At 35.3% G+C, this 57,671-nt stretch carries 58 protein-coding genes (1 of these 58 running past the window's edge); 49 read left to right on the top strand and 9 right to left on the bottom strand.

What is annotated here, in order from left to right; translation table 11 throughout:
• The 5 genes from LKL37_RS07175 to LKL37_RS07155 form a co-directional block, all read right to left on the bottom strand.
• Window positions 1-1,136: the 5' portion of a chloride channel protein gene (locus tag LKL37_RS07175; RefSeq protein WP_431609878.1), read on the bottom strand. It extends 217 nt beyond the left edge of the window; the window shows 1,136 of its 1,353 coding nt (coding positions 1-1,136); it begins with the start codon at window positions 1,134-1,136; the stop codon falls past the left edge of the window.
• A 291-nt stretch (window positions 1,137-1,427) separates the two neighbouring features.
• Entirely contained in the window at window positions 1,428-2,045 is a 618-nt protein-coding gene (locus tag LKL37_RS07170; RefSeq protein ID WP_431609877.1) for a tetratricopeptide repeat protein, read from the bottom strand.
• Between the two features lie 42 nt (window positions 2,046-2,087).
• The gene (locus tag LKL37_RS07165) at window positions 2,088-2,861 is read right to left on the bottom strand and encodes a serine hydrolase domain-containing protein (protein ID WP_431609876.1); all 774 of its coding nucleotides are present in this window, start codon (window positions 2,859-2,861) and stop codon (window positions 2,088-2,090) included.
• A gap of 177 nt (window positions 2,862-3,038) precedes the next feature.
• Complete coding sequence (locus LKL37_RS07160; RefSeq protein WP_431609875.1) at window positions 3,039-4,346, bottom strand: dihydrolipoamide acetyltransferase family protein; 1,308 nt, start codon at window positions 4,344-4,346, stop codon at window positions 3,039-3,041.
• Between the two features lie 63 nt (window positions 4,347-4,409).
• Window positions 4,410-5,237, bottom strand: a complete 828-nt coding sequence (locus LKL37_RS07155; protein ID WP_431609874.1) for an SAM hydrolase/SAM-dependent halogenase family protein — start codon at window positions 5,235-5,237, stop codon at window positions 4,410-4,412.
• A 134-nt stretch (window positions 5,238-5,371) separates the two neighbouring features.
• On the opposite strand from LKL37_RS07155, the gene LKL37_RS07150 reads away from it, so the two are divergent.
• The 6 genes from LKL37_RS07150 (at window position 5,372) to LKL37_RS07125 (ending at window position 10,359) form a co-directional block, all read left to right on the top strand.
• Window positions 5,372-6,331 carry a PhoH family protein gene (locus LKL37_RS07150; RefSeq protein ID WP_431609873.1) on the top strand — a complete coding sequence of 320 codons (960 nt, stop codon included), beginning with the start codon at window positions 5,372-5,374 and terminating at the stop codon, window positions 6,329-6,331.
• 119 nt (window positions 6,332-6,450) lie between these two features.
• Window positions 6,451-7,116 (top strand): porin family protein, encoded by a 666-nt coding sequence (locus LKL37_RS07145; RefSeq protein ID WP_431609872.1) that lies wholly within the window; start codon window positions 6,451-6,453, stop codon window positions 7,114-7,116.
• Window positions 7,117-7,260: 144 nt separating this feature from the next.
• Entirely contained in the window at window positions 7,261-7,761 is a 501-nt protein-coding gene (locus tag LKL37_RS07140) for a hypothetical protein (RefSeq protein ID WP_105701393.1), read from the top strand.
• Window positions 7,762-8,220: 459 nt separating this feature from the next.
• On the top strand, window positions 8,221-8,877 hold the full coding sequence (locus tag LKL37_RS07135; protein ID WP_105701394.1) for an outer membrane beta-barrel protein: 657 nt from the start codon (window positions 8,221-8,223) through the stop codon (window positions 8,875-8,877).
• Between the two features lie 77 nt (window positions 8,878-8,954).
• Complete coding sequence (locus LKL37_RS07130; RefSeq protein ID WP_431609871.1) at window positions 8,955-9,620, top strand: outer membrane beta-barrel protein; 666 nt, start codon at window positions 8,955-8,957, stop codon at window positions 9,618-9,620.
• A 76-nt stretch (window positions 9,621-9,696) separates the two neighbouring features.
• Window positions 9,697-10,359 (top strand): porin family protein, encoded by a 663-nt coding sequence (locus LKL37_RS07125; RefSeq protein ID WP_431609870.1) that lies wholly within the window; start codon window positions 9,697-9,699, stop codon window positions 10,357-10,359.
• Between the two features lie 70 nt (window positions 10,360-10,429).
• Here LKL37_RS07125 and ffh read toward each other — a convergent pair whose 3' ends face one another.
• Window positions 10,430-11,791: a signal recognition particle protein gene (gene ffh, locus LKL37_RS07120; protein ID WP_431609869.1), complete on the bottom strand. Its 1,362-nt coding sequence runs from the start codon at window positions 11,789-11,791 to the stop codon at window positions 10,430-10,432.
• A gap of 156 nt (window positions 11,792-11,947) precedes the next feature.
• Between ffh and LKL37_RS07115 the strand changes: the two genes are divergently transcribed.
• From LKL37_RS07115 to LKL37_RS06950, 34 genes are all read left to right on the top strand, one after another.
• Entirely contained in the window at window positions 11,948-12,319 is a 372-nt protein-coding gene (locus LKL37_RS07115; protein WP_431609868.1) for a hypothetical protein, read from the top strand.
• A gap of 59 nt (window positions 12,320-12,378) precedes the next feature.
• The gene (gene atpB / locus LKL37_RS07110; protein WP_431609867.1) at window positions 12,379-13,476 is read left to right on the top strand and encodes a F0F1 ATP synthase subunit A; all 1,098 of its coding nucleotides are present in this window, start codon (window positions 12,379-12,381) and stop codon (window positions 13,474-13,476) included.
• 59 nt (window positions 13,477-13,535) lie between these two features.
• The gene (atpE, locus tag LKL37_RS07105; RefSeq protein ID WP_027384648.1) at window positions 13,536-13,727 is read left to right on the top strand and encodes an ATP synthase F0 subunit C; all 192 of its coding nucleotides are present in this window, start codon (window positions 13,536-13,538) and stop codon (window positions 13,725-13,727) included.
• Window positions 13,728-13,818: 91 nt separating this feature from the next.
• Window positions 13,819-14,316 carry a F0F1 ATP synthase subunit B gene (locus LKL37_RS07100; RefSeq protein ID WP_431609866.1) on the top strand — a complete coding sequence of 166 codons (498 nt, stop codon included), beginning with the start codon at window positions 13,819-13,821 and terminating at the stop codon, window positions 14,314-14,316.
• Between the two features lie 2 nt (window positions 14,317-14,318).
• A complete protein-coding gene (gene atpH, locus LKL37_RS07095) occupies window positions 14,319-14,858 on the top strand; it encodes an ATP synthase F1 subunit delta (RefSeq protein WP_431609865.1) in 540 nt (179 codons plus the stop codon).
• A 16-nt stretch (window positions 14,859-14,874) separates the two neighbouring features.
• Window positions 14,875-16,452 carry a F0F1 ATP synthase subunit alpha gene (gene atpA, locus LKL37_RS07090; protein ID WP_426478777.1) on the top strand — a complete coding sequence of 526 codons (1,578 nt, stop codon included), beginning with the start codon at window positions 14,875-14,877 and terminating at the stop codon, window positions 16,450-16,452.
• Between the two features lie 76 nt (window positions 16,453-16,528).
• Window positions 16,529-17,392, top strand: a complete 864-nt coding sequence (gene atpG / locus LKL37_RS07085; RefSeq protein WP_431609864.1) for an ATP synthase F1 subunit gamma — start codon at window positions 16,529-16,531, stop codon at window positions 17,390-17,392.
• Between the two features lie 269 nt (window positions 17,393-17,661).
• Window positions 17,662-19,020 carry a hemolysin family protein gene (locus LKL37_RS07080; protein WP_431609863.1) on the top strand — a complete coding sequence of 453 codons (1,359 nt, stop codon included), beginning with the start codon at window positions 17,662-17,664 and terminating at the stop codon, window positions 19,018-19,020.
• Between the two features lie 10 nt (window positions 19,021-19,030).
• A complete protein-coding gene (locus tag LKL37_RS07075) occupies window positions 19,031-19,336 on the top strand; it encodes an ATP-dependent Clp protease adaptor ClpS (RefSeq protein WP_110366265.1) in 306 nt (101 codons plus the stop codon).
• 210 nt (window positions 19,337-19,546) lie between these two features.
• Complete coding sequence (gene udk, locus LKL37_RS07070; RefSeq protein ID WP_034697618.1) at window positions 19,547-20,161, top strand: uridine kinase; 615 nt, start codon at window positions 19,547-19,549, stop codon at window positions 20,159-20,161.
• A gap of 3 nt (window positions 20,162-20,164) precedes the next feature.
• The gene (locus LKL37_RS07065; RefSeq protein WP_105701405.1) at window positions 20,165-20,521 is read left to right on the top strand and encodes an FtsB family cell division protein; all 357 of its coding nucleotides are present in this window, start codon (window positions 20,165-20,167) and stop codon (window positions 20,519-20,521) included.
• 94 nt (window positions 20,522-20,615) lie between these two features.
• On the top strand, window positions 20,616-21,779 hold the full coding sequence (locus LKL37_RS07060) for a methylmalonyl-CoA mutase family protein (RefSeq protein ID WP_431609862.1): 1,164 nt from the start codon (window positions 20,616-20,618) through the stop codon (window positions 21,777-21,779).
• A gap of 15 nt (window positions 21,780-21,794) precedes the next feature.
• A complete protein-coding gene (locus LKL37_RS07055; protein ID WP_431609861.1) occupies window positions 21,795-22,244 on the top strand; it encodes a hypothetical protein in 450 nt (149 codons plus the stop codon).
• Between the two features lie 9 nt (window positions 22,245-22,253).
• Window positions 22,254-22,694 (top strand): DinB family protein, encoded by a 441-nt coding sequence (locus LKL37_RS07050; RefSeq protein ID WP_431609860.1) that lies wholly within the window; start codon window positions 22,254-22,256, stop codon window positions 22,692-22,694.
• Window positions 22,695-22,849: 155 nt separating this feature from the next.
• On the top strand, window positions 22,850-23,998 hold the full coding sequence (locus LKL37_RS07045) for a class I SAM-dependent methyltransferase (RefSeq protein ID WP_431609859.1): 1,149 nt from the start codon (window positions 22,850-22,852) through the stop codon (window positions 23,996-23,998).
• Window positions 23,999-24,127: 129 nt separating this feature from the next.
• On the top strand, window positions 24,128-24,409 hold the full coding sequence (locus tag LKL37_RS07040; RefSeq protein WP_431609858.1) for a hypothetical protein: 282 nt from the start codon (window positions 24,128-24,130) through the stop codon (window positions 24,407-24,409).
• Between the two features lie 157 nt (window positions 24,410-24,566).
• Window positions 24,567-25,946 (top strand): dipeptidase, encoded by a 1,380-nt coding sequence (locus LKL37_RS07035; protein ID WP_431609857.1) that lies wholly within the window; start codon window positions 24,567-24,569, stop codon window positions 25,944-25,946.
• 210 nt (window positions 25,947-26,156) lie between these two features.
• Entirely contained in the window at window positions 26,157-27,095 is a 939-nt protein-coding gene (locus LKL37_RS07030; protein WP_431609856.1) for a T9SS type A sorting domain-containing protein, read from the top strand.
• A gap of 79 nt (window positions 27,096-27,174) precedes the next feature.
• Window positions 27,175-27,882, top strand: a complete 708-nt coding sequence (locus tag LKL37_RS07025) for an SDR family oxidoreductase (protein WP_431609855.1) — start codon at window positions 27,175-27,177, stop codon at window positions 27,880-27,882.
• Between the two features lie 149 nt (window positions 27,883-28,031).
• Window positions 28,032-28,778: an electron transfer flavoprotein subunit beta/FixA family protein gene (locus LKL37_RS07020; RefSeq protein WP_034697635.1), complete on the top strand. Its 747-nt coding sequence runs from the start codon at window positions 28,032-28,034 to the stop codon at window positions 28,776-28,778.
• A 99-nt stretch (window positions 28,779-28,877) separates the two neighbouring features.
• Window positions 28,878-29,825 (top strand): electron transfer flavoprotein subunit alpha/FixB family protein, encoded by a 948-nt coding sequence (locus LKL37_RS07015; protein ID WP_431609854.1) that lies wholly within the window; start codon window positions 28,878-28,880, stop codon window positions 29,823-29,825.
• A 183-nt stretch (window positions 29,826-30,008) separates the two neighbouring features.
• Window positions 30,009-30,608, top strand: coding sequence for a bifunctional nuclease family protein (locus LKL37_RS07010; RefSeq protein ID WP_431609853.1), 600 nt, complete (start codon window positions 30,009-30,011; stop codon window positions 30,606-30,608).
• A gap of 22 nt (window positions 30,609-30,630) precedes the next feature.
• Window positions 30,631-32,013, top strand: a complete 1,383-nt coding sequence (locus LKL37_RS07005) for a nucleoside permease (RefSeq protein ID WP_431609852.1) — start codon at window positions 30,631-30,633, stop codon at window positions 32,011-32,013.
• 114 nt (window positions 32,014-32,127) lie between these two features.
• Window positions 32,128-32,682 (top strand): RNA polymerase sigma factor, encoded by a 555-nt coding sequence (locus LKL37_RS07000; RefSeq protein WP_431609851.1) that lies wholly within the window; start codon window positions 32,128-32,130, stop codon window positions 32,680-32,682.
• Window positions 32,648-33,358 (top strand): hypothetical protein, encoded by a 711-nt coding sequence (locus LKL37_RS06995; protein ID WP_431609850.1) that lies wholly within the window; start codon window positions 32,648-32,650, stop codon window positions 33,356-33,358. The genes LKL37_RS07000 and LKL37_RS06995 overlap by 35 nt, the downstream gene beginning before the upstream one ends.
• Before the next feature lie 76 nt (window positions 33,359-33,434).
• Window positions 33,435-34,529, top strand: a complete 1,095-nt coding sequence (locus LKL37_RS06990) for a hypothetical protein (protein ID WP_431609849.1) — start codon at window positions 33,435-33,437, stop codon at window positions 34,527-34,529.
• 149 nt (window positions 34,530-34,678) lie between these two features.
• Window positions 34,679-35,083: a hypothetical protein gene (locus LKL37_RS06985; protein WP_431609848.1), complete on the top strand. Its 405-nt coding sequence runs from the start codon at window positions 34,679-34,681 to the stop codon at window positions 35,081-35,083.
• Window positions 35,084-35,085: 2 nt separating this feature from the next.
• The gene (locus LKL37_RS06980; RefSeq protein ID WP_431609847.1) at window positions 35,086-35,496 is read left to right on the top strand and encodes a hypothetical protein; all 411 of its coding nucleotides are present in this window, start codon (window positions 35,086-35,088) and stop codon (window positions 35,494-35,496) included.
• 56 nt (window positions 35,497-35,552) lie between these two features.
• Complete coding sequence (locus LKL37_RS06975; RefSeq protein ID WP_431609846.1) at window positions 35,553-36,731, top strand: acetyl-CoA C-acyltransferase; 1,179 nt, start codon at window positions 35,553-35,555, stop codon at window positions 36,729-36,731.
• A 106-nt stretch (window positions 36,732-36,837) separates the two neighbouring features.
• Window positions 36,838-38,328: an MFS transporter gene (locus tag LKL37_RS06970; protein WP_431609845.1), complete on the top strand. Its 1,491-nt coding sequence runs from the start codon at window positions 36,838-36,840 to the stop codon at window positions 38,326-38,328.
• A 180-nt stretch (window positions 38,329-38,508) separates the two neighbouring features.
• Window positions 38,509-40,671: a M12 family metallo-peptidase gene (locus LKL37_RS06965; RefSeq protein WP_431609844.1), complete on the top strand. Its 2,163-nt coding sequence runs from the start codon at window positions 38,509-38,511 to the stop codon at window positions 40,669-40,671.
• A 133-nt stretch (window positions 40,672-40,804) separates the two neighbouring features.
• Window positions 40,805-41,731 carry a mevalonate kinase family protein gene (locus LKL37_RS06960; RefSeq protein ID WP_431609843.1) on the top strand — a complete coding sequence of 309 codons (927 nt, stop codon included), beginning with the start codon at window positions 40,805-40,807 and terminating at the stop codon, window positions 41,729-41,731.
• Window positions 41,732-41,741: 10 nt separating this feature from the next.
• Window positions 41,742-42,671 (top strand): UbiA family prenyltransferase, encoded by a 930-nt coding sequence (locus LKL37_RS06955; protein WP_431609842.1) that lies wholly within the window; start codon window positions 41,742-41,744, stop codon window positions 42,669-42,671.
• A gap of 64 nt (window positions 42,672-42,735) precedes the next feature.
• Entirely contained in the window at window positions 42,736-43,905 is a 1,170-nt protein-coding gene (locus tag LKL37_RS06950; RefSeq protein WP_431609841.1) for a proline dehydrogenase family protein, read from the top strand.
• A 455-nt stretch (window positions 43,906-44,360) separates the two neighbouring features.
• Here the strand turns inward: LKL37_RS06950 and LKL37_RS06945 are convergent, their stop codons facing one another.
• A complete protein-coding gene (locus LKL37_RS06945) occupies window positions 44,361-44,897 on the bottom strand; it encodes a helix-turn-helix domain-containing protein (protein WP_431609840.1) in 537 nt (178 codons plus the stop codon).
• A 958-nt stretch (window positions 44,898-45,855) separates the two neighbouring features.
• On the opposite strand from LKL37_RS06945, the gene LKL37_RS06940 reads away from it, so the two are divergent.
• The gene (locus LKL37_RS06940; RefSeq protein WP_431609839.1) at window positions 45,856-46,965 is read left to right on the top strand and encodes a M14 family zinc carboxypeptidase; all 1,110 of its coding nucleotides are present in this window, start codon (window positions 45,856-45,858) and stop codon (window positions 46,963-46,965) included.
• 276 nt (window positions 46,966-47,241) lie between these two features.
• Here the strand turns inward: LKL37_RS06940 and LKL37_RS06935 are convergent, their stop codons facing one another.
• Window positions 47,242-47,739 carry a DUF4920 domain-containing protein gene (locus LKL37_RS06935; RefSeq protein ID WP_431609838.1) on the bottom strand — a complete coding sequence of 166 codons (498 nt, stop codon included), beginning with the start codon at window positions 47,737-47,739 and terminating at the stop codon, window positions 47,242-47,244.
• Window positions 47,740-47,881: 142 nt separating this feature from the next.
• On the opposite strand from LKL37_RS06935, the gene LKL37_RS06930 reads away from it, so the two are divergent.
• The 6 genes from LKL37_RS06930 to LKL37_RS06905 all read left to right on the top strand — a co-directional run bounded on the left by LKL37_RS06930 (window position 47,882) and on the right by LKL37_RS06905 (window position 55,833).
• Window positions 47,882-49,285 carry an APC family permease gene (locus LKL37_RS06930; protein WP_431609837.1) on the top strand — a complete coding sequence of 468 codons (1,404 nt, stop codon included), beginning with the start codon at window positions 47,882-47,884 and terminating at the stop codon, window positions 49,283-49,285.
• A 168-nt stretch (window positions 49,286-49,453) separates the two neighbouring features.
• Window positions 49,454-49,894, top strand: coding sequence for a GPW/gp25 family protein (locus LKL37_RS06925; RefSeq protein ID WP_002979175.1), 441 nt, complete (start codon window positions 49,454-49,456; stop codon window positions 49,892-49,894).
• Window positions 49,895-49,918: 24 nt separating this feature from the next.
• The gene (locus LKL37_RS06920; RefSeq protein WP_431609836.1) at window positions 49,919-51,802 is read left to right on the top strand and encodes a type VI secretion system baseplate subunit TssF; all 1,884 of its coding nucleotides are present in this window, start codon (window positions 49,919-49,921) and stop codon (window positions 51,800-51,802) included.
• A 301-nt stretch (window positions 51,803-52,103) separates the two neighbouring features.
• The gene (uvrA, locus tag LKL37_RS06915) at window positions 52,104-54,935 is read left to right on the top strand and encodes an excinuclease ABC subunit UvrA (protein ID WP_431609835.1); all 2,832 of its coding nucleotides are present in this window, start codon (window positions 52,104-52,106) and stop codon (window positions 54,933-54,935) included.
• A 244-nt stretch (window positions 54,936-55,179) separates the two neighbouring features.
• On the top strand, window positions 55,180-55,584 hold the full coding sequence (locus tag LKL37_RS06910) for a hypothetical protein (protein ID WP_431609834.1): 405 nt from the start codon (window positions 55,180-55,182) through the stop codon (window positions 55,582-55,584).
• Window positions 55,585-55,698: 114 nt separating this feature from the next.
• Entirely contained in the window at window positions 55,699-55,833 is a 135-nt protein-coding gene (locus tag LKL37_RS06905; RefSeq protein ID WP_431609833.1) for a bacteriocin-like protein, read from the top strand.
• 36 nt (window positions 55,834-55,869) lie between these two features.
• Here LKL37_RS06905 and LKL37_RS06900 read toward each other — a convergent pair whose 3' ends face one another.
• Complete coding sequence (locus LKL37_RS06900; protein WP_431609832.1) at window positions 55,870-56,445, bottom strand: hypothetical protein; 576 nt, start codon at window positions 56,443-56,445, stop codon at window positions 55,870-55,872.
• A gap of 116 nt (window positions 56,446-56,561) precedes the next feature.
• Between LKL37_RS06900 and LKL37_RS06895 the strand changes: the two genes are divergently transcribed.
• Complete coding sequence (locus LKL37_RS06895) at window positions 56,562-57,074, top strand: DUF421 domain-containing protein (RefSeq protein ID WP_431609831.1); 513 nt, start codon at window positions 56,562-56,564, stop codon at window positions 57,072-57,074.
• Between the two features lie 5 nt (window positions 57,075-57,079).
• Window positions 57,080-57,571, top strand: a complete 492-nt coding sequence (locus LKL37_RS06890; protein WP_431609830.1) for an N-acetyltransferase family protein — start codon at window positions 57,080-57,082, stop codon at window positions 57,569-57,571.
• The last annotated feature ends 100 nt before the right edge of the window (window positions 57,572-57,671 follow it).

Raw genomic sequence — 57,671 nt, 5'->3', positions numbered from 1 at the left:
ACCACATTGGTTTCGTTGGGGGTTAAATGAATGATTCCAGAAATAACAGAGCCTATACTTGCTCCTGCACTAAGAGCCGGAGCAAAAATTCCGCCGGCACCTCCTGAAGTGAAAGAAAGGGCAGGACCCAGCATCCTCAAAATCGGAACATACCAGTCTTCGTGTTTATTTTTGGTAAAAAGTACACGTTCCATGATTTCTTTTCCTGAGCCCAGAATCTCTCTGTTGATGAAATAAGCAATGGAAGCAATAATTAAAGCAGAAATGATCAGGAAAACGACATTGGCTTTATCTGTTTTCAGTTTTTTCTTTTTCCAGCCATTGATTTTAAGCATAATAACTGAGAGCTGACTGGCCAAAATACCGGCAGTACCTGCAACGAGCATGATCGGAAACATCACCATTAAAGAAACATCATTGGTTTTCGGATATCCCAGATACAAATAGGACCCAGCCAATGTTTGTGCCGTAAGACCTGCAATAATTACCGCTGTAAACAAAGCTGTTTTAAAATAATTGATGTGGGTTTTTGAAAGTTCTTCCACAGCAAAAACAATTCCTCCAAGCGGAGTATTGAATGCTGCTGCCAGTCCGGCCGCTGCGCCTGTCATAATCATGTTTTTCTTAGAGATCTTCGGCCACCATTCAGGAAGATATTCATTTACCTTTCTGAAAACAGAGCCTGCAATCTGAATCGTAGGACCTTCACGTCCTACTGCACCTCCTCCGATGACCAGAATAACAGAGGATAGGATTTTAAAAAAGATGATTTTAATACTTAAAAGATTCCTGATTTTCCGATGCTCTTTCGGATTAGCAAGTTCTACAGCTGCCATCACCTGAGGAATACCACTTCCTTTTGCATTGGGAGCAAATTCTTTCACCAGCCACCAGGATAAAACAAATCCGATGGGAGCAATAATGAAAATCATCCAAGCATGCCAGTCAAAAATAAAATTCATCAAATGCTCGCCCCAGGCAAATACCTGTGCATACATAACGGCAAAAAAACCTGTAATCACAGAACCTATCCAAAAAGGAATAGCCTGAAGGAGATTGTTCTTCAGTTGTTCATTCCTGATATTATCGAAGGAATTTTTAAGAGATTTTTTGATGAGGGCGAAAATTTTCAGCATTTGGTAATTTAGAGGTGTAAAAATACGGGATCTTCTATAATAGGTATCTATTTTCAAATAATATTTGTTTTAAAATTAATACTAATAACTTAAACATCCAAGAAAGTGATTGTAATGTAAAATGAATCAGTTTTAATTATTGATATCGTATTAAATTTTTATTTTGTTTAAATTATTTTTAAATTTAAAAATCAAATAGTATGAGTTTTTAATAAAATGAATAATGTTTAAATCAAATAAAAAATCCCGACTTCCGTCAGGACTTTCTCTATTAAATTGATATAATTTTAATTAATTTTTCTGAGCTATAAGATCTTCTATTTTTTTAATCATATTAGAACCATTCGTGTTTTGCGGATCCAGTTCGAGAGATTTTTTATAATTCTTTAATGCCAAAGGATAGTTTTTAGCGTGGAAATATCCTTCTCCTAAACTGTCAAATGCATTTCCGGATTGTGGGTGCTCCTTTGCATTGATTTCAAATACCTTAACGGCTTCATCTGCTCTGGAATTTCCTATTAAAATATACCCAATATTATTCAATGTCCCGTCAAAATCCCATTTTGGATTCTTGGCCTTAATAGCATAGTAGTTTTTTTCTGCGTTTGGATTGTTGGCTTTGGCAAATCCGGTAATAATGGATTCTTCAGCAATAGAGTAGGCATCCGAAAGCTTTTTATCAATGATGGCTGCAACATGATTGACAATATGATATTGTGCCGGGAAAAAATTATATCCGTTCGACATCATAATAATAGCCATATTATTTTGTGGAAATATTCTGTAAGCACTAACATTTCCACCAGAAAATCCGTAAGATGAAATATCATTCGCTTTATTGATCTCCCAGCCATAGGCAAAAACATCTTTTTTGTTGCCGTAATCAAAGGGTTTCCACATCGTTTCCATTGTTTTTTGATTTAACAGATCATTTTTGCTAAGATGGCTGCTCTATTGTAAAAAGGCAGGAAGGGTAATGGCTAATCCGTTTCCGGAATGTGATCTTACACCGTTGTCAAATGGCGTTTGCTCATATTGTTTTGTTTGATTGTTGTAGTTGTATTTCTGAACTCTGTTGGGAATCTGCTCAAGAGAATTTGATGAGAAATAAACCTGATTTTTCGAATCAGAAAATTGATTGTTAATGATAAAATTATTGAAAGACTGTCCTGTAATCTTTTCAATAATCATGGTAAGGAGCATATAATTTGTTTGATTGTATCTGAATTCATTTCCTGTTTTGAATTCCATTTTTTCTTTGGAAAGACGTTCAATCACTTTTGCATTGGAATCATCAACAGGAATATCCTCAAAAGCAATAAAATTTGGAATTCCGGAAGAATGTGTCAACAGGTTTTTTACTTTTACCTCTTGCCATTCTTTAGGAATATTTTCAACATATTTGGAGATATTGTCTTCCAAAGATAACTTTCCTTGTTCAATCAGTTGAAAAATACCGACATTGGCTGTTAATTTTGAAGTAGAATATACCCTGAACATCGAAGTTGGGCTCACCTTTTTAAGATCTTCCAGGTTTTCTGTTCCGTAATATTGTTCAAAAATTACTTTACCATCTTTTATAATTCCGAGAGCTAATCCAGGGATTTTATTGTTTTTCATGGCCTCTTTTACGTAGCTGTCAATCAGTTTAGACTGATTGGTTTGCTGAGAAAAAGCCGTTGTGGAAATGTGTAATGCAAATGCTGCCAGAAGGATATGTTTCATTTTGAGATAATTCAGGTTGTTGTTTTTATATAAGACAATTGAGCAGTCTGCTCTGTTACATGGTGTGTTGAATATTTGTATAAAATGTTACAGTTTTTTCCAATAAAAAAACCTCCGAAAAATTCGAAGGTTTAGTATTTAAAATCAACAAATTACTTATTGCTGATTGCTCATTACTTATATTTCTGTGTTCAGATCCCAGTTCTCAAGGTAGTCGTGAACATGCTTCAGCATCATTCCTCCTAAAGATCCGTCTACCACTCTGTGGTCATAAGAGTGAGACATGAACATTAAGTTTCTGATAGCAATTACATCACCGTCAGCTGTTTCAAGAACTGCAGGCTTCTTAACGATAGCACCGATTGCTAAAATAGCTACCTGGGGCTGTGGAATGATCGGTGTTCCCATAAGGTTTCCGAAGCTTCCTACGTTAGATATTGTATAGGTTGCACCCTGAGTATCTTCAGGTCTTAATTTTTTATTTCTTGCTCTGTAAGCTAAGTCGTTGATTGCTTTTGCCAATCCTGAAAGAGATAACTGATCTGCATTTTTGATGACAGGAACAATAAGGTTTCCGTCCGGAAGGGCAGTAGCCATACCAATGTTGATGTTTTTCTTCTTGATGATGTTTTCACCATTTACAGAAACATTGATCATTGGGAAATCCTGGATTGCTTTCACAACAGCTTTTACGAAAATTGGCATAAACGTAAGTTTTTCACCTTCACGTTTTTCGAATACAGCTTTGTTTTTATTTCTCCATTTTACAACATTGGTAACGTCTGTTTCGATGAAAGAAGTAACGTGTGGAGCAATTTGTTTTGCTTTTACCATGTTTTCAGCGATGATTTTTCTCATTCTGTCCATTGGAATGATCTCATCACCTGCGCTTACCGGAATTGTAGCTGTTGGTGCAGATACGGCTGGTTTTGGAGTAGAAGCTGCCGCCTGTACAGGAGCTGCCTGAGCTGGCTGGCTTCCTCTGTTAGCAACGTAAGCTAATATATCTTCTTTTGTAATTCTTCCTTCTAAACCGCTTCCTTTGATAGATTTCAGTTCAGTTTCAGAAATTTTTTCCTGTTGTGCGATAGATTTTACGAGTGGAGATAAATAAAGGTCTCCTGAGAATTCTATGTTTGAAGCAGCAGCTGTTTGTAAAGGCTCTTCAATCGCTTTTAAAGTGTCAGCATCCGGAGTCGCTGCCGGAGTTTCAGTTTTCACTTCTTCTGAAGCTGTGCCTTCTCCTTCAATTTCTAAAATAGCAATGGCTTCACCTACTTTTGCAACTTCATCTTTTTGCTTTAAAATTTTTACGATTTTCCCCGAAACTGGTGTCGGAACGTCTGAATCTACTTTATCTGTTGCAATTTCTACTACGGAGTCATCCTCCTTTACGTTATCACCTTCATTGAATAACCAAGTGATAATTGTCGCTTCCATAACCCCTTCTCCCATGGAAGGAAGCAATAATTTGTATTCTGCCATTTTTGATTTTTAGATTTTGACAAATATATAAAAAAAATCGGTTTTTTTATGAAATATATAATCTTAGCTGAATTCAATATAAATATTTTCGCCTACATTCAATCCAAACAGGCTTTTAGCGCCGTTTTTCTTGCTTCCTTTGTAGATCGTAAGCTCCAATAATTGGCTATCATTGAAGATTGCAGCAGACTGCCCATGGAATTCTGTCTCCCTTTCCCAGTCTGAAACCACCTCCGTATGGCTGGAAAATATTCTTGAAAGGCTTAAATTCCTAAATTTTATGGTAAAACTACCATAACCTTTACTGATGTTTTCAAAAAAATCTTTGTTGATATTTGAGATTATATTTCCGAAATTATCAATATAAGTAACTTCACCAATGATCATGCCTTCAGACTCATTGTATACGGCTCTTGGGAACATCAGTTGTTTAGCAGAATGTATTTTTCGTCCTATTACTTCAGGAAGCCCGCCGTTGGCAAGGTGTACCGCTGCAGGAACAAAAATATCTGTAGAGGTAAAGTCGATGACATCATCAAAACGGTTGTTCAGCGTAAGCTCGTAGATCGCTTCAGGTTTAATATCGAAAAATATAAGGCTTAAAAGACCGTTGTCTGCCGCCAGGAAATAAGATCCGTCGGCTTTATAAATGATATTTTTTCTTGATTTGTGGTAAAAACTATCTACCGAAAGGATATGAATACTTCCTTTAGGAAAATATTTATAAGCATTTCTTACAATATACGAAGTCTGTATAAGGTTGAATGCCTGGATATCGTGGGTTATATCAATAATATTAACCTCAGGGTTTAGAGACAGAATTTTGCCTTTCACAGCGGCAACTCTGTAATCTAAATTTCCGAAATCCGAAGTAAGGGTAATAATTGACATGAGCAATTTCTAGAATAGTGTAGTATTGCAAAGTTATTTAAAATAAAAAGAAAAGGCGGAAAGATTGTAGAAAAGAATTTGATAAAAATTTGAAAAAAAGCTTTAATTTTAAAATCTAAAAATAAAAATACTGCATGTTTGAATTAACATATGATTTGGAAGATATCGATGCGAAAATCTTCTATGGAGTTAATAACCAATATTTCAACTTAATAAAATCAAGCTTTCCAACCATTAAAATTACAGGAAGAGATCATTTCATCTTTGCCATGGGAAATCAGGAAGCTTTAGATATACTGAAGCGAAAACTGGATGATATTGTCAGTTTTATCTCCAAAAACAATTCAATAGGACTAAAAGACGTTGAAAATATATTGAATATTAAAGACGAGAACGAGAAACAACTTGTTTTTGATCAGGATATTATCGTAAAAGGAGTTAACGGAAAAGTTATTAAAGCTAAGACAACCAATCTTAAAAAGCTGGTAAAGGAAACTGAGAAAAAGGATATGGTGTTTGCCATTGGACCTGCAGGTACCGGAAAAACATACACCAGCGTAGCATTGGCAGCAAGAGCTTTGAGAGATAAAGAAGTGAAAAGAATCATCCTGACAAGGCCGGCTGTAGAAGCAGGAGAGAGTTTAGGATTTTTGCCTGGTGACCTTAAAGAAAAGCTGGATCCGTATTTACAGCCTTTATATGATGCTCTCCGTGATATGATTCCCCATGAAAAACTTGAGGGATTCATGGAGAAAAAAGTAATTGAGGTAGCTCCTTTGGCTTTTATGAGAGGACGTACGCTGGATGATGCGTTTGTGATTCTTGATGAAGCACAGAATACAACTCATGCGCAGATGAAAATGTTCCTTACCAGAATGGGTATGAATGCCAAGTTCATTATCACAGGTGATCCGAGCCAGATCGACCTTCCGAAAAACCAACAGTCCGGGCTGAAAGAGGCTATGAGGATTTTACATGGAGTAAAGGAGATCGGTTTTGTACATCTTACAGAAGAAGACGTGGTAAGACACCCGGTGGTAAGAAAGATTATCCTGGCTTATAACGATGAGGATAAAAGAGTAAGAAACGACTAGTTCTGAATAGGTAAAAGTTTCTATTAACCTTTTATTAACCTTGATTTGGTTAGCTAAAATTTGTTAATTTGAAAAATTTAATTAGTTTTGCAGTCCTTAAATGTAAAAACTAACTAAACATGAAAAAACTTTTACTAGTTGCAGCAGTCGCTGTTATGGGAATTTCTGCAAACGCACAAGAATTTCGATTTGGTCCAAAAGCCGGATACTCTTACTCTACAATTAAATTAAAAGGAGACGGACAGTCTGAAACTTCAGATCCTGTACACACATTTTATATTGGTGGTATCGCTGAATATAAACTGAGTGATAAATTTGCTCTTCAGGGAGAACTTTTATACTCTCCACTAGGAGGAAAAGTAAATGTAACTGAAGCTGATCCGGATGATCCGACTACTTTTTTAAATGTAAAAGCAAAGCAGACTTATCATACTTTATTAGTACCTATCTCTGCTAAGTATTTTATCACTGAAGGGTTATCAGTTTCTGCAGGAGCAAGCTTCGGAGTTATTCTTTCTGCAAAGCAAAAGCTTACTGCTGATTTTGGATTCGGTATTCCAGGATTCGAGATTGATGCTAATGATGAAAGAGATATCAAAGATCAGATGAATACTTTGAATATCGCTCCATTCCTTGGTGCTGAATATGCATTGGAAAACGGATTGTTCTTTGATGCAAGATATAATCTTGGTGTTTCTAACCTTGCTAAGCATGCAGAAGGAAATGAGAAATTGACAAACAGCTTTGTACAAGTAGGTGTAGGTTTCAAATTCGGAGGAAACTAATCTGAAAATATTATCAAGAAATAATAAAAAAAGCAGGACAATTTTGTTCTGCTTTTTTATTGTATAGCATTTCATTCATGTGATTCCTCTATATGATGAAAAATAATTAGTATTTTTGTATCGTAATTTAAAGCTACTAAAAAAATGAAAAAACTATTATTACTAGGTGCTTTTGCACTTTTAGGAGGTGCTGCTCAAGCACAGGAAGGTTTTAAAATTGGAGGACATATTGGTATTCCTGTGTCTGATGCAAGTGATGTATCTTCATTTACATTAGGAGTAGACGCTGCTTATATGTGGAATATTGCTAAAGGTCTTGATCTTGGAGTAACTACAGGATATTCCCATTTCTTTGGAAAAGATCATTTTGATGATTTCGGATTTGTTCCTGTAGCGGTTTCCGGTAAATACAGATTCTCTGGAGCACCTATTTTTGTAGGATTAGATCTTGGGTATGGTATTTCTACTAAAGATGGAGTAGACGGTGGTTTTTATGCACAACCTAAATTTGGATATCAAATGTCTAAAGGAGAATTGTACATAGGGTACCAGTCAATCAGCAACAAGCGTGACCTTCCAGGATGGGGAAGCTACAGCTGGAATGTAGGCGCTGTAAACCTTGGTTATAATTTCTTTATAAAATAAGAACGCAATTGCATATTGAGAACTCCGGCCAAAGGCCGGAGTTTTTTTGATACTTCATCAATAAGCTGCATAAATTTATTATCAGAAATTTTTGATATAACGTATTTATAGCGATTAGAAAATAGTGAAAATGAATCCGAATATAAACAAATGTTTAAATTTTAAGAGTTAATAACTTAGATATTAGTATTTTAGGTTAATTAATTTTAGCATTTCCCCTGAATTCATGGGGTTTTACAAATAATTGTAAAATTTAAAAAAGCAAGTATATTTCGCTCTTGTTAGTAAAATAGAGTTTTTTTATTCATAATATTGTGAAAAACTCAATAACTTCTCTTAACTAGGATTTATTTCTGTAAAAGTCCAAATTTTAACAATGATATTAATCACATTAACAAATTTTAATATTAGTGGAGACCACTGTAAATTTGCCCTCAGAAAGTATTAAAATTTTTTAAAATGAAAAAAATATTATTAGCGGGTGCTGTTGCACTTTTTGGTTTATCTAACGCTCAGATTGCTAAAGGAACTACATATTTATCAGGATCTGTTGGTTATTCTCAAGTAGAATCTAACAACGGTAACGATAAAAAAGAAAACTTCAACGTATTACCTACAGTTGGATATTTCGTAAACACTAACTTAGCAGTTGGATTAGGAATTGGATACCAAACTGAAAAGAACACTGTATCTACTACTACAACTTTAGGAAACACTACAATTGTAAACGAAAACGTAACTAAAACTCCAGCTTTCGTTGTAGCTCCATTCGTAAGAAAATACTGGACTTTATCTGACAAGCTATATTTCTTCGGACAATTAGCAGTGCCAATGCAGTTCGGAAAAACTGAGGTTGAAAGCAGCTCTGTAGCTACTACAGGAAACACTGTTGTTTCAAACTCTACTTCTACTGAAGCTAAATACACTAAAATTGGTGTTACTGTGAAGCCAGGTTTAGATTATTTCTTAAACAAGAACTGGTCTATCGAAGCTACTATCGGTGAGTTCGGTTATAGCAACTACAAGCCAAAAGATGGTGATGCTACAAACAACTATAACTTCGGTTTGAATTTATCTTCTGTAACTTTCGGAGTTAAATATGTATTTGCAAAGTAATAAACAAAGCATATAATAAGAAAGCCCTGAGAAACCTCTTAGGGCTTTTTTTCTATCTAAAAACTAATATAATAATCATGAAAAAAATCGTATTGATAGGCGCTGTTGCGCTTTTTGGATTATCAAACGCACAGATTGCAAAAGGAACAACTTACCTTTCAGGACAGGTAGAGTATAATCACAGTGAAAATAACGAATATTATAACAACAACAAAAAAGATGATGTTATTAAAATCCTTCCTACGGCAGGGTATTTCGTGACTACTAATCTGGCAATAGGATTAGGTGCAGGATATAAAAGTGCTGTTACAAAGTACAAAATAGGAGGTGATTTTTTAAGTAATGCGCTGGAAATAAAATATACAGATAATGCATTTGTTGTTGCTCCATTTATGAGAAAATACTGGACTTTATCCGACAAACTGTACATCTTCGGGCAACTGCAGGTTCCTTTGGAGTTTGGCCAGGAAAAACAGGATTCAAACAGTGAAGTTTACATGGGGGATCCTCTTCTTGCTCCTTCATTTTCAAGAAAAAACAACTATACCCATATTGGAGTGAATATCAAACCTGGATTAGATTACTTTGTCAGTAAAAACTGGTCAATTGAAGCTACAATAGGGGAGTTTGGATACAATACATCCAAAAGAGATATTGACGGAGCTAAAAGAAACAACAGTTACAAATTCGATGTTAATCTGGCTTCCGTGACTTTTGGAGTAAAATATATATTTGCAAAATAATACACAAAATATATACATTAGCCGGCGGAAAGCTCTCTTGGGCTTTTTAAGTTAAAAACTATTTAATATAATAACCATGAAAAAAATCTTATTGGCGTCTGCAATCGCTTTATTTGCAGGCCTGAATGCACAAACTACATTCGGTATAAAAGCCGGTTATGCTTTATCAAATCTGAAATCCAATGAAGGCGATTTTGAATTTGGCGGAATTGAAGGCGGTATGAAATCTAAATCCGGATTTTATATCGGAGGTTTGGTTGAACATAAATTCAATAATAAATTTGCTATTCAGGGAGAATTGGAATATGCTAATCTGGGAGGGAAAGCGGAAGTTTCACTGCCTGGTATTACTGTAACAGAAAAGATGAATCTTAACAGAATTGTAATTCCAATATCAGCAAGATACTATGTAACACCGGAATTGGGTATTTATGCAGGTCCGTATGTGAGTTTTAAGACCAATAACAAGGTGAAATTTGAAATGAGCGGTCCTAATGCAGGGATGGTAGACCCATCAGGAATCAGAGAGGGAGAGCGTTTTGTAGAAAAGTACCTTAATGATACTTTAAAATCTACAGATTTCGGTTTATTCTTAGGTGCAGATTACAATATTCATAAAGGATTATTCGTAGATGCGCGCTATAGCTTTGGTCTTAGCAATATGATCAAAAATCCTGTAGATGGCGAAACACTAAAAATGAATTTCTTCCAGCTGGGAATAGGGTATAAGTTTAAATAAACAAATCCTCATATAAAAATAAAAAACTCTCAGAAATTCTGAGAGTTTTTTATGAATGATTTTGTCTTTCTTATTTTCCAAACATTCCGCCCATTCCAGGCATATTTGGCATTTTGCTCATCATCTGCATCATTTGCTTTCCTTGAGGTCCCTGCATCATCTTCATCATTTTACCCATCTGATCGAATTGCTTCATCAATTGATTTACATCTTCTACCTTTCTTCCAGCACCTTTAGCAATTCTACCTTTTCTCTGTGTATTGATGATAGAAGGTCTTCTTCTTTCTTCAGGAGTCATAGAATAAATGATCGCTTCAATGTGTTTGAATGCATCATCACTGATCTCTACATCTTTAATTGCTTTTCCAACTCCAGGAATCATTCCCATAAGGTCTTTCATATTACCCATCTTCTTGATCTGGTTGATCTGCTTAAGGAAATCATCAAAACCGAACTCGTTTTTAGCAATTTTTTTGTGAAGTTTCTTCGCTTCCTCTTCGTCAAACTGTTCCTGAGCTCTTTCTACTAAGGAAACAACGTCTCCCATTCCCAGGATTCTGTCTGCCATCCTTTCCGGATAGAAAAGATCCAGAGCCTCCATTTTTTCTCCTGTAGAGATAAATTTGATCGGCTTTTCAACAACAGAACGGATCGTCAGTGCAGCACCCCCCCTTGTATCACCATCTAATTTTGTTAAAACAACTCCGTCAAAGTTTAATGCATCGTTGAATGCTTTGGCAGTATTCACAGCATCCTGACCAGTCATTGAGTCAACAACGAATAACGTTTCATTTGGTTTGATGAAATAATGTACAGATTTGATCTCGTTCATCATTTGCTCATCAATAGCTAAACGACCTGCTGTATCTACGATGACAACATCATGACCGTTTGCTTTTGCAAAATTGATCGCATTTTCAGCAATCGTAGATGGGTTCGTAGAACCTTCTTCAGTAAAAACAGGAACATTAATCTGTCCTCCTAATACTTTCAGCTGGTCAATTGCTGCAGGACGATAAACGTCACATGCTACCAATAAAGGTTTTTTATTTCTTTTTGTTTGTAAATAATTAGCAAGTTTTCCTGAGAAAGTAGTTTTACCAGATCCCTGAAGACCAGCAATAAGGATTACGGATGGTTTCCCTGAAAGATTGATTCCCTCCTGAGAACCTCCCATCAGGTCTACCAATTCATCATGAACAATTTTTGTCATCAACTGTCCCGGAGTAAGGGAAGTAAGAACATTCTCTCCTAATGCTTTATCCTGAACTCTTTTAGTAAGATCTTTTGCAACTTTATAGTTAACGTCGGCATCTACCAATGCTCTACGGATCTCCTTTATGGTTTCCGCTACATTGATTTCAGTAATTTTTCCTCTACCGGAAATATTATGTAATGCCTTATCTAATTTATCCTGTAAACTATTAAACATATTTATTGTAAATTATAGGTTTGCAAAAATAAGGAATTTTTAGCATATGTAAAGTGTCCGGGACGTAATATTATATATATAAGAAAAAATGATATATATCAAATTTTATCATAATACGATAGAAAAAGTCTATTTTTGCGTCAATTAAAATTTAGAATGAAAATTAATCCCAATATTCTTGTTGTCATTTTGTTCTTCCTGACGTTTCTGGTGCATTTTTCTCTTTGGAAATTTGTTTTTCACCTAGACGAAATTGTGATCATTAAATTTTATCTTTTTCTGAGTGTCATGTTTATGATGATGATTACTCTTGTAATTTTAATCAATAGAGTAGCACCTCAATTTTTAGGATTATCTGTCATTGGTTTGATTCTTTTAAAATTCGGTTTAATGTACTTAATCAGAAAGAAACTGAACTTTGAAGTGATTCCAGACTATAAATTTCATTTTATCATTCCCTATTTTGTCCTGACAGCCCTGCTTACATACTACGCGATCGGGCTAATTAATCATGATAAAAAACAGTAAAATTATTTATTGAAACTAGAAAAATTATCATATTTTTGCACAACGAAAAAAACCTATCAATGTTTAAGAAATTCGCAGTTTTATTTTACAGTATTTTTGTATTAAACTTAGTGTCTGCACAGCACGGTGAGGCCACCACTGGTGAGGCTCCTGCTAAAGAGCTTTCAGAGAAAGACAAAGTAACTAAAGAAAACAAAGAGTTCATCGATCATCACTTATTGGACGCTCATGATTTCACATTGATGGTTGATAAAGAAGGTCACCACATTGGTTTTCCACTTCCTGTTATTTTTTATGATAATGGATTTCATTCTTTCATGAGTAACAAAGAAGGTTTTATGCACGGAGAACCTACTGAAGTAGATGGAGCTTATTATGTATTACATCATGAGAAAATCTATAAAACAGATGAAAAAGGAACGATTACTTTAGATAAAGATCATCACCCAACACAAGAAAGAGTTTTAGATCTTTCAATTACGAAAAGTGTATTGATAATCTTATTAGTGGCGGTTTTCATGTTTGTATTGTTTGTTGGAATGGCTAAGTCTTATAAGAAATCAGTTGTTCCTACAGGAGCTACGAAATTCTTAGAGCCTTTGGTTATCTTTGTTAGAGATGAAATTGCTCTTCCAAACATCGGACATAAGTATAAGAGATTTATGGGTTATTTATTAACTGTATTTTTCTTCATTCTTTTCCTTAACGTTTTAGGATTAATGCCTTTCGGGATCAATGTTACAGGTAATATTACCATGACGTTCTTCCTTGCAATCCTTACTTATTTGATTACAACATTCTCAGCTAACAAAGATTACTGGAAACACATCTTCTGGATGCCGGGAGTACCAGTGCCAATGAAATTTATTATGTTGCCAATTGAATTGTTAGGAACAATTACTAAGCCTTTCGCTTTGATGATCCGACTTTTTGCCAACATGACGGCAGGACACATCGTAGTAATGACTTTGATTGGTTCTATCTATATCTTCAAAAACTGGATCGCAGGTGTTGCATTCCCATTCCTTACATTAGTAATTTATTTACTTGAGGTATTGGTAGCATTCCTACAGGCTTATATTTTTACCATGTTATCAGCGCTGTTTATCGGAATGGCAGTAGAAGAGCATGAGCACGAACATCACGCTGCTCACTAATCAAAAGTAAAAAGAGAAATTAAACAAACTATTAAAACAATTTTTTAAAATTATATATTATGGAAATCCCTAGAATTATTGGTGCAGGTCTTATCGTACTAGGTGTAGGTATCGGTCTTGGTAAAATCGGAGCTGCTGCTCTTGAAGCTATCGCTAGACAGCCTGAGCAATCTGGAAAAATCCAAACTGCTATGCTTATTGCAGCTGCACTAGTAGAAGGTGTTGCATTTGCTGCGTTATTCGCATCATAAGCCAATCAAAACAAAAAACATTGTTGCAGCGGTTGGCTGCAGCAATGTTAATTTTAAAAAAAAAAGTAATAATTATTTATACATTTATATAATGGAATTAATTCATCAGTTTTCATCAGGACTATTTATTATCCAGTCTGTAATTTTTCTAGCATTATTATTTTTGTTAGGTAAATTCGCTTGGAAGCCTATTTTAAAGTCAATCGACGACAGAGAAACATCTATTGTTGACGCTCTTAATCAAGCTAAATTAGCTAGAAAAGAAATGGAAACTTTAAAAGAGGATAACGAAAGAATCATTCGTGAAGCTAAAATCGAAAGAGATGCTATCCTTAAAGAAGCTAGAGAAATTAAAGACAGAATCGTAGGGGAAGCTAAAGATGTTGCTAAATCTGAAGGAGACAAAATGATCGAAGCTGCTAAACAGACAATCAATGCTGAGAAAAATGCTGCTATGGCAGACATCAAAACTCAAATTGGTACTTTATCTGTAAACATTGCTGAGTCTATTTTGAAACAAAAATTAGACAACAGCGAAGCTCAAAACGAATTAGTTCAAAATTATTTAAACAAATCAAACCTTAACTAAGAATGCTTACATCTAAAGTAGCTAAAAGATACGCACAAGGTTTACTTGATTTCACAAACGAGTCAGGTCAAACGGCTACTGTATTTTCTGAAATGAAAGATGTAGTAAAGATCATGAAAGTGTCTGCGGACTTAAATAAATTTTTCATGACTCCTTACATCGATTCTAAAAAGAAAATAGAAGTAGCAAACGAAATTTTCAAAGGTTTATCTGTTTCTTCTCAGAACCTAATCAGATTGGTGATTAAGCACGGTCGTGAAAACCAATTGAAAAATATTGCTCAGGAATTCATCAACAAAGTTGAAGACCTTAGTGGTGTACAGAGAGTAACACTTACTACAGCAACTCCGCTTTCAAAAGAAAATCTTGATCAGATTTTAAGATCTACCAATCTTGTCAATGCTGATTCAAACTTTGATCTGAAAGTGAATGTTAAACCTGAAATTCTTGGAGGATATGTTCTAAGAGTAGGTGACCAGCAGGTAGACGCGTCTGTGAAGACAAAACTTAACCAAGTTAAAAAAGATTTCCAATTAAATTAAGAAAAACAACCATACAATGGCAGAAATAAATCCGGCAGAAGTATCTGCGATCTTAAAACAGCAATTGGCCAACTTCGATACTCAATCAAACGTTGAGGAAGTAGGTACAGTTTTAACCATCGGTGATGGTATTGCTCGTGTATACGGGTTAGAAAACGTACAATACGGAGAGTTGGTGAAATTTTCTAGTGATGTAGAAGGTATTGTACTTAACCTTGAAGAAGACAACGTGGGTGTTGCTCTACTTGGTGAAAGTAAGTTAGTAAAAGAAGGTGATACAGTAAGAAGAACAAACAGAATCTCTTCTATCAAAGTAGGAGAAGGTATGTTAGGAAGAGTAGTAGATACTCTTGGTAACCCTATCGATGGTAAAGGTCCTATTACTGGGGATTTATACGAAATGCCATTGGAAAGAAAGGCTCCTGGAGTAATCTTCAGACAGCCGGTAACTGAGCCTTTACAGTCTGGTATCGTTGCAATTGATGCGATGATCCCTGTAGGAAGAGGTCAGAGAGAGCTTATCATTGGTGACAGACAAACAGGTAAAACTACTGTTGCAATTGATACGATCATCAACCAAAAAGAATTCTTTGATGCTGGTAACCCAGTATATTGTATATATGTTGCTATTGGTCAGAAAGCTTCTACTGTAGCACAAATCGTTAAAACTCTTTCTGATAAAGGAGCTTTAGCTTATACTGTAATCGTTGCGGCTAACGCATCAGATCCGGTTCCAATGCAGGTATATTCTGCAATGGCAGGAGCTTCTATCGGTGAGTTCTTTAGAGACACTGGTAGACCAGCGCTTATCGTTTATGATGATTTATCTAAACAAGCTGTTGCTTACCGTGAGCTTTCTCTACTATTGAGAAGACCACCGGGCCGTGAAGCTTATCCTGGAGACGTTTTCTATCTTCACTCAAGACTATTGGAAAGAGCAGCAAAAGTAATCGCTGATGATAACATTGCTAAGCAAATGAACGATTTGCCAGAGTCTCTTAGACCAATCGTCAAAGGTGGGGGTTCATTAACAGCCCTTCCAATTATCGAAACTCAGGCTGGTGACGTTTCTGCATATATCCCTACAAACGTAATCTCTATTACAGACGGACAGATCTTCTTGGAGTCTGATCTATTCAACTCAGGGGTTCGTCCGGCGATCAACGTTGGTATCTCTGTATCGAGAGTAGGAGGTAATGCTCAGATCAAATCAATGAAAAAAGTTTCTGGTACATTAAAACTTGACCAGGCTCAATATAAAGAACTTGAAGCGTTTGCTAAATTCGGTTCTGACCTTGATGCTTCTACTTTAGCAGTTATCTCTAAAGGAGAAAGAAACGTAGAAATCCTTAAGCAGCCGGTAAATGCACCACTTCCTGTAGACAGTCAGGTAGCGATCGTATATGCTGGAACAGAAAACTTAATGAGAAACGTTCCGTTAAACAAGATTAAAGAATTCCAACACGAGTATATCGAGTTCCTAAGATCTAAGCACCCTGATACAATGGCTGCTATTAAGTCTGGAAAAATTGATAACGATATTACTAGTGTTCTTAAGCAGGCTGCTAACGATTTAGCTTCTAAATACAACTAAAAAATTCAATGTTTAAGGTTTAAAATATAGCGTTTTAAGCCTTAAACTTTAGACCTTAAACTTTGAACCCAAATTAATGGCAAACTTAAAAGAAATACGAGGCAGAATTACGTCAATTTCATCTACGATGCAGATTACACGTGCTATGAAGATGGTTTCCGCAGCGAAACTTAAAAAAGCGCAGGATGCAATCGTAATGTTAAGACCTTATTCTGAAAAATTACAGGAGCTTATCCAGAATGTAAATTCTAGCTCTGATCCTGATCAGATTTCTGTATATGCTCAAAAAAGAGAGGTTAAAAGAGTACTATTCATCGCTGTTACTTCAAACAGAGGTCTTGCGGGAGCTTTTAACTCTTCTATCGTAAAAGAGCTTAATCTTCAGTCTCAGAACAATTCTCAATATGAGATTGAAATTCTGCCTGTAGGTAAAAAAGCATATGATGCTGTAAGAAGAAACCGTACGGTATATGCTAATGGAAGTTCTGTTTATGATAATCTGAGCTTTGATGCAGTTGCTCATATCACTGAAGGTGTAATGACAAGCTTCAAGGAAGGTAAATTTGACGAAGTTTATGTTATCTATAACAAATTCGTTAATGCTGCTACTCAGGAAGTAACTACAGAAAAACTTCTTCCGATCTCAATGCCGGAAAACACTGAGCCACAAGTTGAAACTGATTATATCTTTGAACCTAACAGAACAGAGATCCTTGATAATTTGATTCCAAAGTCTATCAAAACTCAGGTTTTCAAAGCAATCCTGGATTCAGTAGCATCTGAGCACGGAGCGAGAATGACTGCAATGCACAAGGCGACAGATAATGCAGAGGCTTTGAGAAATGATCTTAAGATCTTCTACAACAAAGCAAGACAGGCTGCAATTACCAATGAAATTTTGGAAATTGTTTCCGGAGCAGAAGCTTTGAAAAATTCTTAAAGAATTATTTTACTATACAAATGAAAGCACCGATAATTTCGGTGCTTTTTTGTTTATAAAAGTCTGAAAATCGCTTTTTACCACTCAAAAACCTTCTGTTTTCAAAGAAATGAAGAAGTATTCCAATTATTTTTTTTATTGAAAAATAACAGTATTCTATCACTTCATTTTTCTCTTAAAAAAATCCTTAATTGAAATAATCAATCCCGGATTCAGGTTATTTTTATTTTACATATCTTTGTAGCTAATAAAATATATACAATCTCTAAATGGACTCGGACATAGTCAGGCTTTTGCTGGCCTTATTTCTTGTTTTACTAAATGGCTTTTTCGTAGCCGCAGAATTTTCAATTGTTAAAGTTCGTTACTCACAAATTCAGTTAAAGGCCGCAGAAGGAAACTCTATGGCAAAACAGGCAGAACATATCATCAAGCATCTTGATGAATATCTTTCCGCTACACAATTAGGAATTACATTGGCATCCCTTGCCCTGGGTTGGGTGGGAGAAAGTGCCCTGCATCATATTGTTGAAAATATTTTCACGTCTTTAAGTATTGATCTTACTCAGACAACAATTACTACAATTTCAGTGGTGACCAGTTTTGTATTAATTACCATTATGCACATTGTATTTGGTGAGCTTATTCCAAAATCAATCGCAATCAGAAAATCTGAAGCGACTACAATGGCAACTGCAGTTCCGTTGAGAGTTTTTTATACGGTTTTTAAACCGTTTATATGGTTGATGAACTCGATGTCAAACGGTTTCCTTAGACTGGTTAAAATTCACCCTGCTTCCGAACAGGAAATTCACTCTACAGAAGAACTTCAGCTTTTGGTAAAACAAAGTGCAGACAGTGGTGAGATTGAAGAAGAAAACTATGAGATCATCAAAAATGCATTTGATTTTACAGATCACTCTGCCAAGCAGATCATGGTTCCAAGACAGAATATTACTTCCATAGATTTTGAAGAAGATGTCAACGATATTATCAACAAAATCATGGACAGCGGTTACTCCCGTATTCCTGTTTACATTGACTCTATTGACAATATAATCGGAATTTTCTACACAAAGGAAATTATAAGAGAATTTGTGAAGAGAAAAGGAGATCTGGATCACGAAGACCTTAAAGATTTAATGCGTGACGCATTCTTCGTGGTAGAAAGTAAAAAAGTTTCAGACTTACTGAAAACATTCCAGCTTAAAAAACAACATATTGCCATCGTTATTGATGAATTTGGAGGAACTGAAGGAATTATTACCCTGGAAGATATCCTGGAAGAACTTGTAGGAGAAATTCAGGATGAAGAAGATGACGAAGAAAAAATAGTTGATAAAATAGCTGATAATACCTATTGGGTACAGGCTACACAGCCTTTGGACGAAATCAACGAATTTTTACCTAAAAGGCTTCCTCTTTCCGAAGAAAGTGAATACAATTCATTAGCCGGATTTATTCTTTATGAATTGGAAGAAATTCCTGAAGAAAACCAGGAGTTTGATCTTGAAAATTATCACTTCAAGATTCTGAAAATGAATAATAAGAGTGTAGAACTGGTGGAGCTGGTATATCAGGAACCCAATGCTATTGATAATTTAGCAGATAAAATTGGAGAAGTTTAAAAGAATTAGAATGAGTTTTTATAACAGCATAAAAGACTACGAAAATCCAAAACGCCAGTATGAGGAGGAAGTCCTTGTCCTGGATGATACAGATGAAGTTTATAAACTGGTATTGCATAATGATGATATTCATACATTTGATTACGTAATAGACTGCCTGATCGAAATATGTAAGCATACATTGGAACAGGCTGAGCAATGTACCATGTTGGTTCATTACAAAGGCAAGTGTACCGTAAAAACAGGTTCAATGGATGTTTTGAAGCCCATGCATGAAAAATTAATTTCGCGCGAATTAACAAGCGAAATCGTATAAAATAAAAAACCGACAATTAATTTGTCGGTTTTTTTTATTAAATCCGGATAGGAAAGTTGAGTAATAATGATAAATGACAAAGACTAACGGGCATCCGGGCAATCTTTTAATCTTTAAATACTTTAATCTTTTAATTTCTCAATACACTTACATTGTCATATTTTATCTAAAATAGTATATTTGTACCAACTATAAAGAAACAAAAAAACAATGCTTGTAATAGGAATTGCCGGTGGTACAGGATCCGGCAAAACTACAGTTGTTGATAAGATACTTCAGCAGCTTGATATTGAGGGAATGAATATCCTCTCTCAGGATAATTATTATCACGACAACCAAGGTCTTACATTAACGGAAAGAGAAGCTCTAAACTATGACCATCCGAAATCCATAGACTTTGACCTACTGATAAAACATGTAAAAGCTTTAAAAAATAATGAATCTATTGAACAGCCGATTTATAGCTTTGTTACTCATTCCAGAACAGGAGATCATGTCACTGTAGAACCTAAAAATGTATTGGTAGTAGAAGGAATTCTTGTTCTTACCAACAAAGAATTACTTAAAGAATTTGACTTGAAAGTATTTGTACATGCAGATTCTGACGAAAGGCTGATCAGGAGGATCAGAAGAGATACTCAGGAAAGAGGAAGAGATCTGAGCGAAGTATTACACCGTTATCAGACCACATTAAAACCAATGCACCAGGAATTCATCGAGCCGTCTAAAAATGATGCCGATCTTATTATTCCAAATATGAAGCAGAATTCCGTAGCCATTGATTTTTTAACTACCGTTATTAAAAATTCTTTGAAAAAACATTAAAAAATGGAAGAAAACAACCTTATCAAAGACATTCAGCCGAAATCTGAAACATTCAAACTTATCCAGAAATATGTTTTGAATAAGTATACCATTACGATCTGTCTGTTTTTGGTATGGATGGTTTTTTTCGATAAAACCTCATTTCTTGTTATTAATGAACTGAATGGAGAGATTCATAAGTATGAAGACCAGCTGGATTATTATAAAAAAGAATATGAGAAAAATGATGCTTTTTATAAAAAACTGATGAACAACAAGTCAGAAAAAGAAAAGTATGCAAGAGAAAATTATTTTATGAAAAAGCCAAATGAAGAGATATTCATTTTGGTGGTAGACAGCACAAAGGTTGCTAAAAAGTAAGCGTGCTAAAAGCATCAATAGTGAATAGTCAATTAAGTTTGTTTGATGGTGCTATTCACTTGTGAAGCAAAATTCACAATTTAAACTAAAACTAATGTCAAATACAGATATACTTTCAAACTGGGAAAATCTAGTCAAAAAACAGCTTAAAACGGAGGATATTTATCCTGTTTTAGAAAAACAGAATCTGGAAGGAGTAGAGGTGAAGCCTTTTTATACAGAAGTTCAGAAACCTTTGTCAAACCTTCCCAGAGTTGAAGAAAGCACCCATCTGGTGGCAAGATACCATGAAAGTCTGGAAGACGAAGTATTTGCATTTGTACTTGATCAGAATGTAGAAAATCTTGATCAGAAAACCATTTTTGTTAATAACAAAGAACTTGCAGGGCACATCAGCCCCAAAGAAGAAGACCAGTATTTTTCATTGATTGATGTTTTTAATGAAAAAGAAGGAAGCATTGATGATCAGCTGGTAAAAGAATTATTGGCAAAAGAATTTAAAAGAAGCATCTGTATTGATATTTCTCTGCATCAGAATGCCGGAGCCGCTATTTATCAACAGCTTGGTGTTGCCCTGGCAAAAGCTAAGGAATTGATAGAAGCATACGGATCTGAAATTTTAAGTAAACTGATCTTCAGAATAGCAGTCGGAGGAAGCTATTTCTTTGAAATGGCTAAACTGAGAGCTTTTAAAATCGTTTTTAATCAGCTTTCCAAAGAATATGGGCTGGATGAAATTCCTTATATCTTCGCAGAGACTTCGCTGCGTAATAAAGCGGTTTCTGATAATGAAAATAATCTGATCCGCTCGACGCTGGAGCTTGCTTCTGCAATGATTGGAGGTGCTGATGCGGTTTTCACTAATAATTATCTTGTAGGCAGAAGTACTGATAACTCAGAGGAAATCTCTTTCAAACAGCAGATTGTTCTGGCTTACGAAAGTATTATCAATGTATTTGAAGATGCTTCTAACGGAAGTTATTATGTAGAAGATATTACCCGTCAGTTTGCAGAGAAATCATGGGCTTTATTTGTTGAAATAGAAGAAGCAGGAGGGTATCTTGAGTTGTTAAAGCAGGGAATTATCCAGAAAAAGATCTATGATCATGCTATTGAAGAGCAGCAATGGATTGAAGAAGGGAAAATAAAGCTGATCGGAGTTAATTTATACCCTAAATTAGACGTTAAAAAGTCTATCGCAGAGCTTTACAACGAAAAAGAAATAAAAGCCGTACGTTGGGCAGAAATGTTTGAATAGTACACTAATAATACCATGAAAAAAAGTTTCTTAGTTTTCCTTTTATTGTTTTTCGGATTATGTTTTTCTCAAACTGAGAAAGATTTGTATGGAAAATGGGTAGGAACAGATGCGGGGAACTATGGCTCATTTACATTTTTTTCCGACGGTTATGTAAAAGCAGAGCTTGATGGATTGAATATTGATGGTAGAAATCATGTAATTCCTGATGGACCAAATAAAGGTAAAATTGGACATGTGAAATATACTGCTGATTTTTCAAAAAAAATTATCAAATTCAATCTAATTGCATCATACGATAATTTCAATAATAAACTTGAAGAAAGTAAATTTTTAAGTGGACTCATTAAATTTATTAATGAAGATGAATTTCTACTGTTCTTCGACTTTGAAAATGAAAACCCAGCGGATATTGATCCTACATCTCCAAATGTAATGACATTGCATAGAGAAAAAGACTTATAGTTTTTAATAATGAAAGAAAAACTGATTGATTTATTTGAATACACTTATCTTTTCAATATTGAGATGATTAAAGTGATCTCTGAAAACAGAGAACTTGTAGATGATAAAACAATTAGTCTCATTAATCATACTCTTAACGCACAACAGATCTGGAATGCCCGGATACTGGGAGAGACCACCTTTGAAGTCTGGCAGATCAATCCTTTTGAATCTCTGATAGAAATCAATCATGGGAATTTTCTTAAAAGCATTGATATTATTAACAATCTTGATTTAGACACAAAGATAGAATATCAGAATTCAAGAGGAACAAAGTTTGAAAATACCATTTTTGAAATGCTTTTTCATGCAGTAAATCACTCCACCTATCACAGAGGGCAAATCAACTCTTTGTTTAAGCAGAACGGTATAATACCGGTATTGACTGACTATATATTTTATAAGAGATAATTTTAAGATATTGATACCTCGGCTCCACTCAGTATGGCACTGTTAAAAATACTGTCTTAATTTTTCAATTATAAATTAAGCACTTAGTATTAGCGTTGTCATGCTGAGCGGAGTCGAAGCATTTTAACTAAAGGAATGTAAAAAGAGCACAATCTGTGGGAAATAAATTACTAAACAAAGAAATCCAAAACTATGTCAATGCAAATCTGAATACAGATTTACACACATTACTGCTGAAAAAATCACCATTTCCAGAGGTTTCTATGCAGGAAATTGTACAGCAGATCAAAGGAAAACAAGTGGCAGAGAGAAAATTTCCGTTTCTTTTAAAAGAAGGCATTGTTTTTCCACCGCAGCTTAACCTGGAGCAGTCGTCCTCAGAAAAAACAGCTTTATACAAATCTGGAATTTTAAAAGGAAAAACATTTATTGACCTTACAAGCGGTTTTGGTATTGATGCCTATTATCTGTCTCAAAACTTTGATAACATCACTTTAGTAGAACAGAATACCGAACTTTTAAAGATTGTTGAAAATAACTGGACTATATTAAACCGAAAAGCAAAATTTATTAATCTTAAGCTGGAAGATTTTTTGGAGACCAATCAGGAACATTTCGATGTTATTTACCTTGATCCGGCAAGAAGAGACGAGCAAAAAAACAAAGTTTTTCTTCTAGAAGACCTGTCACCTGATATTCTCGAAATTCAGGAAAAATTACGCTCTATTTCCGGTCAGGTGGTTATTAAGCTTTCCCCGCTTATTGATCTTAAATATCTTATTTCAGTACTCCCCAGTATTTCAAGGATTGATATTATTGCCTTGAAAAATGACGTAAAGGAAGTTGTCGTATTTTTATCCAACGAAAATACGGCTGAAATTATCTGCAACTGTGTGAACCTTGAAAGTGGTGAAGCTGTCTTTACATTCAGTTTTGGGGAAGAAGAAACTGCCGAATCAGAATATTCTGAACCCGAAAAATACATTTATATCCCCAATCATTCCATTTTGAAAGCTGGAGTCTTTAATTTAATTTCACAAAAATTCGGATTGAAAAAACTGCATCCTAACAGCCATTTATATACTTCGGATGAAAAAAATGAAAACTTTCCTGGAAGAATTTTAGAAATGGAAGTGGTTGATTCTAAAAATATTAAGAAGAAAGATCAGTTCAATATCATTTCAAAAAATTACCCTTTAAAGCCAGAAGATATCAAAAAGAAATACGGATTGAAAGATGGAGGAAAACAATACCTTATTTTTACACAATCCAAAAAAGGGAAAATTATTTTAAAATCAGTATAAAAATGTTGCTGAAAAATGCAGGATTTCTTAATTTTGGGCAATCAAAAATTTAAGCATGAAATCGCAGGCTGTTTAAATAACCAAAAATAGTGCGGTTTCATATGATTTTTAAAAAATTAAATTGTACATATGAAAAAATTGATTATATGTTTAGCTATTGCAACTGTAGCTGTTAGCTGTAAAAAAATATCTGCTGGAGGGAATAAAAATACTCTAAAACTAGAAGAAGGAGCAGAAAGATATTCTGATGACGTTCAGAAAGGTGGAAAGGCTCATGGACTTGGTCATGAGGCTGCTGCAACAGCTGAAGGACACAAAGAAGAAGCTGCAAAACCTGAAGCTCATAAAACAGACAGTACTGCTGCTGCAAAACCTGCTGAAGCAAAAGAAGCTCCAAAAGCTGAACACTAATTAGTAGTATACAATATACAAGTGCCCTGTTTCTGCAGGGCATTTTTTATTAAAAAATCTGACTAAAGGACTCATTAACACAAGGTTTTGAAAATACTGCCTTTTTGTTTGCCCCTGCCGGCCATTTTTTTTAATTTTAACAAAATAAATTTTTACAATGCAAGAGACATTAAATTACATTAACGAAAACAAACAGCGTTTCGTGGATGAATTATTTGAGTTATTGAGAATCCCTTCTATTTCTGCAGATCCGGCGTATAAAGATGACGTTTTGAAATGTGCGGATGTAGTAGCGGCACACCTTAAGAATGCAGGGGCTGATCATGTGGAAGTTTGCCAGACAAAAGGGTATCCAATTGTTTTCGGGGAAAAGATTTTAGATGAAAATTTACCTACAGTATTGGTATACGGGCACTATGATGTTCAGCCGGCAGATCCATTGGAATTATGGACAAAGCCGCCTTTTGAACCTTATATTGAGAAAACTGAATTACACCCTGAAGGAGCTATCTTTGCAAGAGGTTCTGCTGATGATAAAGGACAGTTTTTCATGCACCTGAAGGCTTTTGAAGCCATGATGAAAACCAATGCTCTGCCTTGCAATGTTAAATTTATCTTAGAAGGAGAAGAAGAAGTAGGATCCGTAAGCTTAGGAGACTGGGTAAATGAAAATAAAGAGAAATTAGCTTGCGACTGTATCTTAATTTCCGATACTCACATTTATAGCAACGAACAACCTACTGTTACAACAGGATTAAGAGGTTTAAGTTACGTAGAAGTAGAAGTGGAAGGTCCAAACAGAGATTTGCACTCAGGTCTTTATGGTGGAGCAGTACCTAATCCTATTCACGTTCTTTCAAGAATGATCGCGAATCTGATTGATGAAAACGGCCATATTACAATTGACGGGTTCTATGACAACGTTGATACGGTTTCAGATGCGGAAAGAGCTGAAATGAACAAATTGAAAGACAATCCGGAAGAGTTCAAAAAATCAATCGGATTAAGCAATATTGAAGGTGAAAAAGGATATACAACTTTAGAAAGAACGTCTATCCGTCCTACTTTAGACTGCAACGGAATCTGGGGCGGCTATACAGGAGAAGGCGCAAAAACAGTAATTCCATCAAAAGCTTTTGCTAAAATTTCAATGCGTTTGGTACCTTACCAGACTCCTCAGGAGATTACAGAGAAATTCACAAAATATTTCGAAAAAATTGCTCCGGATACAGTAAAAGTAAAAATTACCCCTCACCACGGAGGTATGCCTTACGTTTTGCCAACAGATACTAAAGAATTTGCTGCTGCAAAACAGGCAATGGAATCTGCATTCGGAAAAGAAGTTCTTCCTTACAGAGGAGGAGGAAGTATTCCGATCACAGCTATGTTTGAGCAGGTTTTAGGAGCTAAATCTGTATTGATGGGCTTCGGGTTGGATTCTGATGCAATTCACTCTCCAAACGAGCATTACGGATTATTTAATTTCTATAAAGGAATTGAAAGTATTCCGTTGTTTTTTGAAAATTATTCAAAATAATTCAACGAAAAATATAAATAGTAAGGTATTTCTGCAAAGAGATACCTTATTTTTTTGCTTCATACACTGTTGTTATGACCTTTTCAGAAGTCCTTTCTTGTGACTTTAAAAATTAAATTCGCTGAAAACAAAAACGTTAATCTTTATTTGCAATAAGTTATTTCACTATTCGTGGAAAGTTTATATTTTTAATACAAAACTTGATTTACTATGAAAAAATACTACTCAATTGTATTTTTGATGTTGTCAATATGTGTTTTCTCACAACAGGCAGTATCTTTTGAATCCAATGAAGGATTTAATACCGGAAATATCAACGGACAGGCAGGATGGATCAGTACTCCCACAGGAGGAATTCCTGAGAATATAACCCATCAGACTATCAGCGCAGATAAAGCCAGCGATGGAAGCAGTTCTCTCAAAATTGTTAAAGAAACTACCTACGGAACCCAGCCGGATCCCATTATCGGAGGCTTTTATAACCTAGCAGCCCCTCTTTCCTACAATAACTTTTCCGTATCATTTGACATCAATATGTCACAACTTAATGGCTCCGATTTTGGTTTTCAGGGAGTGAATAATGTTGATGATCAGTTTGTTGTAAGGTTGGATTTTGATAAAACCGGATTGGTGAAAATTCTGAATACAATATCAGGGGTGCAGGATCTGATCGCTGTACCTTCAGCTTGGCTGCCAAACACCTGGTATAGATTTAAGGTCGTAGGAACCGCTGCAGATGTCAGATATTACCTTAATGATAGCCTCATTTACACAGGAACAGTTGCGGGCCCTATGAATATCAATCAGCTGCGTTTTGTTCATAATAATGCATTGGGATCAGCTTATATTGATAATATTAAAATTAATACTGAATTACAATTCATGAATGTAAAAGATTCTAATTTAAGTGATAGAGAAATAACATTTTATCCTAATCCGGTTGCAGATGTTATCAATGTTACCTCAAAAGAAGCCAAAATTAATCTGGTGAGTATTGTTGATATGACTGGAAAATCAATAAAAACTGTATTATCCAGTGATAAGAAGAATAACGCATCTGTAAATGTGTCTGAGCTAACTGCCGGAAATTATATCTTAATCATCGATACAGAAAAAGGACGATTCAATAAGAAATTCATTAAAAAATAAATCCTGATAAATCTTAGTATCAGCAAAACGCTCCAAGTGGGGCGTTTTTGTTATTTTAGAGAATTAAAATTTGAAGCATATGTCAGAAAATAAAACAGCTTATATAACAGGAGGAACCAAAGGTATCGGTTTCGGAATTGCGAAAATTTTACTTGAAAATGGTATATCTGTAGCATTTTCAGGAAGAAAAAGGGATGATGTCATGAAGGCAGAAGAGGAACTTAAGCAATACTCAGAAAATGTATTAGGAATTGTTTCTGATGTAAGAAGTCTGGAAAGCGAGCAGGAGGCTGTAAAATATACGGTAGAAAAATTCGGAAGGCTGGATTATATCATTGCCAATGCAGGATTGGGTATTTTTAAGCCCGTAGATGAACTGACTGCAGAAGAATGGAATGATATGATAGAAACTAATCTTACAGGTGTTTTTTATACTTTAAAAGCCTCTGTAGAAGAATTAAAAAAGACAGAAGGGTATTATATCACCATTTCCAGTCTGGCAGGAGCGAACTTCTTTGAAAACGGAACAGGATATAACGCTTCAAAATTCGGGGTGGTAGGTTTTACCCAGGCGGCTATGATTGATTTAAGAAAGTATAATATCAAATCCACCGTGATTATGCCAGGTTCGGTAGCCACTCATTTTAATGGAAACATTCCTTCGGAAAAGGACAATTGGAAGATCCAGCCCGAAGATATGGGGAATCTTATATTGGATGTTTTGAAAATGAATCCAAGAGTTTTGCCTAGTAAAATAGAGTTTAGGGCAACAAAACCAGCTAAGTAACTACATCTAATGTATTGAATAATAATTTAATAAGTATTATGCATGCATAATATATTTTTTATTTATATTAGCAAAAATTAATTCAAACAAAATCTCTGCATAAACTGTCATGATTTTATGCATTAAAGGGAAAAAATAAAATAGTACACATGAAAATATTAGTTTGTATTAGTAGTGTTCCGGATACTACTTCCAAAATTAACTTTACAGCAGATAAATCTGCTTTCGACAAAAACGGAATTCAGTGGGTAATCAATCCATTAGACGAATTTGCGTTAACAAAAGCGGTTAAACTTCAGGAATCTCAGGGAGCTACAGTAACAGTAATCAATGTAGGTGATGCTGCTACAGAGCCTGTAATCAGAAAAGCTTTAGCTATTGGTGCTAACGATGCTGTAAGAGTAAATCTTGATCCGAAAGACAGCTATTCTACAGCAAAAGAAATTGCAGCTGTAGCTCAAAACGGAGGATATGATCTTATCCTTTGTGGAAAAGAATCTATCGATTATAACGGAGGATCTGTTCCGGGAATGGTGGCTCAGCTATTGAACCAGCCTTTCGTAAACGCTTCAGTAGGATTAGACGTAAACGGAAGCGAAGCTACTGCAGTAAGAGAAATTGAAGGAGGAAAAGAAACTATTTCTGTAAAATTACCGGCAATTATTGCAGGTCAGAAAGGATTAGTAGATGAAAAAGATCTTATCATCCCGAATATGAGAGGAATTATGTCTGCAAGAACAAAACCTCTACAGGTAGTAGAGCCTTCTTCTTCAGAAGTAAAAGTTCAGGGAGTATCTTATGACAGCGTTCCACCAAGAGCTGCTGTGAAAATGGTTTCTCCTGACAATCTGGATGAATTGGTAAGATTACTTCACGAAGAAGCTAAAGTAATCTAATAAAGATAACAGGTACGAGGTGATAGGCAGCCGTTTTTACACATACTTCTTAAACCTAATCCCTACAACCTAAACCCTACAACCTAAAAAATATAAACAATGGCAGTATTCGTATACGCAGAAAATATAAACGGAGTTTACAAAAAAGCAGCTTTCGAAGCAGTTTCTTATGCTAAAGCTATCGCTGATAAAGCTGGAGATACCGTTACGGCAATCTCTGTAAACCCAACAGATTCTTCAGATTTATTATACAAATATGGAGCATCAAATGTTATCAATATCAAAGACGAAGGTCTTAAAAACTTCTCAGCAAAAGCATTTGCTCAGGCTGTAAGCGAAGTAGCAGACGGAAATATTATCGTTTTCCCTCACACTACAGATGCTTCTTCCATTGCGCCTATGCTTGCTGTAATGAAGAACTATTCTTTAATCACTAATGCATTGGAAACTCCTGAAAGCCTTTCTCCTTTCCAGGTAAAAAGAAGAGCTTTCTCAGGAAAAGGTTTCATGCATGCTAAAGCAGAAGGAAACGGAGTAATCGTTACCGTTTCTCAAAATGCTTTCGGTGTTAAAGAAAATGCAGTATCAGGTTCAGAAGAAGTAAAAAACTTATCTGTAGCTAATGAAGATACGAAAGTGATTTCTCACGAACAGAGTTCAGGAAAATTAGACCTTAAAGAAGCTGAAGTTGTTGTTTCTGCCGGTAGAGGGATGAAAGGACCTGAAAATTGGGGTATGATTGAAGATTTAGCAAACGTTTTAGGAGCTGCTACAGCATGTTCTAAGCCAGTTTCTGATATCGGATGGAGACCTCACACAGAGCACGTAGGGCAAACAGGTAAAGCGATTTCACCTAATCTTTACGTTGCAGTAGGGATTTCCGGAGCAATTCAGCACCTTGCCGGAGTAAACTCTTCAAAAACTATTGTAGTAATCAACAGTGATCCTGAAGCGCCGTTCTTCAAGTCTGCTGACTACGGAGTAGTAGGAGATGCTTTCCAGATTATTCCTGCATTAACAGAGAAAATTAAAGCAATAAAAGGATAAAAGTCAATGGAAAATAGTCAATTCACTTTGCTTGTCAATTTTTGATTATTTGCTTGCGAAGCAAAAGTTTACTATTGCCCATTCACGATTCTTCAATATATCAATAAAAGCTCGGCTTTCCGGGCTTTTATTTTTGCGTAAAAAAGTGAAATCACAATAAAAAATTAATCTATATTTGTAGCTATGGATTATAAGCAGCTAATTATTCGCGGAATATCGTACAGCCAGACTCAGTCCGGGGCTTATGCCTTGTTACTGGAACATGAAGAAACACACATAAAATTACCTGTTGTTATAGGAAATTTCGAAGCCCAGTCTATCTCTCTCGGATTGGAAAAAGATATTCATCCACCGCGTCCTCTTACTCACGATTTATTTACAAAATTTATAGTTTCCGCCAATTATGAGTTGGTTTCTGTCATCATCTATCAGATTGTAGATGGAGTATTCTTTTCTAATATCAACTTTAAAAATAAAGTGAATGAAGAAGAATTGATCCTTGATGCCAGAACCTCTGATGCTGTTGCAATGGCCGTAAGATTTGATGCGCCTATATTTACTACACAGCAGGTTTTAAACGAAGCCGGCATTCTATTGGAGCTGGAAGACGTTTCAAAAGAAGAACAATCTTTCTCAGAAACTGTGCAGACAGAAGATAGCTTAAAATCTCTTTCTATGGAAGAGCTTCAGAAATTATTGGATGATGCCGTAAAAGAAGAAGATTATGATACTGCCCTTGAAATCCAGGAAGAAATCAAGAGGAGGAAAAAGAAAATTGACTAAAGAGATACTTTTTATATAAACTATGAATTTAAAATTACGACTGACCATCCTCAGTTTTCTCCAGTTTTTTGTGTGGGGAGCATGGCTGATTACGATGGCAAACTTCTGGTTTGGCACCAAACATTGGGAAGGAACTCAGTTTGGAGCTGTGTTCGGAACAATGGGAATTGCTTCCATCTTTATGCCAACCATTACTGGAATTATCGCTGACCGCTGGATCAATGCGGAACGCATATTTTCAGTATTACACATCCTTTATGGGGTTATTCTTTTCATATTACCTCATTCCGCAGACCCGAATTCTTTCTTTTCGGTAATGCTTTTGGCAATGTGTTTCTATATGCCTACCATTGCATTGGCTAATTCAATTTCTTATACTATCCTGAAAAGCAACAATCTGGATGTAGTGAAAGACTTTCCGCCGATTCGTGTTTGGGGTACCATTGGTTTTATTGTAGCCATGTGGATCACAAACCTTAGTGGAAATAAAGCGACTGAAGGACAGTTTTATATTGGAGGTGCTGTAGCTATTTTTCTGGGAATTTATGCCCTTACACTACCAAAATGCCCTCCGCAAAAACTTATTGATAAAAGTTCACCATTATCCGAACAATTAGGATTGAATGCATTCAAGCTTTTCGGAAACTATAAAATGGCATTATTCTTCTTATTTTCAATGCTTTTGGGCGCTGCACTTCAGTTGACCAATGCCTATGGAGATGTATTCTTAAGTGAATTTGCTCATTTTCCTAAATATGCAGATTCATTTGTAGTACAGAGATCTACAATCATTATGTCTATTTCTCAGGTTTCAGAAACCTTGTTTATTCTTGCAATTCCTTTCTTTCTGAAGAAATTCGGAATCAAAAAAGTAATGCTGATGTCTATGCTGGCTTGGGTTTTAAGATTCGGATTCTTTGCCTATGGTGTTCCGGATGGATTTGGACTTTCATTAATCATTCTTTCATGCATCGTATACGGAATGGCTTTTGACTTCTTCAATATTTCAGGATCTCTTTTCGTAGAAACAACTACTGATAAAAAGATCCGTTCTTCAGCTCAGGGATTGTTTATGATGATGACCAATGGTTTTGGAGCTGTTTTTGGAAGTTATATTGCAGGCTGGGCTATTGATAAATTCTTTACTCATAAATTTACAACGGCTTCAGATCTGTCTACTTACTTAGAAACGACACCTGATAATCCTACTTTCCTGGAGATTTTAAAGAACAGTTTCAATGCAGCTGTTAATTCAGACGGAACCCTTTCCTCTGTGGTGATGGTAAAAGACTGGCAGCAGATATGGCTTTCTTTCGCAATCTATGCGTTGGTACTGGCGATTTTCTTTGCTGTATTGTTCAAACACAAACATAATCCGGAAGATGTTTCTTCAGTAAAACATTAATCTAAACTTATATTTATTAAGATATTAAATTGCATTTTTGAAAAAGAATGCAATTTTTTTATTTTTCAGGCAACCTTTTGCAAAATATATCGTCTTATAGATAGAAACAGTCCCATGAAGAACATCGAAGAGAATTTTTTATTGGCTAAAAAACAGGATCGGAGAGGGCAGAAAGCTCTTTACGAGATGTTTTCTCCCAAAATGCTGGCCATTGCAAATTCTTATGTCAACAACCTTCATGATGCTGAAGACATCCTACTGAATGCCTTTATGAAATGTTTTACCAGATTGGACGAGTGTAGAAATTGGGAAAGCTTTCCCTACTGGCTGAGGAAAATCATTGTTAATGATTCTATTAGCTTCATCCGGAAGAATAAAAATATTCTTTATGCTGATGTTGAAATTGCTGATGATTATAGTGAAACAGCTGATGAAGAATATCCGGAAGAACTCAATATTGAAGAAATATTTTCTCAAATGCCAGTAGGATATAGGTTGATTTTTAATTTGTATGTCTTTGAGGATAAAAAGCATAGCGAGATTGCCGGAATTCTCAATATTTCTGAAGGAACAAGCAAAAGCCAGTTGAGTAAGTCCAAAAAATGGCTTGCTGAATTTTTAAAAGCAAAAGAAAATGAAACAAGAACTCCTGAAACAGTTAAAATCTGATTACGAAAAGCTTGAAATAAAGCCTTCTGCGGATCTTTGGAGCAGGATAGAGCAAATAGACCAGAAAAATGAAGAAACTTCTGTTACGAGCTCTAAAAAGGCTTTCCAGTGGTGGAAATACGCTGCTGTACTGGTCGTGCTGTTTTCAGTATGTGCATTGCTTTATTTTAACCAGGATCATCCTGCTGGTATCAATGAAAATCCGATAGTGCATACCAAAACAGTAAAAGAGAATACTGAAATAACATTGCCCAATCCGGATATCCATGCAGCCGGGAGCACGAAAAAGGATAACAGCACAGGTCAAAAGAAAATGGAAGAGCCCCTGACTATTTCTAAAATGAATCAACCGGAAGAAATGTTGCAGAAAAATGAAGTAAGCCAGATTAAAGATGAAAAAATTATACTTACTGATTATGAAATTAAAGCTCCGGTATTAGACAGAAATATGGGTTTTGCTCCGGATAAAATCTCTCTTACAGAAAGTAAAAAAACTGAATACATCAATGCTGATGAACTTCTGCAGGGCAGAGAATTCCAGAAAAAAAGAGAAGAGAACAGATCGGATGTTAAAAGATTTGGCACTCTTGATATGACCAAAATTAAGGTTAAAAGCCCAAATTCTCTTAAAATCTTTGGTGTGACTGTTTATTCCGATTCTTTAGAAAGTAAATAATCAATTGTTTTTTATCACAGAAAAACTGCCTCTATACTGAGACAGAGATCAAATATTGCCTTAAAAAAATAAAAATATGAAATCAAAACTGATAGTAATAGGTGCTTTAGCCGTCTTTAGCTATGGATTTGCACAGGAATCGCCCGAGAATAACCTGAGTATCTATTCCAGAAAAATTGACAGCATTGTCATTGGTGAAAAAGGGAAAATGAATATAGAACTGGATAAAATTGACAAAGATTTTAAAGAAAAGAAGATCACACCCGAAGAAAAACAAAAACAGCGTACAGCAATTGCCTCAAAATATGAACAGGTTATTAATGAAAAAATAGATTCCCAAAAGCAGGAACTTGAAATTGCCACCAGAGAATTGGTGAAGGATGCTGTCTTTAAATCTGAAGACACCATTAAATCCAGAAAAAATCAATTTTGGCTGGGGCTCAATGGATTTAATATGAAACTCAACGAGAAGAAAAAAAGAAATAATCCTAAAAATTACCTCCAGACTTTAGAACTTACTGTAAGTATGGGAGGAGCAGGATTAACGTCAAAGAATGAACCTTTTGGCTTTTATAACAAGAATTCTGATATCAAAAACAGTGTTATCAACTCCTGGCAGCTTGCATTGTGGTATGGTAATCAGATTGGAAGCTATACCAGCCCTTTTTTCTACCGTTTAGGATTGGGTGTAAGATCAGATCAGTTAACCCCAAAATACGGACAGGCATTTAAACAGGATCAATACAATTTATTTGTGGGTGATTTCAACCGCGGAAACCTCAAAAAAAATATGCTTTACAATACTTATCTAACGGTTCCCATAGATCTGAAATTTGTTTTAAATCCAAAATACAGAGATTATGAAGGGGTAAAATATCTGGATAATAACCGAAATCAGCTGTGCATTATTCTGGGTATTTATGGAGGGTTTAAAATAGGAAGTGTGAATTATACCAAATATTCCAATGAATTTTCCGATAGAATTGTGGAAAGGGAAAAAGTGATGCATGGTGTGAATGATTTTGTTTTCGGAGGAAAATTCGGGATCAGCTATGCAGGGTTTAATCTGTTTGTTCAGAAAGACTTTACTCCGGCTTTCAATGACAATGCTTTGCTGAAGAAAAAATATGGACTTCAGATCGGTATAGAAATAGCCAATGTTAATTTTTAATTTGATAATAAATTTCTTTTTTCTTTATGTAATAATTAGAAATATCGGATATTTTTTATAACTAACAAGTGTTCGGAAGCGAAATTTCTATTTTTAAAACACACTATTTAAAAGTGTGTTTTTTTTTGTATTTTGGCACTTTAGTAAATATGAAAAATATTCAGTTATTAGGATTACTTTTAGTAATTGTTGGTAGTTTTTTACCCTTAGTCCATGTCCCTGTAATTGGGAACTGGAACTATTGGAAACTTGATCATTATCTGGCGATTACCTGCTGGATCTTTGCAGCATGTGCTGTTTTTGGGATTGTTAATAACAGTGGGAAAATTGTAAGATTTTTTGGTATTCTGCTGATCTTTTTATTTGCATTTACCTTATTCGCCGTAAAAATGAAGTCTTTACAATATTTCAGCTTTTTACCATTCAAATCCTGGCAGGAAACTTTTGCAGGAATCGTTACATTGAAATGGGGTTGGGTTATAGAATTTTTAGGAGCTTTTCTCTTGGTTTTTGCAGGGGGAAACAGAAAAGCAGATAACAAAACACAAATATAAAAATGAATCTTTTAAAACTCTTTTCAGCAGGAATTCTGTTGATGACAGCCATTCAAATTCAGGCTCAGACAACAGAGCAGAAAAAACCGGATAACCCGGCTAAATGTATCAATATCAAAGAAGGTAAATTTGTAAGACCCAATTACCCGGAAGCTATTTGGTATATGACTATTAAAGATAATGTTCAGACTGAATATTTCAATAATGGAAAAGACTTTATCAAATCAACATTGGTTTTTGTAGATGATTGCAATTACAAAGCTATTGTAATGGAGAAATCCGATAAAAATGATCCCGCACAGGTAGGAGATGTTTTCAACAATAAAATAGTAGCTACTCAGGATAATCTTCTGAAAGTAAATACTAAGATTGAAGGAACATCCTTTGATGTGGTATACGTAAAAGTAAAATAAATTCTAACTATAAAAATGGAACACTGGTTCCGTTTAGCTAAATAAAAATTATATACATGAAAGAAGTATTCATCGTTTCCGCAGTAAGAACACCTATGGGAAGTTTTATGGGAAGCTTATCAACAGTTCCGGCTACAAAACTGGGAGCAACTGCCGTAAAAGGAGCATTAGATAAAATTGGTTTAGATCCTAATGCTGTTCAGGAAATCTACATGGGAAATGTTCTTCAGGCAGGAGAAGGCCAGGCACCGGCTCGTCAGGTAGCTTTAGGAGCAGGTCTTTCAATCAATACACCTTCTACTACAGTAAATAAAGTGTGTGCTTCAGGAATGAAGGCTGTAACAATGGCTGCTCAGGCGATCAAAGCTGGTGATGCAGAAGTAATTGTTGCAGGAGGTATGGAAAACATGTCTTTAGTTCCTCACTATTACAATGCAAGAGTAGCTACAAAGTTAGGCGATATCAAAATGCTTGACGGAATGGTACTTGACGGTCTTACAGACGTATACAACAAAGTACATATGGGAGTATGTGCAGAAAAATGTGCTGTAGACTATAATATTACAAGAGAAGATCAGGATAACTTCGCTGTAGAATCTTACAAAAGATCAGCAAAAGCTTGGAGCGAAGGTAAATTCAATGAAGAAATTGTACCGGTTTCTATTCCTCAGAGAAAAGGAGAGCCTGTAATCTTTGCTGAAGATGAAGAATACAAAGCAGTAAACTTCGACAGAATTTCAACACTTCCTACTGTATTCAAAAAAGAAGAAGGAACTGTAACAGCAGCTAATGCATCTACTTTGAACGATGGTGCTTCTGCATTGATCCTTGTTTCTAAGGAAAAAATGGACGAACTTGGATTGAAGCCTCTTGCAAAAATCGTTTCTTACGCTGATGCAGCACATGAACCTGAAAACTTTACGACAGCTCCTGCAAAAGCTTTACCTATCGCTCTTAAAAAGGCTGGATTAGAGATTTCTGATATCGATTTCTTCGAATTCAACGAAGCTTTCTCAGTAGTAGGATTGGCTAACAACAAAATCTTAGGTTTAGATGCGGCTAAAGTAAACGTAAACGGTGGTGCTGTAGCACTGGGACACCCACTGGGAAGTTCTGGTTCAAGAATCATCGTTACATTAATCAACGTATTGAAGCAGAATAATGCAAAATACGGTGCTGCAGCAATCTGCAACGGTGGTGGAGGTGCTTCCGCTATCGTGATTGAAAATATCTAATATTCTGTTTACGAATATATTACCATTAAGGAATTGATAATTTTTTTAAAAACTTATCCATTTCTTAATGGTTTTTCTATTTTTGTGCTACTAATATATATTTGAAATGTCTGAAACTGAGAATCGACAGCCTAAAAACATAAAGAATAATCCGAAGATTATGAAAGCCTGGGCTGTATATGACTGGGCAAACTCCGTGTATTCCCTGGTCATTACCTCTACTATTTTCCCTATTTATTACTCTATCCTTACCACAGCGTATGAGAAAAAGGAATACATAGCCGAAACCAAAACATGGATTGATGTCCCAGTAAGGCATACAATCAAAATTTTTGGAGAAGGATATCAGCCGGATGCCGTATACGGATATTCACTTACCATATCATTCTTTATCGTAGTATTATTGTCTCCGTTTTTATCTTCTTTAGCAGATACTATTGGAAACAAAAAATCTTTCCTGCAGTTTTTCTGCTACCTTGGAGCAACGTCTTGTATGGGATTAGCTATGTTTACAGGGATGCATAATGTATTTCTGGGACTCTTATTCAGTATTACAGCCAGTGTAGGTTTCTGGGGGAGTTTGGTGTTTTATAACTCGTTCCTTCCGGATATTGCAACACCGGACCGGCAGGATGCACTCTCTGCCAGAGGATATGTTTACGGATATATTGGTTCCGTAGTTTTAGTAGTAATCTGTTTAGTTTTGATTCAGGTTTTTGCTAAAGGAGCGGCTCAGCAGTTACTATTCACAAGAATCAGCTTCCTTTTAACAGGAGCATGGTGGTTCGGGTTCTCCCAATATACATTCAAACACCTTCCTCAATTTGGGGATGTGAAAGATAAGCTTCCTAAAGATTTAGTACTACTGAATTATAAGAACATCTTCAAAAAACATGAAGAGCAGGGAGGTTTCTTTGAAGTATTTAAAGATAATCTGAGCTTCTATAAAGATATTGCAAAGGAAAGTTTTCATGAACTGTTTAAAGTAGGAGGAGAGCTTTTCAAAGACAGAAACCTGAAATTTTTCCTGTCCAGTTTCTTCTTTTACAGTGTGGGAATGCAGACGATTTTCCTTATGGCTACCTTATTCGGAAAGAGTGAGATCAATCTTGCTCAGGATAAGTTGATCGGAACCCTTTTGGTAATTCAGATTGAGGCTATCATCGGAGCAGTTATTTTCTCAAGATTATCCAAGAGAATTGGTAACAGAAACGTTATTTCAATTGCCATCATACTTTGGATTGTAGCTTGTTTGTGGGCTTATTTCCTGAACAAAGAAAATCCAACAGTAGAATACCAGTTTTATGGGGTTGCTGCAGTTGTAGGATTGGTAATGGGCGGACTTCAGGCGATGTCCAGATCTACGTATTCAAAACTGCTTCCGGAAAACTCAATGGAAAATACTACATATTTCAGTTTCTATGATGTATTGGAGAAAATTGCCATCATCATCGGAACATTTATATTTGCAACATTGATTGAACATTTCAATAATATGCGTATTGCAGCATTATCAATGACTATATTTTTCGCTGCAGGACTTGTTTTAATCAGATTCCTGAAAGTCAAAATACGGACAGACAGAGAAACATTATAAAATTTAAAAGACGTTATTTTTAACGTCTTTTTTTATTTTGACGAATAAAAAACTTTTGTTTTATAGTTTGGTTTAATTTATTTATATACTTCTTACAAATACTAGAATATAGTAGTTGTTTTTCACTATGTGTTGATTTTTTTTGTTTATTTGCAAAACATAGATAAAATTATCAAAATCATGAGAAAATTTCTACTAATTTGTTTTCTGCAATGTTTTATTCTTGGTTTTTCTCAAAATTTAAAGCCAGTTGCACAAAAAGTTTCGGAATTTCATAATCGGAAAACAGAACTTAAAACCTACAGTTTATTTGAGACAAATAAAACTGCTGATAAAATTGCTGAATATCAAAAAGCTGCAACAGATATCACCGTGATGTCTTTGAAACCTGCAGAATTGAAAAGGTTGATCAAAGAAAAACCTGACTTTCTTGAAATCTCATTCCCCTTTGATGGTGGCAGACAGATCACTGTTGAAATGTACAAACATCAGATCTTGACCAACGATTTTAAAGTAGTTACAGATAAGGGGACAACCGTACAATATACACCTGGAGTTTATTATCAGGGAATTGTGAAAGGAGATAATGCCTCTATTGTAGCCTTTAGCTTTTTTAATGATGATATTGTAGGGGTTGCTTCTACACTAGAATTAGGAAATGTTGTGGTAGGAAAAGCTAGAAATTCTGAAGATTTTGTAAGCTATTCAGATTCTAAATTAACAGGTTCCAATCCGTTTGCCTGTGATGTAGACGGACTAAAAGAAAATCAGGTTCAAAGACCGGTTTTTAACCCTAAAAATACCAGTAAAAAGAAAACAGACAACTGCGTAAGAATATACTATGAAGCAGGTTTTGGTCCTTATACCCAAAATGGAAGCAATACAACCACTACTACCAATTGGGTAACCGCCATGCATAATAATGTGACAACGCTGTATGCCAATGAGAACGTGAATGTAGCCTTAAGTGAAGTTTTTGTTTGGACAACCACCGATCCTTATACAGGATCACCAAGTGCAATTCTGAGCCAGTTCAGAACTACAAGAACAACTTTCAACGGCGATGTGGCACAGTTATTAAGAAACCCTGCCACAACCAGTATTGCTTATGTCAATTCATTATGTACAAGTTACAAATATTCTTATTGCGGGATGAATTTAAACTATCAGAACGTACCTACTTATTCCTGGAATATAGAAGTAATGACGCATGAACTTGGGCACAATTTAGGCTCACCACATACTCACTCTTGCTTCTGGAATGGAAACAATACAGCTATTGACGGTTGTGGACCTGCGTCAGGAAATAACGAAGGATGTACTGCAGCGCTTCCTCCGGCGGGAGGTGGTACCATTATGAGCTACTGCCATTTGGTAAGCAGTGTAGGGATTAATTTTGCGAATGGTTTTGGTGTACAGCCAGCAACATTGATCAGAAATACGGTTGATTCAAAAGGATGCCTTGGAACCAATTGCACCACATCATGCCCTACATCCATTACCAATTTTACCATTAACAATATCACACAGAGCTCTGCAAATGCTGCTTTCACAGATGCTGCCTCTACCTCATGGAAGTATAAATTAACAACAAGTAATGGAGCATCAATATCTTCCGGAAATGCAAATACACCTTCTTTTAATTTTACAAATCTTCAGCCGGCTACCTATTATAGATTAAGTGTTGGAACAGATTGCAGCGGACCTAATGCATTCCAGTTATCACAATTATTTTTAACTGATGGCGCATGGTGTGACGGAACTCAATTCGTAGATACAGGAGGTGCAACAGGGCAGTATGGAGATAATGAAGAATTGGTAAAAACATTTTATCCAACTTCCGGTTCAGCTATGACAATGGCATTTACTGCATTTGATATTGAACAGGGATACGATTTCATGTATGTATATAATGGCCCTTCTACAGCTTCACCACTATTTGCAAATGGGAATAATCTAAGTGGAAGTACACTACCTGGCCCGTTCACATCTACGCATCCTTCAGGTGCCATTACCGTAAAATTTGTTTCAGATGGAGGTGTTACAGGAAATGGCTGGAAAGTGAATTTCTCTTGCAATGTTTTAGCAGTAGAAGATATCAATATAAAAAATAATTCAATCGATATTTATCCGAATCCCGCCAAAAATATGATAATCCTTTCCTCCAAAGAAAAGCTAAAAGGATATAAAATCTATGATGAAGCCGGAAGACTGGTCCTTTCAGATTCTTCTTTAAAAGGGGATAAACAGGAGATAAACCTTTCCTCAATTCAAACCGGAAATTATGTGATTACGGTTGAAACAGAGAAGCAAACCATCAACAAAAAGTTGATCAAACAGTAATTTTTAAATATTTTATGATGAAAGCCTGAGAATATCAGGCTTTTTTCTTATATTTCATAGAAAAATTTCGGCCTGAGTTTTGCTTATATTCAGCGGAATAATTTTTAACTTTGCAAAAAGATTTATTGTCAACATGACCAACCCTTTATTTTATGCAAAAATAATTCTGTTCGGAGAATATGGAATGATCGAAGATTCCCAAGGACTTGTAGTACCCTACAGTTTCTATAAAGGAACTTTGAAATTTTCAGATCTGAGTTCTGATTTTGAGCTTAATTCCAACAGGCATCTGCAGAAATACTCTGAATTTCTTACAGCACTTGATCTTTCCGATGATTTTAAATTGGATATTGAGAGTTTTAAAAATGATATTTCAAACGGACTTTTCTTTGATTCCAATATTCCTCAGGGATATGGAGTGGGAAGTTCAGGAGCTTTGGTAGCTGCTATTTTTGAAAAATATTCAATCAGCAAACTGAATCCTGAGAGCATCTCAAAAGATAATCTTAAAAAATTAAAAGCTGTTTTTGGTGAAATGGAAAGCTATTTCCATGGAAAAAGTTCAGGAATGGATCCACTGATCTGTTACATGAATTTACCAATCCTTATTGAAAATAAAGAAAATTTAGACAGAGTAAATATTCCCGAAGGAGAAGAAGGAAAAGGAGCAATTTTCCTGATCGATTCCGGAATCACGGGAGAAACAGGTCCTATGATTCAGATTTTCTTTGAAAAAATGAAAACAGAAGGTTTCCGTAAAACCCTGAAAGAAGAGTTCATCCGTTACAACAACGCATGTATCGAATCTTTCCTTAAAAAAGATATGAATCCTTTCTTCAGAAATCTTAAAAAGCTTTCTCACTGGGCATACGAACATTTCCGTCCAATGATTCCTGAAAGTATCTTTAATATCTGGAAAAAAGGTTTGGATTCTAATGCTTACTATCTTAAACTCTGCGGCAGCGGCGGCGGTGGCTATATCTTAGGATTTACCAAAGATTATGCAAAAGCAGAAAAAATGCTTGAAGGCTTCCAAAAAGAAGTGATTTACAGATTTTAAATAGATTGGAATGAATTCTGAAAAAGAAACTTTCCAATCTAAAAACTATGTATCAAAATCTCTATTTTACAGATTTTCACAATTCGTAGGCTTTCTGCTTGGAGCACGCTTTTTTGTAGCAGCTCTGTTGACGTTTGCCCTCTATGTTTCTACTTTCTTCCTGTTCAACCAGGATGAATCTTTCCAAAAATTCGTATTTGATTTCAAAGTACACGGTATTATTTTCTGTACAGTTCTTACCATACTGGCAGGAGGTATTATTAATCAGTTTTATGATCTGGAAAAAGACCATATCGTAAAACCTTTTAGAACGAGGGTTCAGAGTTTTATCAAGCAGAAATATTTTTTATATGCTTATCTGGCACTCAGTGCTATTTCTTTGGGAGTAGCATGGATGATTTCTCATAATGTATTTGTTTTTTTTGTGGTATATCAATTCTTTATGTGGTTTTACAGCCATAAACTGAGCAGAATATTAATCTTAAACAATCTTACATTTGTCAGTCTCACTCTATATCCATTCTTTGGAATGATGGTATATTATGAAACCTTTTCCAAAAAGGTGTTTCTGATGGCTGTTTTTCTTTTCCTTATCCTGCTATGTATTGATATTGTGAAAGATACCCTTACCAGAAGTGTAGATAAAACATTTGGTTATATCACAATTCCCAATTATTTCAAAACCAGAAATACAAAAATTATCCTGACAGTTTTATTGATGATTACCATGGCGGTTTCTATGAAGATCATCACTAAAACGGGTGTTACCGGATTCATGGCCTATTATTTTGCAGGAGGTCTTTTTATCATGATACTGTGTATCTATCTTCTTATTAATGCTTCCCGTAGAGCTAACTTTCTCACATTAAATGTGTTACGTTTTTGGGTTTTTGTAGGAATTATTGCCATGCTTTTAAATGGAATAGAGCATAAATTATAAAAAAAATTCTTTAAATAAACTGAGGTTATTATTACCTTTGCCTAACTAAATTTAATAAATAGGAATGCCCATTTTTAACGATACAAAAGTAGCATTTGCAGACAAGTCTGATGCACAATTGAAAAAGGCTTACTGGATGTTTAAAATGATTGAACAGCCCGCTCTTACAAGCCTTGGAACATCTGTCCTGAATTTTACAGTACACAACAATTTTCCTTTCGTTACCGGAATTGTAAAAAATACCTTATTTGCACAGTTTTGTGGAGGTGAAACCCGCGAAGAAAGTATGAAAGTTGTGAAGCAGCTGTTCAAGAGAGGAGTTGGAAGTATTTTCGATTACTCTATTGAGGGAAAAGAAGATGAAGCAACTTTTGATGCGGTTTGCAAAGAAATTAAAGATATTGTTAGATTCTCAGTGGGAAATCCGGCGATTCCTTTTATTGTATTTAAACCTACAGCTTTCGGAAGGATTGATCTTTATGAAGCTGTTGGAAAAGGGGCAGAGCTTACTACCAGCCAAAAAGAAGAATGGGAAAGAGTAGTGAAAAGATTTGATGAAGTATGCAGTCTTTGCCATGAAAATGATAAAAAAGTAATGGTAGATGCTGAAGAAACCTGGATGCAGGATGCAGCAGACCACCTTTGCGAAGAGATGATGGAGAAATATAACCAGGAAAAACCTATCGTTTGGAATACGATTCAGATGTACAGAACGGGAAGGCTGGAATATATGGAAGCTCATCTTCAGAGAGCAAGAGAGAAGAACTACTTCATCGGATATAAGATCGTGCGTGGTGCCTATATGGAGAAAGAAAGAGCGAGAGCAGCAGAAAAGGGCTATGCGGATCCTATCCAGCCAACCAAAGACGCTTCAGATAAGAACTATAACGCAGGAATTGACTTCGTAATGAATCATCTGGATAAAGTTTCAGCCTTTTTTGGTACCCATAACGAGATCTCTTCAGAGCTTATTATGGATAAAATGAAAGCAAAATCTCTGGAAACGGGTAATCCTCATGTATATTTCGGACAGCTTTACGGAATGAGTGATAATATCACTTTCTATCTGTCTAATAAAGGCTATAATGTGGCTAAATATCTTCCATATGGACCGGTAAAGGACGTTGTGCCTTATTTAACAAGAAGAGCTCAGGAAAATACCTCTGTAGCCGGACAAACAGGAAGAGAGCTGGGATTGATCAAAAATGAACTGGAAAGAAGAAAGAAGCAATAAGGATTGCTCTTAATATATTATCAGGCTCGCATATTTGCGGGCCTTTTTTATGGGAATTAATTTCAGTAATTTATAGGTTTGGATTATTAACCAAAATTAATAATAATCAAAACAATTTTTATTTACATTAATTATATGTTAAAATAATTCTATTTTTATTGTTAATTTGATTTTAAATATTTATATTTGATAGAGCCATAAAAAAACAATACATGAAAATATGTTATTTACTACTATGATATTGCGCTGTATCAATTTCTCTACAATACAATAAACAAAAGTATTACCCCTTATCAATAACTTAAATTAGAAAAGCATAACGTGGAACAGATAATCGACAAGATAAAACTCCATTATCTGAATCTTCCATTACATTTCAAAAACAAATAAAGCAATAGCTTTAGTTTTCTTCTTCAAATATTTTTTAACCTGATCATTTTCTTTGATCAGGTTTTTTAGGGCTCAAAACTTTCAAATTTCCCATTTTCATAGAACAAAACAATACGTTTTATTTTACTTTGTTGATTACCAAATAGTTGTCCTAAAATCTGATCACTGGAATTTTCTAATCGCTGAGAATCCGATATTTTTTCAGGAGCTTTATCTTGGGCCGGTATAAACGATTCTCCAGAACTTGATTTTGGAGCTTCAGCTTCCGTTTCATCACTCCCGAATTCATCGTCGTCATTCATCATGGTGAAAAGATCGGGTAGTGGAGTTGTTTTTATTTTCTCCTCTTCGGTATGGTCTTCGTTAATTTCTGTTTCGGGTAACTGGGATTTCAGCATCTCACCTTCTCCTGTAACCAGCCAGTCCCAAAGAAGTTCCGGGAAACGGGATTTTATTTTTATGATAAACTCAAGAGATGGTTTGTTTCTTCCTGAGGTAATATGCGAAATGGAGGAACGTTGTACATCAATCTCATCAGCAAACTCAGAAGGAGTAAGATTAGAATACTCTATAATTTTGGAAATTCTTTCATTTAAACTCATAAAAATAAGCCTTTAATTATTTTACAAATGTAACTCATATAGTTTACAAATGCAAAATATAAATGTAAATAATTGAAAATATTATTTGTATACATTTGTAACTAGTGTATAATATTTTATAAATCAATGCTTTATGATTAAATTACAATTGTATTTAGCTATTATACTTAACTACTATACCAGTTTTCAGCAAGCATTTTATATTAATTATCTGGCTGCTATTTTCTCAATATACTAGTTTATAAATGTAAATTCAGGTAATTTATCCGGTTATTTTATTTGATAAACCTCATTAAAATCATTGTTTACATTACTAATCCCTTAAACTTCTTTCCTTGAACATAATTGCTGCTAAATACCTGTTTAATGCTTTATAAAGCTATTTTTGGGGCTGTTACATTGGTAAATTACTGATGTAAACATATAGTTTTAAGCCAATATAAGACCTGGTAGATGAGAAATAGTACTTCAACTAATCAACAATTTTCAACACTGGCTGAAATGCTCTAAAAAACAAAGGTTGATAAAGTTTTGAGGAAGAAATTTAATATTTTACATATGTATATTAGGTTACACAGCTAAGTTTTCCACAATTTTTATGTTTAACAAAATAACCCTCAAATGGTAAAATACATCCTTTTTTAGACTTAAAGTACTGTTGCAAACAAGATTGAAGTGAATTTTATAAATGATTGATTTTTAGATATTTAAATATATTGAATTAAATTATTCGCAATCCACAATTTTATCAACAGACAGATTGTCTGCTGGTGCTGTTTAGCAATATTACAGATGTTAACTTGTATCTATATTTAAAAAATAACATAATTTAAACCTTGTAAACAAATTGCAAAACAGATGTCAAATGTAAATTTGTGAATTTTGCCAATATTTACAAATGTTAATTTAAGTTTTGACTAAAAATGGCTAAATTTGATTCCTGTAAATTATTCCTAAAATGAATTTTGAACAGATCTATTCACAAGCCCCCGATTTTTCAAATCGCTATATTTCTCCTGAAAAATTATTTTCTTACCTACAGACCAATCTCAGCGATTATGTTCAGGAGATCGGAACATCCTATTTAGATAAGCCTATTTATCAGTTAAGCATCGGAACCGGAAACATACAGGTATTGGCCTGGTCGCAGATGCACGGAAATGAATCCAACGCTACTCATGCTATGCTCGACCTTTTGGTAAGCCTTGATAAAGCTCCAGAAATGAAAGAGAATCTATTCAGTAAAATAAAACTTGATTTTATATTCATGCTGAACCCGGACGGATCTGAAAGATGGACCCGACTGAATGCTGCCGATATTGATCTGAACAGAGACTTTCACAATGAAGCAAGCAAGGAGATTAAATTCCTGAAAAAGGCAGCTGCTTCCAGGAAGTATGATTACGCATTAAACCTTCATGAGCAGAGAACCATCTTTACTACTGATGGTATTCATCCTGCTACACTTTCCTTTTTGGCTCCTTCCGAAAACGTAGAACGTACTGTTACCGAAAACAGAAAAAAATGTATGGCGGTAATCGGAAGTGTATACAACCATTTAAAGGAAATGATTCCTGACCAGATCGGAAGATATTCTGATGAATTCTACCCGACTTCTACAGGAGATAATTTTATTAAAGCCGGAATGCCGACCATCTTATTTGAAGGTGGTCACTTTGTAGATGATTATACCAGAACAGGAACAAGAAAATATTATACGATTGCTCTTTATTATGCATTGAAGGCTATCAGTGAGCTTAACTCTGATATTACAGGTTGGGAAACTTACCTTGAAATCCCTGAAAACCAGGAAACCCATTATGATCTTATCTATAGAAATGTAAAACTGAATACAGATCATGAATGTATTTTGGATATAGCCGTTCAGTATAGAGAAATAAAAGAAGAGGGAAAGAGCGAGATTTCATTTATTCCTTTTGTAATGGAAGCCGGAGACGTTAAAAAAAGAAAAGGCTGGAAGGAAATAGACTGTACCGGAAAGAAATTTATTTCTGCCACTAAATATCCAAAACTGGATGCTGTGGTGGATTTTACAATTGAAGATTAAAGTAGGTTGGTAATATCTACTTATCAGAAATAATTGAAAAATAAAAAGAGTTTATAAAATAGCTCTCATAAAAACAAAATTCGGCAGACCTGTAGGTCTGCCGAATTTTTTATTTTTATATCTGGCTTCTAAAATTGGAATGTTTGTCCAATCAAACTTACAAAGGTTATTATTCAATAGGAATGGGATTTAGCCCATTTATAATGAAATAAAATATTCAATTGGCTTTAGCCAAAACCTAATTCTAGAATATAGATTTTATTCAATAATTAAAGCTTAGTTAACCACTTTAATTCCGTTCGCTACAAACCTGATCTCTTCTTTTGGCTGAGTAATCGCATCAATTTCAGACTGAGGTTTCTTAGCGTCTTCTGCATAATGTTTCTGCTCGTTCACAGAAGTTACTTTTATTTCTGCATTCCCTTCCAACACTACATTTTTCCCTTTTAGGGCTGTAGGTACAAAGAAAGCATAGTCTTTCATTTTTACAAAAAACTTAGAGTTATCTTCCGTCTGAATCGTAAGCCAGCATCCTTTTTTGTCGCATACATCAGTTACTTTTCCTTTAACAGATACATTTTCAACCTTTTTGTTATCTTTTTTAAGCTGTTTATTCAATTTATCTACTGAAACCGCTTTGGATTCAGCAGAAGAAGTTACCTGATCTCCGTAAGTGTCACCTACCAAAGCTTTTCCTTCTGGTGGTCCGGATTGAGCAAATGCTAATGAAGAAGCTGTTAATGCTGCACCAAATAATATCGCTTTAAATTTCATGTTTAATATTTTTTCCAAAAATACTAATTAAAATTGAATCATAAAGGAATAAAAAATGACAAAAAACAGGTGTTTTAATGAATTTTCAACAAAATTGAAAATAAAAGACAGATTTGATTATATTTGACCCCTATACTTGACTATGCAGAAAAAATTAAAACTATGGGATGCCATCATGCTCGTGATGGGATCTATGATTGGAAGCGGGATCTTTATTGTAAGTGCCGACATGATGAGGAATCTGGGATCCGGATATTGGATGATTGTGGTGTGGGTTATCACAGGAATAATGACGGTAGCCGCAGCCATAAGCTATGGAGAGCTGTCCGCATTATTTCCAAAAGCTGGAGGACAATATACCTATCTGAAAGAAATTTTCGGTAAAAGAATGGGTTTCCTTTACGGATGGGGATTGTTTACGGTAATACAAACAGGAACGATTGCTGCTGTGGCAATGGCTTTTGGTAAATTTACAGCATATCTTATTCCTTCACTCAACGATGCTGCACCTATTTTTCAAAGCGGTGAATTTAAGATTACCTGGATACAGATTTTAGCGATTGCCGTTATAGTTTTACTTACCTATATCAATACCAGAGGAGTAGAGAGCGGCAAAATCCTTCAGAATATCTTTACAGGTTCTAAAATTATTGCATTATTAGGTTTAATTGCTGCTGGTTTTATATTGGTTGATATCTCTCATTTATCAGAAAACTTTAGCTGGGGTACAGATTCTTTTAATAATCTTAAAAAAGATTTTACAGGTAACTTTCTTAAAGAAGGCTGGGAACCTATTGGTGGAATGACTCTTCTAGGCGGAATTGCTGCGGCAATGGTAGGTTCTGTCTTCAGTTCTGTGGCTTGGGAAAGTGTAACATTTGTTTCCGGAGAAATTGAAAACCCTAAAAAGAATGTAGTAAAGTCGATGATTTATGGTACTTCTGCGGTAATGATTCTTTATATAGCAGTCAACTATGTGTACTTAAATGCATTAGACAGAGATGCAATTGCTTTTGCTGCCAACGACAGGGTAGCAGTAGCAGCCTCTCAGAATATCTTTGGAAGTGCAGGAACTATTATCATTGCTTTATTGGTTATGATTTCTACTTTCGGATGTAATAACGGATTGATTCTGGCTGGAGCAAGGGTTTTCCAGACAATGGCAAAAGACGGAATGTTCTTTAAGTCAGCAGAAAAAAATAATAAAAATGAAGTTCCGGAAAATGCTTTATGGATGCAGGGAGTTTGGGCTTCCATTTTGTGTCTGAGCGGGCAGTATGGGAATTTATTGGATATGATCTCTTTCGTGATTGTTCTGTTCTATATGATTACAGTTTTTGGAGTGATTTATTTAAGAATGAAACAGCCTGATCTGGAAAGACCATATAAGACATGGCTGTATCCGGTAACCCCTGTTATTTATCTTGTAATAGGAACGTGTTTCTGTATTTTACTGCTAATCTATAAACAGCAATATACATGGCCTGGTTTTGTATTGGTATTACTGGGACTTCCGGTGTACTACTTTATTAACAGGAAAAAATAGACAGTTAAAATAAAATCAAAAATACAACAGATTAAGGGCTTTCAATTCAGTTTGAAGGCCCTTCTTTTTGAATAATATTTAGAACATTATAATCATTATTTGGTGAAAATGCGTATTTTGGTATTCTGTTTTTAAATAAACAGGACCATGAAGTAAAAACTAAAAGTTATGGATACACCAAATTACAGAATGCCTTTCGTACCGTCTACTTTAATGACCGAAGGCGGAAGTATCGATACCTGCGATATGGGGGAAAGTATTGCCCACAATATTATGCTGCTGATCACCACCAAAAAAGGGGAGAACAGATATGATGAAAACTATGGAAACGATGTTTGGAACCTTGAATTCGATAATGGAGTAACAAGTGCCATCTGGGAAAGCGTTTTTATCAAAAGCCTAAGGAGACAGATTCAGGAATATGAACCCCGAATCGTAAACCCGCAGATTGATGCTCATATACAATTTGTAGAGCACAGCTACGATACCAAAGAACACACCGAAATTAAAAAGAAGGTAAGAATTGCCATCAATGCAAAAATGGAAGAAACAGGAGAACGTTTCAGTTTTTCAACAGAACTGTTTCTAAGCCCGATGTCTATTGATTAATATTTTTAACAGCGAAAGAAAATTATGAATCTAGATCAGAATATATATTCCAAAGAATCTGTAAAAGCAAGAATGCTGCAGAATGCAACTAAGGTATGGGGACTCAGAAGCCCACAGTCTTTAGATCCTTTTGTAAAACTATTGATAGACGCATTCAGTACAGAAGTTTTTAAAGCGAATAATGAAATACAAACGGTGAATGCCCGTATATTGGAAAAACTGGCAAAACTTCTTACACCGTCCATTTATACACATCCTATTCCGGCTCATTCTGTGGCTTTTACACAGCCCTATGAGTCTTCTGAAGTTTTATTGGAACATACGGAATTTTTCTTCCGTAAACAGATGACTTCCACTGTAAAATCAGAATCTGATAAACAGTTGAATATTCCTTTTACTCCGGTAGGAAATGTAAGAATCAACAAAGTTCACACCTCTATCATGTTTGTAGGAAATACCTGCTACAGTATAGATGACAGATTCAATAAAATTCCTATTGCAAGATTTCAGGGAAGACCTGAAGATTACAGAAAAATTACAATAGGAGTAGATGTCAGCAAATATGTCAGTGAAAACTTTCCAAAATATCTGAGCGTATTCTGCTCTAATCCGGCTTTTGAACACCTTGATTTCGTGTATAAATTATTGCCGTATATCAACGTGACGAGCAACGGTAATCCTCTCTTTGTAAGAGAAGGGCTAAGTTATCTTACGGAAAATCAGAATGATGGCTACGAACAGATGTTTAAAGAGCAGTCTATCAGAAATAAAGTAATTGAGGATATTAAGAGTATCTACCGCCACAAATTTATCGAAGTAACAGGAACTTCTCAAAGCCTGTTCTCAGAACCTGGACAGCTTCCACAGAATCTTGATTTCCTTGCAGGAAAAGAAGAGATCACAAAATTCCTTGATAATAAAAGTTATCTGTGGCTTACTTTTGAGTTTCCACCCCAATTTTCAGCAGAAATCCTTGATAATTTTTCCTTTGTTCTGAATGCCTTTCCGGTATACAACAGAGGTTGGAAAAAAACAGAATACAGCCTTGATATCATGGGGAATAATATTCCTTTGGTAACAGATGAAGGTGAGCATTTCCTTTATGTAGATGAAGTGCAGGATGGTGACGGAAGAAAGTACACCGAAATCCCTTTCACACCGGCAGATGATCTTAAAAAAGGATTGTATACGGTAAGAAAAGGAGGAATGGAACGCTTCACAAGCAGAAATGCAGTAGATATGATTGCTAATGTTCTGGAACTGACAAGAGATGAAATTGCCGCATTCTCCCTTTTGAACAGAGACAACGTGAAAGGAGTTCTCAGCGAAATGTCCGATAAGATGAAAACCATGGTACAAAAAGTAAATAATGCCAAAAGGAATATCAGACAGGAACTGAACTATGTTATCATGGAACCCGTAGAAAAAACAGATCATACCTATGCTGCTTTCTGGGTAACACACTGTACGCTTGCCAATCATATGCGTCCCGGAACTGAACTTTCCAATCAATTGAAGTCTCAAACCGTTGTATTGCTCACGGAGACATTAGGCGGAGCGGAGGAACAGAAAGGAACAGACAGTATTCAGGCTTATAAATATGCACTCACAACCAGAGATAAAATCATTTCTTTGGAAGATGTTAAAAACTATTGCCGAATGATTCTGAAAGATGAGGTAAGAGAAGTAAGGGTAAGAAGAGGAACAATGATCAGCAATAAACCTAAAGAAGGCTTTATAAGAACGGTTGAGGTCGAGATCATTCCTCAGAACTATTCTTTCTATGGAAGAGCTTATTGGGAAAACATGTCGAACATTATCAGAAATCAGATTATCGCCAAGGCCATTGATGGAATTGAATATATTGTAAAGATCAACAATGAAGATGTTGAATTTCAGGATATGTAAATTTCTTTGAAAAAAATCAATATCAGTTAAAATATAAATGCCGTATCTGTTACGGCATTTTTAATATCATATTGAGTTATATCAGCAGGAGTAGGCTTTCCCGTTTTTATTTTAAAAACAAACCTATTGGCTTTAGCCAAAACCTAATTACTCAAAATCAAAATTCAATAAGGTCTGGTTTAGCACATTAACAAAACCTAAGAATTTTTTATGAAACTTTTATCCCTTTTAAATTCAAAAAAATTCCATAAAATTCCGTATTTTTGCACGTCGTGATTTTCAGGCAAAGTCACTCCAAATTATGAGCAAATCAACAGAATATATAGAAGTTTACGGAGCACGTGAACACAATCTTAAAAATATTAATGTTAAAATTCCACGTAATGAATTGGTCGTTATTACAGGCCTTTCCGGAAGTGGAAAATCGTCATTGGCTTTCGACACTATTTTTGCAGAAGGCCAGCGTCGTTATATTGAAACATTCTCTGCTTATGCACGTCAGTTTTTGGGCGGGCTGGAGCGTCCTGATGTAGATAAAATTGAAGGGCTTTCTCCTGTCATTGCTATCGAGCAGAAGACGACCAATAAAAACCCTCGTTCTACCGTAGGAACGGTTACTGAGCTTTACGATTTTCTGCGTCTTTTGTATGCAAGAGTTTCAGATGCTTACTCTTTGTCTACAGGACAGAAATTGGTAAGTTATACTGAAGATCAGATTCTTGAAACCATCAAAGAAAACTATAAAAAAGAGAAAATAATGCTTCTGGCGCCAGTGGTACGTTCCAGAAAAGGACATTATCATGAGCTCTTTGTTCAGATGGCTAAAAAAGGTTATGGACAGGCAAGAATTGATGGTGAACTGCAGGATATTGAATATGATTTAAAACTTGACCGTTATAAAACCCACGACATCGACATTGTTATCGACCGTTGGATTATCGGGGAAAATGCCTCAGAAGGCAGAATGGAAAAATCCCTGCGTACCGCAATGGAAATGGGAGAAGGGATTATCGGAATTCAAAAGCTGGGAGGTACAGATATCGAATATTTTTCCAAAAATCTGATGGATGCAGAAACCGGACATTCTTTGGCACTACCGGAACCGAATACTTTTTCATTCAACTCTCCAAAAGGAAGCTGTCCGAACTGTAAAGGACTGGGAACAATTAAAAAGATCAATACCGATTACTTTATAGATAATCCTAAGTTGTCAATTAACCAGGGAGGATTGTTACCATTGGAAGACATCAAGTCGAACAAATGGATTCTTTCTCAGATTAAAAATATTCTTGAGATCTTTGGGCTGGGATTAACAACTCCTTTGCAGGATATTCCGGAAGAAGCACTGGATTATATCTACAACGGATGTCATAAAGAATTCAATAAAGATCTTAAATACGCGGGAATTACCAAGAAAATAAAGATTGGCTTTGATGGTTTGATTGCTTTCATGGAAGAAATCATTGATGAGAGAGAATCTTATGAAGCCATTTTATTGGAAAGACATTTCACCACAGAAGAAACCTGTCCGGAATGTAATGGAACCCGTCTTCAGCCTTCAAGCTTAAGCTTTAAAATTGACGGAAAGAATATTGCTGAGGTTAACGGTTTAAGCTTAGCAGATTTAAAAGATTGGTTAGCAGATGTTAAAGATAAATTCTCAGAAAAAAATAAAATCATTGCTCATGAAATCTTAAAAGAAATTGAAACCAGACTTCAGTTTTTGCTGGATGTAGGTTTGGATTATTTAAGTTTGAGCAGAAGTTCAAAAACCCTTTCAGGAGGAGAGTCACAGAGAATTCGTCTGGCAACACAGATCGGTTCGCAATTGGTCAATGTATTGTATATCCTTGATGAACCAAGTATCGGGCTTCACCAGAGAGATAACGAAAGACTGATCCATTCCCTGAAAAACCTTAGAGACATCGGAAACTCTGTATTGGTTGTGGAACATGATAAAGACATGATCATGGAAGCTGATGAGGTTCTGGATATTGGTCCAAGAGCTGGAAAATTCGGTGGAGAAATTCTTTGGCAGGGAAAACCAAAAGATTTATTGAAAGCAGATACCATCACTGCTCAATATATTAACGGAAAAAGAAAAATAGAAATTCCTGCAGAAAGAAGAACTGGAAGCGGGAAAAATATTCTTTTAAAAGGAGCTACAGGGAATAATCTTAAAAATGTAACGCTGGATATTCCTCTTGGAAAGCTGGTAGTAGTAACCGGAATTTCCGGCAGTGGAAAATCTTCCCTGATTAACGGAACTTTATATCCGATCCTTAACAAACATTTCTACAGAGCGGTTCAGGAGCCGTTACCATACAAAAAGATTGAAGGATTAGATAATATTGATAAAATTGTAGACGTAGATCAGACTCCAATCGGAAGAACTCCTCGTTCGAACCCTGCAACTTATACCGGAATGTTTACCGATATCAGAAATCTTTTTGCCGAACTTCCGGAAAGTAAAATCCGTGGTTATAAGCCTGGAAGATTCTCTTTCAACGTAAAAGGCGGAAGATGTGAAACATGCCAGGGTGGAGGATTAAAAGTGATCGAAATGAATTTCCTTCCGGATGTATATGTACATTGTGAAACCTGTAACGGAAAACGTTTCAACAGAGAAACGCTGGAAGTTCGTTACAAAGGAAAATCAATCTCTGACGTATTGGATATGACGATTGATGAAGCGGTAGATTTCTTCCAGCCGATTCCTAAGATTTTTGCGAAAGTAAAAACATTACAGGATGTAGGTTTAGGATATATAACCCTTGGACAGCAGTCGACAACCCTTTCAGGAGGTGAAGCACAGCGTATCAAGCTAGCAACCGAATTATCAAAAAGACAAACAGGAAACACCCTTTATATCCTTGATGAACCAACAACAGGACTTCATTTTGAAGATGTAAAAATCCTGATGGATGCCATCAACCAGTTGGTAGAACTTGGAAACTCTTTCATCATCATCGAGCATAATATGGATGTCATCAAATTAGCAGACCATATTATCGACGTAGGACCTGAAGGAGGAAAGTATGGTGGGCAGATTGTAGCACAGGGAACTCCAGAGGAAATTGTGAAATCTAAGAAAAGCTTGACCGGGAAGTTCTTGAAGAGGGAACTGGAATAGATATTAGAATAAAAATTCATAAAAAAGGCTAAACTAACCAAGTTTAGCCTTTTTTATACTTAAAAATAGCATCCCAATATTAAATTTTCAATTATTTTTAAAATTTATAGTATTGATAATCAATTAATTAAATTCTAATGTTAACTCAATGTTAACTCAATGTAAAATTAATATGAATTATTTTTAATAACTTTGGTTAAGAGATACAAAAATAGGTTAGTATAATATTTAAGACCAGTTAGTTATGAAAAATAGAATTCAAATATTGTTGGCTTCACTTTTCGTTTGCGGATTTGCTGCCGTTTTGAACACTGCCAAAGCACAGACAACAGATCATAATACCATTCAGGAAATTCAACTGAACAGGAGTGAAACCTTTAATGATATCAGAAATAAACTAGAAGCCAATTTTGATCTTACCAATCCTGATTATAAACAGGGAACGGTAAATTCGGTGGTGAAATTTGATATTGCAAAAAACGGAAAAATTGTTAATGTTCACTCCAGTGGAGATTGCAAAACCGTAAGCAAAGAAATTGAAATGGTATTAAGCGATCTTGATTATAAAGTAGATCGTAAAAAACTAACTGATAACATGGTTGCTTACACTTACGTAATGCCTGTAACAGTGGAGATCCACAGCAGATAGTATTTATATCATATTATTCAATAATGTGTGAATAATGAAAACTTATCAGATTAAGTTGTAATAAAGAATAAACAGCAAGGTTTTAATTTTGGGCTACCATAAAATTAAAACTATATGAAAAATGTAAAGAAACTGACGAAATCAGATTTGAAATCAGTGTACGGGGGAGAACCAAAGAAATACTGTACGTTTTGCGAATGGGCAAATAAAGTAATTTGCAGTGATGTTCCAATCGTTCAATGCCCTTAAAAAAACAAAGCCGCTTTTATAAGCGGCTTTGTTTTTTTATTTATTTTGTTCTTTTGCATACTTAATAAAGCTTTGTAAGCTAGTCTTAAGATCTTTAGAATTTCCTATTGTATCAAAAACTATATTATCAATTCTCCAACCTGCATCAAAAGCGTTGATCAAATGTATTTTGTCAGTCCATATAACTTTTGGTGAAGAATGGGAATATTCAAATTCAACAGCTACGTCAGCTTGTGAGCCTAATGGTTTCGTACTTTCCATGACGTCAATTGATTTTATTTTATAGCTTGTATATCCTTCATACAAACTGGAAAAAATAGCTCCTTCAAAGATTAAAGGCTTCTCATCGGGATGATCACTTTTTTTTACCTTTTCAATATCGGCTTTTGATGCATTTATTGCATCCTCCAAAGTGTTTTTTAAATCTGAATAAAATAAATTATCAGGAATAGGCTGGTTGTAAATAGTTTCATTAGACTTGCCATATGTTTTGTAAAGCAGATTGATCTTTTGAGTGATTTCCTCATCAGCGTTAATAGCTGATTTGGTCTCGCTTTTTTTACAAGATACAAAGAAGAGGAAAACTCCTAGGAAAAGAAATAATTTTTTCATTTGATTTTTTTTGTGTTGTAATTGTAATCGTAATGTCAAAATATATACCAAAATCTGTTAATAAAATATTTTTTACGAATAACAAAAATCAATACATTTGAGTAGATAAAAAAATTGTGGATCCTATTCTTAACGTCGCCCTCCGTTCCTTGTGCGTTTACCTTTTCATGGTAATTGCTATTCGTTTATTTGGAAAAAATCAGCTTTCTCAGCTCAATGCGGGAGATGTTGTATTGTTATTATTGATTTCAAATGCTGTTCAGAACGCTATGGTAGGTCCTGATACCTCTTTGCAGGGAGGGATTATTGCGGCATTGGTTTTGTTTGCTGCTAATTTTATTTTAAAAAGGATAATGTTTTCCAATCGTTCTTTTCAGACTTTTATGGAAGATGAACCGGTAATTCTTATCAGAGATGGAGTTGCGGATCAGGCTGCCCTGAACCGTGTAAAAATTACCGAAAGTGAATTGGAAGAAGCCATAAGAGAACACGGGATTGAAAACATAAACAATGTAAAACTCTCCGTTCTGGAAGTTGATGGGAATATCAGTGTCGTTTCCCAGGACGAGAAGAGTAAGCAGACCCACTATTCAAGAATTAAAAGAAAAATGAAAAGAAAATACCATTAAATACGATGAATTACGAATTAAGAGAAATGCTTCCCAATGACGAAGCCAGAGTACTGGAGATCTTCCGGCAGGGAGTAGACAGTGGAATCGCTACTTTGGAAACAGAAGTTCCTACAGCCGAAGCCTGGAGCATGGAATATTTCAACGATTGCCGCTGGGTACTTGAAAATGAAAATAATGAAGTAATAGGATGGTGCGCCCTGAAACCAATCAGCAAAAGAGAAAGTTTTAAAGGAGTTGCAGAAGTAAGCATTTATTTTGATAAAGAATACCAGGGGAAAGGATTGGGTTCCATATTGCTTAAAAAGATAATTTTGGACAGCGAAGACCACGGATTCTGGACATTACAGACCAATCTCTTCTCTGAAAATGAAATGGCTATCAAATCTCATCAGAAAAACGGCTTTAGAATGGTGGGAATCCGCAAGAAAATCGGAAAGCTCAACGGAGAGTGGAAAGATCTTGTATTGATGGAAAAAAGAAGCGAAGTCATTTAAAAAATTATAAATTATAAATGATGAATGATGAATGATGAATGATGAATGATGAATGATGAATGATGAATGATGAATGATGAATGATGAATGATGAATGATG

Origin of the sequence: Chryseobacterium sp. 'Rf worker isolate 10' (assembly GCF_050753305.1) — a bacterium.
Classification (GTDB): Bacteria; Bacteroidota; Bacteroidia; order Flavobacteriales; family Weeksellaceae; genus Chryseobacterium.
Note: the sequence above shows the minus strand (reverse complement) of the source record. Positions and strands in the feature narration are given on the sequence as shown.

Bases quoted from the DNA above. Each gene is read 5' to 3' on its own strand.
- LKL37_RS06900 (WP_431609832.1), bottom strand. From the start codon at position 56,445: ATGAAAAAATTATTTCTTTTCCTAGGAGTTTTCCTCTTCTTTGTATCT.
- LKL37_RS07000 (WP_431609851.1), top strand. From the start codon at position 32,128: ATGAAGAACATCGAAGAGAATTTTTTATTGGCTAAAAAACAGGATCGG.
- LKL37_RS07155 (WP_431609874.1), bottom strand. From the start codon at position 5,237: ATGTCAATTATTACCCTTACTTCGGATTTCGGAAATTTAGATTACAGA.
- LKL37_RS06935 (WP_431609838.1), bottom strand. From the start codon at position 47,739: ATGAAATTTAAAGCGATATTATTTGGTGCAGCATTAACAGCTTCTTCA.
- LKL37_RS07160 (WP_431609875.1), bottom strand. From the start codon at position 4,346: ATGGCAGAATACAAATTATTGCTTCCTTCCATGGGAGAAGGGGTTATG.
- LKL37_RS07005 (WP_431609852.1), top strand. From the start codon at position 30,631: ATGAATTTAAAATTACGACTGACCATCCTCAGTTTTCTCCAGTTTTTT.
- LKL37_RS07055 (WP_431609861.1), top strand. From the start codon at position 21,795: ATGAAAAAAAGTTTCTTAGTTTTCCTTTTATTGTTTTTCGGATTATGT.
- LKL37_RS06980 (WP_431609847.1), top strand. From the start codon at position 35,086: ATGAATCTTTTAAAACTCTTTTCAGCAGGAATTCTGTTGATGACAGCC.
- LKL37_RS07020 (WP_034697635.1), top strand. From the start codon at position 28,032: ATGAAAATATTAGTTTGTATTAGTAGTGTTCCGGATACTACTTCCAAA.
- LKL37_RS06985 (WP_431609848.1), top strand. From the start codon at position 34,679: ATGAAAAATATTCAGTTATTAGGATTACTTTTAGTAATTGTTGGTAGT.
- LKL37_RS07115 (WP_431609868.1), top strand. From the start codon at position 11,948: ATGAAAATTAATCCCAATATTCTTGTTGTCATTTTGTTCTTCCTGACG.
- LKL37_RS07140 (WP_105701393.1), top strand. From the start codon at position 7,261: ATGAAAAAACTATTATTACTAGGTGCTTTTGCACTTTTAGGAGGTGCT.
- LKL37_RS06905 (WP_431609833.1), top strand. From the start codon at position 55,699: ATGAAAAATGTAAAGAAACTGACGAAATCAGATTTGAAATCAGTGTAC.
- LKL37_RS07130 (WP_431609871.1), top strand. From the start codon at position 8,955: ATGAAAAAAATCGTATTGATAGGCGCTGTTGCGCTTTTTGGATTATCA.
- LKL37_RS06945 (WP_431609840.1), bottom strand. From the start codon at position 44,897: ATGAGTTTAAATGAAAGAATTTCCAAAATTATAGAGTATTCTAATCTT.
- LKL37_RS07040 (WP_431609858.1), top strand. From the start codon at position 24,128: ATGAAAAAATTGATTATATGTTTAGCTATTGCAACTGTAGCTGTTAGC.
- atpH (WP_431609865.1), top strand. From the start codon at position 14,319: ATGCTTACATCTAAAGTAGCTAAAAGATACGCACAAGGTTTACTTGAT.
- LKL37_RS06975 (WP_431609846.1), top strand. From the start codon at position 35,553: ATGAAAGAAGTATTCATCGTTTCCGCAGTAAGAACACCTATGGGAAGT.
- uvrA (WP_431609835.1), top strand. From the start codon at position 52,104: ATGAGCAAATCAACAGAATATATAGAAGTTTACGGAGCACGTGAACAC.
- LKL37_RS07030 (WP_431609856.1), top strand. From the start codon at position 26,157: ATGAAAAAATACTACTCAATTGTATTTTTGATGTTGTCAATATGTGTT.
- LKL37_RS07025 (WP_431609855.1), top strand. From the start codon at position 27,175: ATGTCAGAAAATAAAACAGCTTATATAACAGGAGGAACCAAAGGTATC.
- atpA (WP_426478777.1), top strand. From the start codon at position 14,875: ATGGCAGAAATAAATCCGGCAGAAGTATCTGCGATCTTAAAACAGCAA.
- udk (WP_034697618.1), top strand. From the start codon at position 19,547: ATGCTTGTAATAGGAATTGCCGGTGGTACAGGATCCGGCAAAACTACA.
- LKL37_RS07065 (WP_105701405.1), top strand. From the start codon at position 20,165: ATGGAAGAAAACAACCTTATCAAAGACATTCAGCCGAAATCTGAAACA.
- LKL37_RS06910 (WP_431609834.1), top strand. From the start codon at position 55,180: ATGAAAAATAGAATTCAAATATTGTTGGCTTCACTTTTCGTTTGCGGA.
- LKL37_RS07010 (WP_431609853.1), top strand. From the start codon at position 30,009: ATGGATTATAAGCAGCTAATTATTCGCGGAATATCGTACAGCCAGACT.
- LKL37_RS06965 (WP_431609844.1), top strand. From the start codon at position 38,509: ATGAGAAAATTTCTACTAATTTGTTTTCTGCAATGTTTTATTCTTGGT.
- LKL37_RS07060 (WP_431609862.1), top strand. From the start codon at position 20,616: ATGTCAAATACAGATATACTTTCAAACTGGGAAAATCTAGTCAAAAAA.
- LKL37_RS07145 (WP_431609872.1), top strand. From the start codon at position 6,451: ATGAAAAAACTTTTACTAGTTGCAGCAGTCGCTGTTATGGGAATTTCT.
- LKL37_RS07015 (WP_431609854.1), top strand. From the start codon at position 28,878: ATGGCAGTATTCGTATACGCAGAAAATATAAACGGAGTTTACAAAAAA.
- LKL37_RS07100 (WP_431609866.1), top strand. From the start codon at position 13,819: ATGGAATTAATTCATCAGTTTTCATCAGGACTATTTATTATCCAGTCT.
- ffh (WP_431609869.1), bottom strand. From the start codon at position 11,791: ATGTTTAATAGTTTACAGGATAAATTAGATAAGGCATTACATAATATT.
- LKL37_RS06960 (WP_431609843.1), top strand. From the start codon at position 40,805: ATGACCAACCCTTTATTTTATGCAAAAATAATTCTGTTCGGAGAATAT.
- LKL37_RS06925 (WP_002979175.1), top strand. From the start codon at position 49,454: ATGGATACACCAAATTACAGAATGCCTTTCGTACCGTCTACTTTAATG.
- LKL37_RS07135 (WP_105701394.1), top strand. From the start codon at position 8,221: ATGAAAAAAATATTATTAGCGGGTGCTGTTGCACTTTTTGGTTTATCT.
- LKL37_RS07170 (WP_431609877.1), bottom strand. From the start codon at position 2,045: ATGGAAACGATGTGGAAACCCTTTGATTACGGCAACAAAAAAGATGTT.
- LKL37_RS07125 (WP_431609870.1), top strand. From the start codon at position 9,697: ATGAAAAAAATCTTATTGGCGTCTGCAATCGCTTTATTTGCAGGCCTG.
- LKL37_RS06995 (WP_431609850.1), top strand. From the start codon at position 32,648: ATGAAACAAGAACTCCTGAAACAGTTAAAATCTGATTACGAAAAGCTT.
- LKL37_RS06920 (WP_431609836.1), top strand. From the start codon at position 49,919: ATGAATCTAGATCAGAATATATATTCCAAAGAATCTGTAAAAGCAAGA.
- LKL37_RS06990 (WP_431609849.1), top strand. From the start codon at position 33,435: ATGAAATCAAAACTGATAGTAATAGGTGCTTTAGCCGTCTTTAGCTAT.
- atpB (WP_431609867.1), top strand. From the start codon at position 12,379: ATGTTTAAGAAATTCGCAGTTTTATTTTACAGTATTTTTGTATTAAAC.
- LKL37_RS07075 (WP_110366265.1), top strand. From the start codon at position 19,031: ATGAGTTTTTATAACAGCATAAAAGACTACGAAAATCCAAAACGCCAG.
- LKL37_RS07035 (WP_431609857.1), top strand. From the start codon at position 24,567: ATGCAAGAGACATTAAATTACATTAACGAAAACAAACAGCGTTTCGTG.
- LKL37_RS06890 (WP_431609830.1), top strand. From the start codon at position 57,080: ATGAATTACGAATTAAGAGAAATGCTTCCCAATGACGAAGCCAGAGTA.
- LKL37_RS07050 (WP_431609860.1), top strand. From the start codon at position 22,254: ATGAAAGAAAAACTGATTGATTTATTTGAATACACTTATCTTTTCAAT.
- LKL37_RS06950 (WP_431609841.1), top strand. From the start codon at position 42,736: ATGCCCATTTTTAACGATACAAAAGTAGCATTTGCAGACAAGTCTGAT.
- LKL37_RS06930 (WP_431609837.1), top strand. From the start codon at position 47,882: ATGCAGAAAAAATTAAAACTATGGGATGCCATCATGCTCGTGATGGGA.
- LKL37_RS07080 (WP_431609863.1), top strand. From the start codon at position 17,662: ATGGACTCGGACATAGTCAGGCTTTTGCTGGCCTTATTTCTTGTTTTA.
- atpG (WP_431609864.1), top strand. From the start codon at position 16,529: ATGGCAAACTTAAAAGAAATACGAGGCAGAATTACGTCAATTTCATCT.
- LKL37_RS07165 (WP_431609876.1), bottom strand. From the start codon at position 2,861: ATGAAACATATCCTTCTGGCAGCATTTGCATTACACATTTCCACAACG.
- LKL37_RS06940 (WP_431609839.1), top strand. From the start codon at position 45,856: ATGAATTTTGAACAGATCTATTCACAAGCCCCCGATTTTTCAAATCGC.
- LKL37_RS07150 (WP_431609873.1), top strand. From the start codon at position 5,372: ATGTTTGAATTAACATATGATTTGGAAGATATCGATGCGAAAATCTTC.
- LKL37_RS06955 (WP_431609842.1), top strand. From the start codon at position 41,742: ATGAATTCTGAAAAAGAAACTTTCCAATCTAAAAACTATGTATCAAAA.
- LKL37_RS06970 (WP_431609845.1), top strand. From the start codon at position 36,838: ATGTCTGAAACTGAGAATCGACAGCCTAAAAACATAAAGAATAATCCG.
- atpE (WP_027384648.1), top strand. From the start codon at position 13,536: ATGGAAATCCCTAGAATTATTGGTGCAGGTCTTATCGTACTAGGTGTA.